Origin of the sequence: Devosia elaeis (genome assembly GCF_001650025.1) — a bacterium.
In the GTDB taxonomy this organism is placed as follows: domain Bacteria; phylum Pseudomonadota; class Alphaproteobacteria; order Rhizobiales; family Devosiaceae; genus Devosia; species Devosia elaeis.
Genome location: NZ_LVVY01000068.1, coordinates 1 through 56,094, shown reverse-complemented (window position 1 = coordinate 56,094; position 56,094 = coordinate 1). Strand labels below are relative to the sequence as shown.

The 56,094-nt window shown below is 64.5% G+C and carries 57 protein-coding genes, 1 tRNA gene and 1 pseudogene (1 of these 59 only partly in view); 27 read left to right on the top strand and 32 right to left on the bottom strand.

All coding sequences use genetic code 11. The features are described from left to right. Positions 1-360: the 5' portion of a D-xylose ABC transporter substrate-binding protein gene (gene xylF, locus A3840_RS05685; protein WP_067453226.1), read on the bottom strand. Its footprint begins 675 nt before the window's first position; the window shows 360 of its 1,035 coding nt (coding positions 1-360); the start codon lies at positions 358-360; its stop codon lies off the left edge, out of view. 205 nt (positions 361-565) lie between these two features. Here xylF and A3840_RS05680 point away from each other — a divergent pair, with 205 nt between their 5' ends. Beyond that, the gene (locus A3840_RS05680) at positions 566-1,804 is read left to right on the top strand and encodes an ROK family transcriptional regulator (RefSeq protein ID WP_165603130.1); all 1,239 of its coding nucleotides are present in this window, start codon (positions 566-568) and stop codon (positions 1,802-1,804) included. Between the two features lie 75 nt (positions 1,805-1,879). On the opposite strand, the gene cysN is transcribed toward A3840_RS05680, so the two are convergent. After that, on the bottom strand, positions 1,880-3,766 hold the full coding sequence (gene cysN, locus A3840_RS05675; RefSeq protein ID WP_109442285.1) for a sulfate adenylyltransferase subunit CysN: 1,887 nt from the start codon (positions 3,764-3,766) through the stop codon (positions 1,880-1,882). A 2-nt stretch (positions 3,767-3,768) separates the two neighbouring features. After that, the gene (gene cysD / locus A3840_RS05670) at positions 3,769-4,677 is read right to left on the bottom strand and encodes a sulfate adenylyltransferase subunit CysD (RefSeq protein WP_067453216.1); all 909 of its coding nucleotides are present in this window, start codon (positions 4,675-4,677) and stop codon (positions 3,769-3,771) included. A 289-nt stretch (positions 4,678-4,966) separates the two neighbouring features. Here cysD and A3840_RS05665 point away from each other — a divergent pair. Continuing rightward, a tRNA-Thr gene (locus A3840_RS05665) sits at positions 4,967-5,042 on the top strand. A 41-nt stretch (positions 5,043-5,083) separates the two neighbouring features. After that, positions 5,084-5,851: an NAD kinase gene (locus A3840_RS05660; protein WP_165603129.1), complete on the top strand. Its 768-nt coding sequence runs from the start codon at positions 5,084-5,086 to the stop codon at positions 5,849-5,851. A gap of 22 nt (positions 5,852-5,873) precedes the next feature. Here the strand turns inward: A3840_RS05660 and A3840_RS05655 are convergent, their stop codons facing one another. Continuing rightward, positions 5,874-7,070: a DUF2336 domain-containing protein gene (locus tag A3840_RS05655; RefSeq protein WP_067453211.1), complete on the bottom strand. Its 1,197-nt coding sequence runs from the start codon at positions 7,068-7,070 to the stop codon at positions 5,874-5,876. A gap of 277 nt (positions 7,071-7,347) precedes the next feature. On the opposite strand from A3840_RS05655, the gene A3840_RS05650 reads away from it, so the two are divergent. The 9 genes from A3840_RS05650 (at position 7,348) to A3840_RS05610 (ending at position 16,824) form a co-directional block, all read left to right on the top strand. Then, positions 7,348-8,772, top strand: a complete 1,425-nt coding sequence (locus A3840_RS05650) for a mannose-1-phosphate guanylyltransferase/mannose-6-phosphate isomerase (RefSeq protein WP_067453208.1) — start codon at positions 7,348-7,350, stop codon at positions 8,770-8,772. An 82-nt stretch (positions 8,773-8,854) separates the two neighbouring features. Beyond that, positions 8,855-9,079, top strand: a complete 225-nt coding sequence (locus A3840_RS05645; protein WP_067453205.1) for a hypothetical protein — start codon at positions 8,855-8,857, stop codon at positions 9,077-9,079. A 274-nt stretch (positions 9,080-9,353) separates the two neighbouring features. After that, positions 9,354-10,022, top strand: a complete 669-nt coding sequence (locus A3840_RS05640; protein WP_067453202.1) for a hypothetical protein — start codon at positions 9,354-9,356, stop codon at positions 10,020-10,022. After that, a complete protein-coding gene (locus tag A3840_RS05635) occupies positions 10,022-11,455 on the top strand; it encodes an O-antigen ligase family protein (RefSeq protein ID WP_067453200.1) in 1,434 nt (477 codons plus the stop codon). Before A3840_RS05640 ends, A3840_RS05635 begins: the two co-directional genes overlap by 1 nt. Continuing rightward, on the top strand, positions 11,452-12,240 hold the full coding sequence (locus A3840_RS05630) for a metallophosphoesterase (protein ID WP_067453197.1): 789 nt from the start codon (positions 11,452-11,454) through the stop codon (positions 12,238-12,240). The genes A3840_RS05635 and A3840_RS05630 overlap by 4 nt, the downstream gene beginning before the upstream one ends. Before the next feature lie 59 nt (positions 12,241-12,299). After that, entirely contained in the window at positions 12,300-14,426 is a 2,127-nt protein-coding gene (locus A3840_RS05625) for a GumC family protein (protein ID WP_067453194.1), read from the top strand. A 59-nt stretch (positions 14,427-14,485) separates the two neighbouring features. Next, positions 14,486-15,553 carry a GDP-mannose 4,6-dehydratase gene (gene gmd / locus A3840_RS05620; RefSeq protein ID WP_067453190.1) on the top strand — a complete coding sequence of 356 codons (1,068 nt, stop codon included), beginning with the start codon at positions 14,486-14,488 and terminating at the stop codon, positions 15,551-15,553. A gap of 78 nt (positions 15,554-15,631) precedes the next feature. Then, a complete protein-coding gene (locus tag A3840_RS05615) occupies positions 15,632-15,895 on the top strand; it encodes a spike base protein, RCAP_Rcc01079 family (RefSeq protein WP_067453187.1) in 264 nt (87 codons plus the stop codon). Further along, on the top strand, positions 15,895-16,824 hold the full coding sequence (locus A3840_RS05610) for a hypothetical protein (RefSeq protein WP_067453184.1): 930 nt from the start codon (positions 15,895-15,897) through the stop codon (positions 16,822-16,824). The genes A3840_RS05615 and A3840_RS05610 overlap by 1 nt, the downstream gene beginning before the upstream one ends. Here A3840_RS05610 and A3840_RS05605 read toward each other — a convergent pair. From A3840_RS05605 to A3840_RS05530, 17 genes and pseudogenes are all read right to left on the bottom strand, one after another. Further along, positions 16,821-18,005 (bottom strand): glycosyltransferase family 4 protein, encoded by a 1,185-nt coding sequence (locus tag A3840_RS05605; RefSeq protein WP_067453181.1) that lies wholly within the window; start codon positions 18,003-18,005, stop codon positions 16,821-16,823. The two genes, A3840_RS05610 and A3840_RS05605, sit on opposite strands and share 4 nt — an antisense overlap. 8 nt (positions 18,006-18,013) lie before the next feature. Beyond that, entirely contained in the window at positions 18,014-19,330 is a 1,317-nt protein-coding gene (locus A3840_RS05600; protein WP_131798257.1) for an O-antigen ligase family protein, read from the bottom strand. A 61-nt stretch (positions 19,331-19,391) separates the two neighbouring features. Next, positions 19,392-20,606, bottom strand: a complete 1,215-nt coding sequence (locus A3840_RS05595) for a glycosyltransferase family 4 protein (RefSeq protein ID WP_067453175.1) — start codon at positions 20,604-20,606, stop codon at positions 19,392-19,394. Further along, on the bottom strand, positions 20,603-21,652 hold the full coding sequence (locus tag A3840_RS19625) for a phosphotransferase (RefSeq protein ID WP_067453173.1): 1,050 nt from the start codon (positions 21,650-21,652) through the stop codon (positions 20,603-20,605). The genes A3840_RS05595 and A3840_RS19625 overlap by 4 nt, the downstream gene beginning before the upstream one ends. Next, positions 21,645-22,982, bottom strand: a complete 1,338-nt coding sequence (locus tag A3840_RS05585) for a hypothetical protein (RefSeq protein WP_067453170.1) — start codon at positions 22,980-22,982, stop codon at positions 21,645-21,647. The genes A3840_RS19625 and A3840_RS05585 overlap by 8 nt, the downstream gene beginning before the upstream one ends. Further along, a complete protein-coding gene (locus tag A3840_RS05580) occupies positions 22,979-24,226 on the bottom strand; it encodes a lipopolysaccharide biosynthesis protein (RefSeq protein WP_067453168.1) in 1,248 nt (415 codons plus the stop codon). The genes A3840_RS05585 and A3840_RS05580 overlap by 4 nt, the downstream gene beginning before the upstream one ends. Positions 24,227-24,261: 35 nt before the next feature. Continuing rightward, positions 24,262-25,056, bottom strand: coding sequence for a WecB/TagA/CpsF family glycosyltransferase (locus A3840_RS05575; protein WP_082903676.1), 795 nt, complete (start codon positions 25,054-25,056; stop codon positions 24,262-24,264). Then, positions 25,046-25,995 (bottom strand): annotated as a pseudogene (gene fcl, locus A3840_RS05570) (GDP-L-fucose synthase). The gene A3840_RS05575 and the pseudogene fcl overlap by 11 nt, the downstream one beginning before the upstream one ends. After that, positions 25,992-26,948, bottom strand: a complete 957-nt coding sequence (locus tag A3840_RS05565) for a UDP-glucuronic acid decarboxylase family protein (protein WP_067453165.1) — start codon at positions 26,946-26,948, stop codon at positions 25,992-25,994. Before A3840_RS05565 ends, fcl begins: the two are co-directional and overlap by 4 nt. Before the next feature lie 73 nt (positions 26,949-27,021). Continuing rightward, the gene (locus tag A3840_RS05560) at positions 27,022-27,804 is read right to left on the bottom strand and encodes a sugar transferase (RefSeq protein ID WP_082903675.1); all 783 of its coding nucleotides are present in this window, start codon (positions 27,802-27,804) and stop codon (positions 27,022-27,024) included. A 271-nt stretch (positions 27,805-28,075) separates the two neighbouring features. Further along, positions 28,076-28,441 (bottom strand): hypothetical protein, encoded by a 366-nt coding sequence (locus A3840_RS05555; RefSeq protein WP_067453162.1) that lies wholly within the window; start codon positions 28,439-28,441, stop codon positions 28,076-28,078. A 272-nt stretch (positions 28,442-28,713) separates the two neighbouring features. Then, entirely contained in the window at positions 28,714-29,259 is a 546-nt protein-coding gene (locus tag A3840_RS05550) for a transglutaminase-like cysteine peptidase (RefSeq protein ID WP_067453160.1), read from the bottom strand. A 112-nt stretch (positions 29,260-29,371) separates the two neighbouring features. Continuing rightward, positions 29,372-30,799, bottom strand: a complete 1,428-nt coding sequence (locus tag A3840_RS05545) for a phosphohexomutase domain-containing protein (protein WP_245676554.1) — start codon at positions 30,797-30,799, stop codon at positions 29,372-29,374. Between the two features lie 20 nt (positions 30,800-30,819). Beyond that, positions 30,820-32,163: a UDP-glucose dehydrogenase family protein gene (locus A3840_RS05540; RefSeq protein WP_067453157.1), complete on the bottom strand. Its 1,344-nt coding sequence runs from the start codon at positions 32,161-32,163 to the stop codon at positions 30,820-30,822. Between the two features lie 156 nt (positions 32,164-32,319). Continuing rightward, positions 32,320-32,466, bottom strand: coding sequence for a hypothetical protein (locus A3840_RS19620; protein WP_165603128.1), 147 nt, complete (start codon positions 32,464-32,466; stop codon positions 32,320-32,322). A gap of 100 nt (positions 32,467-32,566) precedes the next feature. Next, positions 32,567-33,388, bottom strand: coding sequence for a lysozyme family protein (locus A3840_RS05535; protein ID WP_067453154.1), 822 nt, complete (start codon positions 33,386-33,388; stop codon positions 32,567-32,569). Between the two features lie 81 nt (positions 33,389-33,469). Continuing rightward, positions 33,470-34,054, bottom strand: a complete 585-nt coding sequence (locus A3840_RS05530) for a nitroreductase family protein (protein WP_067453151.1) — start codon at positions 34,052-34,054, stop codon at positions 33,470-33,472. Between the two features lie 192 nt (positions 34,055-34,246). Here A3840_RS05530 and A3840_RS05525 point away from each other — a divergent pair, with 192 nt between their 5' ends. Continuing rightward, positions 34,247-35,206 (top strand): hypothetical protein, encoded by a 960-nt coding sequence (locus A3840_RS05525; RefSeq protein ID WP_067453146.1) that lies wholly within the window; start codon positions 34,247-34,249, stop codon positions 35,204-35,206. Positions 35,207-35,313: 107 nt separating this feature from the next. Further along, on the top strand, positions 35,314-37,095 hold the full coding sequence (locus tag A3840_RS20125; RefSeq protein WP_067453142.1) for a hypothetical protein: 1,782 nt from the start codon (positions 35,314-35,316) through the stop codon (positions 37,093-37,095). Between the two features lie 283 nt (positions 37,096-37,378). Here the strand turns inward: A3840_RS20125 and arfB are convergent, their stop codons facing one another. The 6 genes from arfB to A3840_RS05490 all read right to left on the bottom strand — a co-directional run bounded on the left by arfB (position 37,379) and on the right by A3840_RS05490 (position 41,427). Next, positions 37,379-37,807 carry an alternative ribosome rescue aminoacyl-tRNA hydrolase ArfB gene (gene arfB, locus A3840_RS05515; protein ID WP_067453135.1) on the bottom strand — a complete coding sequence of 143 codons (429 nt, stop codon included), beginning with the start codon at positions 37,805-37,807 and terminating at the stop codon, positions 37,379-37,381. Between the two features lie 138 nt (positions 37,808-37,945). Next, complete coding sequence (locus tag A3840_RS05510) at positions 37,946-38,170, bottom strand: hypothetical protein (RefSeq protein ID WP_131798256.1); 225 nt, start codon at positions 38,168-38,170, stop codon at positions 37,946-37,948. Continuing rightward, positions 38,170-40,161 (bottom strand): threonine--tRNA ligase, encoded by a 1,992-nt coding sequence (gene thrS / locus A3840_RS05505; protein ID WP_067453131.1) that lies wholly within the window; start codon positions 40,159-40,161, stop codon positions 38,170-38,172. Before thrS ends, A3840_RS05510 begins: the two co-directional genes overlap by 1 nt. 93 nt (positions 40,162-40,254) lie before the next feature. Then, positions 40,255-40,656: a GFA family protein gene (locus A3840_RS05500; RefSeq protein WP_109442283.1), complete on the bottom strand. Its 402-nt coding sequence runs from the start codon at positions 40,654-40,656 to the stop codon at positions 40,255-40,257. Further along, the gene (gene yidD, locus A3840_RS05495) at positions 40,643-40,963 is read right to left on the bottom strand and encodes a membrane protein insertion efficiency factor YidD (protein ID WP_245676553.1); all 321 of its coding nucleotides are present in this window, start codon (positions 40,961-40,963) and stop codon (positions 40,643-40,645) included. The genes A3840_RS05500 and yidD overlap by 14 nt, the downstream gene beginning before the upstream one ends. Positions 40,964-40,974: 11 nt before the next feature. Then, on the bottom strand, positions 40,975-41,427 hold the full coding sequence (locus A3840_RS05490; protein ID WP_067453122.1) for an iron-sulfur cluster assembly scaffold protein: 453 nt from the start codon (positions 41,425-41,427) through the stop codon (positions 40,975-40,977). A gap of 150 nt (positions 41,428-41,577) precedes the next feature. On the opposite strand from A3840_RS05490, the gene folE reads away from it, so the two are divergent. From folE to A3840_RS05465, 5 genes are all read left to right on the top strand, one after another. Beyond that, on the top strand, positions 41,578-42,204 hold the full coding sequence (folE, locus tag A3840_RS05485) for a GTP cyclohydrolase I FolE (protein WP_067453118.1): 627 nt from the start codon (positions 41,578-41,580) through the stop codon (positions 42,202-42,204). 185 nt (positions 42,205-42,389) lie between these two features. Beyond that, on the top strand, positions 42,390-43,370 hold the full coding sequence (gene corA / locus A3840_RS05480; protein WP_067453115.1) for a magnesium/cobalt transporter CorA: 981 nt from the start codon (positions 42,390-42,392) through the stop codon (positions 43,368-43,370). A 194-nt stretch (positions 43,371-43,564) separates the two neighbouring features. Next, positions 43,565-44,014: a phosphoribosyl-AMP cyclohydrolase gene (gene hisI, locus A3840_RS05475; protein ID WP_067453112.1), complete on the top strand. Its 450-nt coding sequence runs from the start codon at positions 43,565-43,567 to the stop codon at positions 44,012-44,014. Positions 44,015-44,471: 457 nt separating this feature from the next. Next, on the top strand, positions 44,472-45,350 hold the full coding sequence (locus tag A3840_RS05470) for a DMT family transporter (RefSeq protein ID WP_067453110.1): 879 nt from the start codon (positions 44,472-44,474) through the stop codon (positions 45,348-45,350). Positions 45,351-45,647: 297 nt separating this feature from the next. Next, positions 45,648-46,175, top strand: a complete 528-nt coding sequence (locus A3840_RS05465; RefSeq protein ID WP_067453107.1) for a DUF6886 family protein — start codon at positions 45,648-45,650, stop codon at positions 46,173-46,175. 42 nt (positions 46,176-46,217) lie between these two features. Here A3840_RS05465 and A3840_RS05460 read toward each other — a convergent pair whose 3' ends face one another. Further along, the gene (locus tag A3840_RS05460) at positions 46,218-46,952 is read right to left on the bottom strand and encodes a rhomboid family intramembrane serine protease (RefSeq protein ID WP_067453104.1); all 735 of its coding nucleotides are present in this window, start codon (positions 46,950-46,952) and stop codon (positions 46,218-46,220) included. 185 nt (positions 46,953-47,137) lie between these two features. Between A3840_RS05460 and A3840_RS05455 the strand changes: the two genes are divergently transcribed. From A3840_RS05455 to A3840_RS05445, 3 genes are all read left to right on the top strand, one after another. Next, positions 47,138-47,791, top strand: a complete 654-nt coding sequence (locus tag A3840_RS05455; protein ID WP_067453102.1) for a PAS domain-containing protein — start codon at positions 47,138-47,140, stop codon at positions 47,789-47,791. Between the two features lie 108 nt (positions 47,792-47,899). Further along, on the top strand, positions 47,900-48,532 hold the full coding sequence (locus tag A3840_RS05450) for a PilZ domain-containing protein (protein ID WP_082903673.1): 633 nt from the start codon (positions 47,900-47,902) through the stop codon (positions 48,530-48,532). 156 nt (positions 48,533-48,688) lie between these two features. Then, positions 48,689-49,309, top strand: a complete 621-nt coding sequence (locus A3840_RS05445; protein ID WP_082903672.1) for a transglutaminase-like cysteine peptidase — start codon at positions 48,689-48,691, stop codon at positions 49,307-49,309. A gap of 104 nt (positions 49,310-49,413) precedes the next feature. On the opposite strand, the gene A3840_RS05440 is transcribed toward A3840_RS05445, so the two are convergent. Beyond that, positions 49,414-49,734, bottom strand: a complete 321-nt coding sequence (locus A3840_RS05440; protein WP_067453096.1) for a DUF6949 family protein — start codon at positions 49,732-49,734, stop codon at positions 49,414-49,416. Between the two features lie 84 nt (positions 49,735-49,818). Between A3840_RS05440 and A3840_RS05435 the strand changes: the two genes are divergently transcribed. Continuing rightward, positions 49,819-50,496, top strand: coding sequence for a hypothetical protein (locus A3840_RS05435; RefSeq protein WP_067453093.1), 678 nt, complete (start codon positions 49,819-49,821; stop codon positions 50,494-50,496). Positions 50,497-50,529: 33 nt separating this feature from the next. On the opposite strand, the gene A3840_RS05430 is transcribed toward A3840_RS05435, so the two are convergent. The 3 genes from A3840_RS05430 to A3840_RS05420 all read right to left on the bottom strand — a co-directional run bounded on the left by A3840_RS05430 (position 50,530) and on the right by A3840_RS05420 (position 52,539). Next, positions 50,530-50,748 carry a DUF3126 family protein gene (locus A3840_RS05430; protein WP_067453089.1) on the bottom strand — a complete coding sequence of 73 codons (219 nt, stop codon included), beginning with the start codon at positions 50,746-50,748 and terminating at the stop codon, positions 50,530-50,532. Between the two features lie 114 nt (positions 50,749-50,862). Continuing rightward, positions 50,863-51,687, bottom strand: coding sequence for a serine O-acetyltransferase (cysE, locus tag A3840_RS05425; protein ID WP_067453086.1), 825 nt, complete (start codon positions 51,685-51,687; stop codon positions 50,863-50,865). A gap of 81 nt (positions 51,688-51,768) precedes the next feature. Then, positions 51,769-52,539 (bottom strand): alpha/beta fold hydrolase, encoded by a 771-nt coding sequence (locus A3840_RS05420; RefSeq protein WP_067453083.1) that lies wholly within the window; start codon positions 52,537-52,539, stop codon positions 51,769-51,771. Positions 52,540-52,683: 144 nt separating this feature from the next. Here A3840_RS05420 and A3840_RS05415 point away from each other — a divergent pair, with 144 nt between their 5' ends. The 4 genes from A3840_RS05415 to A3840_RS05400 all read left to right on the top strand — a co-directional run bounded on the left by A3840_RS05415 (position 52,684) and on the right by A3840_RS05400 (position 55,992). Further along, entirely contained in the window at positions 52,684-52,929 is a 246-nt protein-coding gene (locus tag A3840_RS05415) for a zinc-finger domain-containing protein (protein WP_067453397.1), read from the top strand. An 8-nt stretch (positions 52,930-52,937) separates the two neighbouring features. Further along, a complete protein-coding gene (locus A3840_RS05410; protein ID WP_067453082.1) occupies positions 52,938-54,110 on the top strand; it encodes an FAD-dependent monooxygenase in 1,173 nt (390 codons plus the stop codon). 84 nt (positions 54,111-54,194) lie between these two features. Continuing rightward, the gene (locus A3840_RS05405; RefSeq protein ID WP_067453079.1) at positions 54,195-55,532 is read left to right on the top strand and encodes a TCR/Tet family MFS transporter; all 1,338 of its coding nucleotides are present in this window, start codon (positions 54,195-54,197) and stop codon (positions 55,530-55,532) included. Further along, entirely contained in the window at positions 55,510-55,992 is a 483-nt protein-coding gene (locus tag A3840_RS05400; RefSeq protein WP_067453394.1) for a GNAT family N-acetyltransferase, read from the top strand. Before A3840_RS05405 ends, A3840_RS05400 begins: the two co-directional genes overlap by 23 nt. Positions 55,993-56,094: the final 102 nt, after the last annotated feature.

Genomic DNA, 56,094 nt, shown 5'->3' with positions numbered 1-56,094 from the left:
GAAGGCGTCGGGATTCTCGATCAGGCGGTCATAGCCGACCACCGGAATGCCCTCGGCCACCGCGGCGGCCACGGCCGGCCCGATGGCGTCGCTGTCCTGGGCCAGGACGATGATGGCATCGGCGCCCTGGCTGATCAGGCTTTCGATATCGGTGAGCTGCTTGGACGCCGACGATTGCGCGTCGGCCGAGATATATTGCGCACCGGCCGCTTCGAGAGCGGCCTTGATGGCGCCTTCATCGGTCTTCCAGCGCTCTTCCTGGAAATTGTTCCAGGACACGCCGACGACGATCTGGTCCTGCGCGATGGCCGAACCGGCAAGGACGGTCGAGGCAAGCAGGACCGCTGCGAACTTATTCATATCTGTCCTCCCATGGGCAGCGCCCTGCCCGAATTGCGAGGGCAAGCGCCCTCGCGCGTTGAGCATTATTTTGCTGCTCGAAAAAAGCTCTCGCATGGCGTTCCGCGGCATGTCAACATCAATTTCGGGCTCCGAACTAAATCAGCAGTTGCGATTTTCCGGCAAGCAATGTTGAGGTGTGAACCCGGATGAGGGAGTAGGCTGTTTGACGCGTTCCGTCAGCGATAGTGACAGCGTCCGGCGGCAGAACCGGGGGCTGATTTTAGACGCATTGCGTGCAGGCGGCCCCCAATCGCGAACGGCTCTTGCCGTCCGCACCGGCCTCAGCCATGCCAGCGTCACCGCCATCATGCAGGACCTCCTGGCGCAGGGCCTGGTGGAGGAAATGCCGGCGGCCGAACGCGGCGACGGCCGCACCCGCGGGCGCCCCGCCATTCTTGTCGGCTTCCAGCGCAAGGCCGCCTATGTCGCCCTGTTCGAGATCGACGTGAACAAGGCGCGCCTGTCGCTGGTCGATTATGCCGGCATCCTGGTGGACCGGATCGAAACAGAGGTGACGCCGACCACTTTCCGGCAGACCGCTCCGGATGTCTTCCTCCTGGAAAAGCTCGCCTTGCTGCGCGAGCGCACCCCCAAGGCATCGGGCGCGCTGCGGCGCGTGGCCATTTCCGTGCAGGGCATTCTGGACCGCGACGGCGGCGGGCTCAAATGGTCGCCCATCCAGGGCCTGGCCGGATCGCCCTTCGCCAGCTCACTCGAAGCCCATATCGGCCTGCCGGTGAGCCTGCATAAGCGCGGGCGCCTGCTGGCCGAGGGGACACGCTGGCTCGATCCCGACCTGCTCGATGCCAGCGTGGCCACCGTCTTCCTCGGCTCCACCGTGGCCATGGGCATGAGCCTGCATGGTCAGATCACCGGGCGCGGCGACGAGGGCGCCACCGAGTTCGGCCACATGAACCACGTGCCCAACGGCGCGCTCTGCCGCTGCGGCATGCGCGGCTGCATCGAGGCCTATGCCGCCGATTACGGCGTGTTGCGCACCGCCTATTCGGTGCCCGAAACAGCATCCCCTGCCCCGGCCGTCCCGGCGCAGCAATATGAATCGCTGATCCAGCGCGCCGAAGCCGGGGAGCGCACCGCCACCCATGGCTTCAACCTCGCCGGCAGGGCCATCGGCTACGGCCTGGCGCGCATGCTCGCCATGTTCGACCCCAGCCATATCCTGATCGTGGGGCCCGGCGCCCGGGCACTGAACCTCATGCGCCCCGAAATCGAAACCGCGCTCGGCGCCTCGCTGATCGTCAAGATCAACGGCATGCCCCGGATCATGGCCCATCTGGACGAGAAGGAACCGATCTTCCGCGGACTGATGATGAAAACGCTCAGCGATATCGACCAGAACGAATTCGCCGGGCTGGCATCGGCGGTACGGGCGGCGGGTTGATGGAACAATACCAACACCACGGCTCGTCACCCTCGGGCTTGACCCGAGGGTGACGACCTGTGCAAAGGACAAGCCCTAAAACTTCAGCCAGCCGTGCAACTGATCCGCCAGTACCGCCGGCTCTTCTTCCGCGCCATGCAGCACCAGTTCGGGATTGCTCGGTGCTTCGAACGGAGAATCGATGCCGGTGAAATTCTTGATCTCGCCGGCGCGCGCCTTCTTGTAGAGGCCCTTGGGATCGCGGGCCTCGCAGACGTCGAGCGGGGTATCGACATAGACCTCGGTGAAGTCGATATCGCCGGCGATTTCGCGGGCCAGGCGGCGCTCCTTCTCGAAGGGCGAGATGAACGAGACCAGCACAACCAGCCCCGCATCGGCCATCAGCCGCGCGACTTCGGCGACCCGGCGGATATTTTCGACGCGCGCCGCCTCGGTGAAGCCGAGATCCTTGTTGAGCCCGTGCCGCACATTGTCGCCATCCAGGATATAGGCGTGACGGCCCTCGGCGGTGAGGCGCTTTTCGAGCAGGTTGGCAATGGAGGACTTGCCCGAGCCGGACAGGCCGGTGAACCAGACGATACGGGGCGCCTGCCCTTTCATCCGGGCGCGAACCTCCCGGTTCACATCGAAATTCTGATAGGTCAGGTTCTGCGCCCGGCGCAGGCCGAACTCGATGGCCCCTGCCCCCAAAGTGGCGTTGGACAGCCTGTCGATGAGGATGAAGCCGCCGGTCAGCGCATTGGCCGCATAGGGATCGAAGGCAATAGGCTTGTCAGTGGCAATGGTGACCGTCGCCACTTCATTGAGATCGATCTTGGTCGCGGCGCTCCGCTCCAGCGTATTGACGTTGGTGCGGTACTTCAGGTCGGTGATCGTGGCCGGCACGGTCTGCGCGCCGATCTTGAGCAGATAGGAGCGCCCGGGAAAGGCCGCTTCCTCGTTCATCCAGACCAGCCTGGCCTGAAACTGATTGGAGAATTCCGGCGTCTCGCCCGGATGCGAGAGCACGTCGCCGCGGGAGACATCCACCTCACGGTCGAGCACCAACGTCACCGCCTGCCCGGCCACGGCCCGGGTCAGGTCGCCATCCATAGTCACGATCCGGCTGACCCGCGCCGGTTTTCGAGACGAGGCGATGAGCACGTCATCGCCCACCGCGACGGTCCCGGATGCGATCGTGCCCGAAAAGCCGCGAAAATCGAGATCGGGCCGGTTCACCCATTGCACCGTAAAGCGGAAGGACTGGGCCGAGCGATCTTCGGACACCGCGATCTCTTCGAGATAGGGCACCAAGGCCGCGCCATCATACCAGGGCGTATGGGCGCTGGGGCGCAGGATATTGTCGCCGCGCAGGGCCGAGACCGGCACCGCCGCCAGTGTCTTGAAGCCCAGCGGCTCGGCAAAGGCGCGATATTCGGCCGCGATGCGCTCGAACACCGCCCGGTCGTAATCAACCAGGTCGATCTTGTTGACCACCAGCACCACATGCTTCACCCCGATCAGCGACAGGATGAAGGAATGGCGGCGCGTCTGGGTCAGAACGCCCTTGCGCGCATCGACCAGCACCAGGGCAAGATCGGCATTGGAGGCGCCGGTGGCCATGTTGCGGGTATATTGCTCGTGACCGGGCGTATCCGCGACGATGAACTTGCGCTTGTCGGTGGAAAAGAAGCGATAGGCGACATCGATGGTGATGCCCTGCTCGCGCTCGGCGGCCAGCCCGTCCACCAGGAGCGAGAAATCGATGCCTTCCTCGCCCACGATGCGGTTATGGCTTTCCTTCTTAAGGCTCGCCAATTGATCGTCCAGCACAAGCTGGCTGTCATAGAGCAGCCGGCCGATCAGGGTGGATTTGCCGTCGTCGACGGAACCGCAGGTCAGGAAGCGCAGCAACGACTTGTCCGTCTGCTGGGCGAGCCAGAGGTCGAGATCAGTATTGGGGCTGGCCATGGCTACGCTCATGCTCAGAAATACCCTTCCTGCTTCTTCTTCTCCATCGAGCCGACGGAATCGGAATCGATGAGCCGCCCTTCCCGCTCGGAGGTGCGGCTGGCCTGCATTTCCATGATGATCGAGGGAAGGTCGGCGGCATCGGAGCGAATGGCGCCGGTCAGCGGATAGCAGCCCAGCGTGCGGAAGCGCACCACTTCCTCGCGCGGCCTTTCGCCGGGCAGGAGCGGCAGGCGCTCGTCATCGACCATGATCAGCGTGCCCGACCGCTCCACGACCGGCCGGGGCCGCGCGAAATAGAGCGGCACGATGGGGATGTTTTCCGAATAGATATAGGTCCACACGTCGAGCTCGGTCCAATTGGAGATCGGGAAGACGCGCATGCTCTCGCCCGGATTGAGACGCGTGTTGAAGGTGCGCCAGAGTTCGGGGCGCTGGTTCTTGGGATCCCAGGCATGGCTGGCATTGCGGTGCGAGAAGATGCGCTCCTTGGCGCGGCTCTTTTCCTCGTCACGCCGCGCCCCGCCGATGGCCGCGTCGTATTTTCCGGCATTGAGCGCCTGCCGCAAAGCGGCAGTCTTCATGATGTCGGTATAGCGGGACGATCCATGGTCGAACGGATTTATGCCGTCCCGGACGCCATCCTGGTTGGTGTGACGGATGAGGTCGAAGCCATATTCTTCCGCGGTCCGGTCGCGGAACGCGATCATCTCCCGGAACTTGAAGGTGGTATCGACATGCAGCAGCGGAAACGGAATCCTGCTGGGATAGAAGGCCTTGCGCGCCAGGTGCAGCAGGACGCTCGAATCCTTGCCGATCGAATACATCATCACCGGCCGTTCGAAGCTCGCAGCCACCTCGCGCAGGATTTCGATGCTCTCGGCTTCCAGCGCCTGCAAATGCGTCAAACGGGTCTGGGTCACTGCAATCTGGCCTCGGCATGTCACCGGCCGTAAGTACCGCTTCGCCGAAGGCTCATTCAAGCCAGAAAGTGCCGGAAATGCTGGGGTTACAAGGGCTTGAGGCAAAATTGTGCGGCAATGATCCAAGTCGTGCGAAAGGGGTCCAAGCCAGGCCCCCGCAGGCGATTGACAATGCGCCAAGCCGGCTCGGCACAGAATAAAAATTTCCACCATTTCGCGCGAGGGAGAGCGCCTGCCGCGCAATCGCTGTTGCCGCTCGCCGCAAAGCGATGCTAAACGCCATGCCGATGCCGGTATAGCTCAGTTGGTAGAGCACCTGATTTGTAATCAGGGGGTCGCGGGTTCGAACCCTGCTGCCGGCACCACGGGCTGCACGCCGGGGATGCAGTGTTCGGGAGGCGGCTGCGTGGCGGACCCCAGAATTTGCTTCGTAACCAACAAGACGCCAGCGGCCGACATCGCCGCCGATCGCCTGCGCCAGCGCTATGGCGAAAGCCCCTTGAGCGCGGCGGAGATCGTAGTGGCCCTTGGCGGCGACGGGCTCATGCTGCAAACCCTGCACCAGGTGATGGATCGCGGCATTCCCACCTATGGCATGAATTTCGGCTCGGTCGGGTTCATGATGAACGACTTCAACGAGAACGACCTGATCGAGCGCCTGGCCGCCGCGCAACGCACCAGGATTTACCCGCTCTCCATGCAGGTCCTCGATGCCGAGGGCATCACCCGCTCGGCCCTGGCGATCAACGAAGTCTCGCTTTTCCGCTCGTCCTACCAGGCGGCCAAGCTGCAAATCCTGGTCGATGGCCAGGTGCGGCTCGACGAACTAATCTGCGACGGCGCCATCCTGTCCACCCCCGCCGGCTCGACTGCCTATAATCTCTCGGCGCATGGCCCGATCCTGCCGATCGAGGCGCCGCTCCTGGCGCTGACGCCGATTTCTCCGTTCCGCCCCCGGCGCTGGCGTGGCGCCATCCTGTCCAATCGCGCCGTGGTGAAATTCCTCACCCGGGAGGCCGAAAAGCGCCCCGTCAGCGCCGTGGCCGACAATGTGGAATTTCAGAATGTGCGCGAGGTAACGGTCACCGAGGACCGCAGCCATCACGTGACGCTGATGTTCGATCCCGGCACCAGCCTCGAGGAACGCGTCCTCACCGAACAGTTCCGGTTTTAGCCCTTCAGCGGCTGCACCGGCGTCACGCCGCCGGCAATTGCAGCCGCGGTGCGGCGGGCTCGGGTAGCGGCAGCACGGCGTCCCGGCTCTCGGCAAAGGCCCGCATGACGCCCCGGGCCGCCTGCCGCGCCAGGGCCACGTTCTGCTCGCTGAGATAGGTGAAGGCCTCTTCCATCTCGAGCGGGATATCGCCGTCATGTTCGGCGAGCAATTCCTCGGTCAGCGCCGTCACCACGTAATGGCGTGCCGCCAGGTCGTCGGACAGGTCGGCGCTTCGGGCATGCATGATCATGCGCACGAACAATAGCGCGATGGCCGGCTGGAGCCCGCAGCGGATGAAGAGCGCATTGAGCGCCGGGCGGCTGCCGCTTTCGAGCAGCACATAGACCTTCTCGCGCGTCACCGCGCCCAGCGAAGCCAGGCAGGCTGAAAAGAACAACACATGGCCCGTCACCACCGCATGCAGCAGCAGCCGCGTACTGAGCTGGTCGTTGGCCACCAATCGGTCGACGAATTCAAGATCGGTGCATTGCGCCTCGCCGATAACCGAAATGGCCGTATCGTTGCCGTCGCGCAGGATCCGCTCCAGCCGCTCCGGCGCCAGCGCGCCCTTGACCATGCGGCATTCGCGCAAGCCCTCGGCGACGCGGCGCACCAGCAGCAGCCGCGCCGATGCCGGCAGGTCCGGCCGGCCCAACAGCGCCCCGCGGAGCGCTGCGACCCCGCCCTCCGACATGGCCAGCCCCTCCAGCAGGTCGGGAGCGAAAGCGATATCGTGCCGGCGCAGCAGGCGCAGCGTCAGCGCCTGGTCGCCGCGCGCCACCATGGCGGCCGCGATGCGCGGGCTGATGGTGGTGCGCTGGGCAATGGCCAGCAGCGCTGAGGCATCGCCGCCGCGCACGATCGGCATCAGATCGGCATCGACCAGCAGCGGTGAATATTGCAGCACCGCCCGCGAGATCACCGGGCTGTCCTGCAACAGCGCCAGGATGATCGGCCGCGGCGCCTCGGGGGAATGCAGCAGCCCATAGGCCAAAGCCGCGCGCACCTTGACCGAAGGATCGTCCAGAAAGCCGATCAGCGCCGCATAGAGCGCGGCATGTTCGTCGGCCGGGCCGCGATGTCCGAGATAGGCCATGGCGGCAAGATGGGCGGTGTGCCCGCGCTCATTGCTGTCGCTGGACCGCGAGAGATCCGCAAAGGCCTGATAACCGATCATGCACGCCACTCCACACAAGCGCGCCCACCCTATGATGGGAAGTTTAAGGAACGGTTCACCATAAAAGCCCCGCGACGCAACCCCACGGCCCGGCGGGCGCCTCCGGCGGAAAAGCAGCCGCAGCGAAGGTAGAGCACCCGAAATATTGAGCGCCGGCCAGTATTTGCCGGGTCGCACGGATTAACCAAGCGCGCACGCGCGTATAAATCGCAGCGACATTATTACAAAATAGACATATATTCACTTGGCCGATCCAGCCTCGGGAGACATCAAGTCTATGAGTTCTGTCGTCGTCCCCCTGATACTCGCCGGAGGCCAGGGCACAAGGCTCTGGCCCATGTCCCGCGCGGCCCGCCCCAAGCAGTTCCTGCCCCTCACCGGCCCCACCAGCCTGTTCCAGCAAACGCTCCAGCGCGTGGCGGACCCGCGCTATGCGCCCGCCGTAATCATCACCAATTCGGAATATCGTTTCCTCGTTGGCGAACAGGCCGCCGAGATCGGCGCTCCGCTGGCCGGGGTCCTGCTGGAGCCGGTTGCGCGCAATACCGCCATGGCCATTGCCGCCGCGTCCTGCTTCATCGTCCAGCATTTCGGCCCGGAAGCGGTGATCCACGTCCTGCCCTCCGATCACAACGTCACCGCCGATGCCGGCTATTGGCTGGCCGTGGACCAGGCGATCGCGGCCGCCGGCTCTGGCCAGCTCGTCACGTTCGGGATCAATCCGACCCATCCGGAAACCGGATTTGGCTATATCAAGTCCGACGCCGTTGTCGGCGGCGAGGCCCGGCCGGTGCAACGCTTCGTCGAAAAGCCAGATGCCGCCCGCGCGGTCGAAATGCTGGCCGAGGGCGGCTATCTCTGGAATTCGGGCATGTTCATGCTGGGCGCGCGCGCCTTTCTCGCTGAGGCCGGGAGGCTGGCGCCCGACATGCATGAAGCCGCCGGCGCCGCGGTGCGCGGCGCGCGCGAGGACCTCGATTTCATTCGCCTTGAGGAGGCCGCCTTCGCCCGGGCGCCGAATATTTCGGTCGATTACGCCATTTTCGAAAAGACCGAGCGAGCCGCCGTGGTCGCCGTCGATTTCCGCTGGTCCGACCTGGGCAGTTGGGACGCGGTCTGGAAGAACGGCACCCAGGACGAGGGCCGCAACGTCACCAGCGGCCAGGTGACCTTGAGCGAGGTTTCCGGCTCGCTGGTGATCAGCGACCACGCTCATGTCGCCGTCACCGGCCTCGAGGATATCGCCGTCATCGCCACCAATGACGCCATCTATGTCGGCCGCCTGTCGGAGGCCCAGAGGGTGGGCGAGATGGTCAAGCGTTTGCGCGCGCGCAAGGACACCTCGGCACTGACCGAAATTCACCGCACCGCCTATCGGCCATGGGGCGGCTTTTCCTCCATCCTCAATGGCGACCGGTTCCAGGTGAAGCTGCTCTTCGTCCGGCCGGGCAAGAAGCTGAGCCTGCAAAAGCACCACCATCGCGCCGAGCATTGGGTCGTGGTGCGCGGCACCGCCGAGGTGACCGTGGACGGGAACGTCACCACCCTGTCGGAAAACCAGTCCATCTACCTGCCGCTGGGCTGCGTGCATCGCCTCGCCAATCCGGGCAAGATCGATCTCGAACTGATCGAGGTGCAGACCGGCTCCTATCTCGGCGAGGACGACATCATCCGCATCGAGGACGAATTCGGTCGCCTCTGACGCCGCCCAATTTACGTTGCCGATTAAGCCTAATAGCGGCCGCGCCTTGCTCTTGGGTCGAAGATATCAGCCTATATTGCTCATGCGCGACACGATCTGGACATGGGCCAATATCCTGAGCTTCGCCGTCATAACGGCAGCGGGCCTTCTTGTGCTCTACGTCCTCTGGCGCGATCGGCGCCAGCGCCGTCCCGCTCCGGCACCCGAACCCAACCAGCATCCAGCCACCCCGCCACCCGGTGCGGATCAGGAGACCCTGAAGCGGTTCAAAGCCGCCCTCGAGGAGAGCGGCCGGCGCGGAGAATGACCCCGCGATGGCCGCGATCTGCAACCGTCGCGGCAAGCACACATTATCCCTCTCGGAAAATGATCGCGGATGACGGACACTAACGCCATCCGGATTACTAGCTGCCGGCGCCGGAACGACTTATCAACACAATACCGGCACAGTTGAGGGTGAACCTATGGCTGGAGACCGACGTGCATAATCCGCCCTCTTGTTCACCCCGGCCGACCCCCTCGCGCCCTGCCCCCGCCGCGGCTGCAATCCAGTCTTCCTTTCCCATAGATGGCGGGCGGATGTGAACCGAACGGACCTGGTTATTCCGGCCATTGCCGGCATCCTGACCGCCCTGCTCGGCGTCCTCGTCGTCAATGTCGAATCCGCGCCGCTTCTCTCCGGAGACAGCCCGGCGCAGCGGGTTTCGCACTGGACCATGGAAACGCCGCCCACGCCCTTCTCGGTTTCGGCGCAGAACCTGCTCCTCGCCGATTGCGAAACCGTTCTCGCCAATCCCGATGCCCTGCCCCTGCGCTACCTCGAAGACGATGTGCGCGCCGGCATCCCGGCGACCTGCCGGGCGATCGCCGAGAACATCCTCCACTCCACCCCAGCTTCGGGTTACGGCTGGCTCATCGTCGCGCTGGCCGCCATCCAAGAGGGCGATGAGGCGACGCTCAATGCGGCCATCCGCATGTCCCGCGCCACCGCGCCTGCGGAAGGCTGGATCGCCGAGGACCGCCTGATGCTGGCCGAGCAGCATTTCGCGGCCCTCGAACCCGAAACGCTCGCCACCTACGAAGACGATATCCGCCTTCTGGTCCAAACTGCGCGCGTTGACCGCGTGGCCGCGCTCTATGCGCAGAATCCGCAAGCGCGGGACCGCATCGGCGCCATCGTCGAATCCCTGCCCCCGCGTGCCCAGCAGCGCTTCGTCGGCGCCCTTGAACGAGCCTGGACCGGACCGTAATGACCAGTCTGCCCATGGAAAATCTCAACCAGACCAGCCGCAGGACGCGCCACACCGGCGCCCGGAGCGGACAATATGCCATCAACCGGGCCTATTTCTTCGTGCTCCTGGCGCTCGTGGCGCTTGCGCCGCTGCCATTGGCGAGCAATCGCCCGGTCCTGTGGGGCGTCATCGCCGTGATAATCGGCCTGGCATGCCTGTCCTATGTCCTGCTGCTGGCCTGGCGCGGCGAGCCTCTGCGCGTCGGCATTGCCAGACTGAAATGGCCGGCGCTCGCCATGGGCCTGGTCGCCGTCGCCCTGCTGCTGCAGGTGCTTCCCTTCGGCGCCTGGTTCGGCTGGTATCGCACACTGGACCTGCCGGCGGGCAGCATCGTCCTGGATACGGCATCGGTCGCGCCCGGGATGACCTGGCTGATGCTGACCCGGCAGCTTGCCTATGCGCTTTTCGTGTTCCTGGCCATCCAGGTGCTCGCCAACAGCAGAAGGCGGCGACTCATGCTCGATGGCCTGCTCGCCATCGTGATGGCCTATGCTCTCTACGGCATGATCGCCCTGCATAGCGGCGACACCGTTCTGGGCATGGACAAATGGGCCTATCACGGCATGGCCACCGGCACTTTCGTCAATCGAAATTCCTTTTCCACCTTCCTGGCCATGGGCACGGTGATCGCCAGTGTGCAATTTGCCGGCCGGATATCGGAACGCAGCCATCAGCATGCCGATGATGGGCGGATCGTCGGCAATGCCGGCGCGCTGCTGTTCTATGGGCTCAGCATACTTTTCCTGCTCATGGCGATCCTCGCCACGCAATCGCGCATGGGCCTCGTCGCGGCGATCATCGGCGCCACGCTGGGCCTCTTCATGATGGCGAGCAAGGGCAAGGGACTGCGCTCGGCCATCCTTGTCGGCGTGCCGGCCCTCGCCCTGGCCGGCCTTTATGCGATCCTGACCTCGGGCGAATTGCTCTTTGACCGGCTCCTCCAAACCGAAGGCGCCGCCAGCGACCGGACCGGGCTCTATGCGCAGGTGCTCGACATGATCGCCCTGCGCCCCTGGACCGGCTGGGGCGGCGGCAGCTTCGAGGCGGCCTTTCCCCTGGTGCATCAATTGCCGGTCAGCGCCGATTATGTCTGGTCCCGCGCGCACAACACCTATCTGGCCCTGTGGAGTGAGCTGGGCATCATCGCCGGATCGATCCCGATCCTGCTGGTTGCCGCCGGCTTCGTAGCCATCGCCATCCGCTTTCGCGGCAGCCGCAGCCGGCTCGACACCGCGCCACAGGCCGCCGCCATCGCCGTGACCGTAACCTCCGCGGTGCATTCCCTGGCCGATTTCAGCATGGAGGTGGCCGCCAACACGCTGATCTTCCTGGCCATCCTGGCCTGCGGCCTCGCCACGATCTGGCAACCGATCCGGCAGGGCAAGCCATGAGCTGGCTCGATCGCCTCGCCCGTCCCGCGCGCGGCCCGGCCAATGGCCGGCCTCGGCTCAATATCCCAGAAATGCCCGCTGCGCTCTACGCCATCGGGGACGTGCATGGCTGCTTCGAGCAGTTTCAGCTTCTGCAACAACAGATCATCGCGGACGCTCGGAGGGTCGAAGGGCCGAAAGTGCTGGTCATGTTAGGCGATTACGTCGACCGGGGCCCGCAATCGGCCCCAGTCATCGACGCCCTGATGCAGCCGCCGCCGGCGGGTTTCACCAGGATTTGCCTGGCCGGAAACCATGAGATCATGATGCTCGCCCATCTCGCCAATCCGGGACGGGACAATGGCTGGCTCGAACTGGGCGGGCTCGCCACCCTGCAATCCTATGGCATCGATGCGAGCCTTTATGCCGATGCCGGACGCCGGGAGCGCCAGGCCCTGCTCGACGCCTATGTCCCGCGCGATCACATCGATTTTCTCGAACATCTGCCGGTCCTGGCGCAGGTGGGCCCGGTCCTGTTCGTGCACGCCGCCGCGCAACCCGGCCTGACCCTCGCCGAGCAGGACGAGACCGTGCTGCTTTGGGACCGGCAGGCGCTCGCGCCCCTGCCCGACGATTCCTGGGACCTGGTGGTCCATGGCCATACCCCCTCGCCCCAACCGGTGATCGCGGCGGGTAACATCAATATCGACACGGGATGTTTCGCCACCGGCATACTCACCGCACTGCGTCTTGATGGTAACCAGAAGCAAGATTTTCTTAGAGTTGATGTCAATAATCCGTCATAATGCAGCATGAGCCGGCAGAGAACTTCACCAGACAGCCATTTCCGCAGCGGGATTCTGTAATGCCTGAAGAAGAAATCGATCTGCGCGGCATTTTACGCCTGCTTCGCCGCCAGGCCAGGCTGATCGCGCTGACCGTTCTCATCGGCGTCCTGGGCGCAACCATAATCGTCTTCTCGCTGACCCCGATCTACTCCGCCTCGACCCTGATCATGGTCGATCCCAGCAACAAGAACCTGCTGGACCCCTCCGCCCCCCTATTGAGCAGCTCGGCCGAAAACGCGCGCATCGACAGCGAGGTCGAGATCATGCGGTCGGACAATATCCTGCTCAAGGTCATCTCGGACCAGACCTTGTTGACCGACGACGAATTCGGCGTCTCGCTCGGTCTCTCCGACCGCATCCTGAGCTTTCTGCGCCTGGCCACGCCCGATCTGCCCACCGGCGAGGAGGCGCTCAACCAGTCGCTATCCAAGCTGGCCGGCGCCGTCTCGGTCCAGCGCCGGGGCCTCACCTATCTCATTTCCCTGCAGGTGCGCTCGCGCGATCCCGCCAAGGCGGCGGAGCTGGCCAATGCCACCGCCAATATCTACATCCAGGACCAGATTTCCTCGAAGGTGGAAAGCGTCCTTGCCTCGCGCGATATCCTGCAATCGCGCGTCAACGACGCCCGTGCCGCGATCGTCGCTTCGGAAGGCTCCTTCGACAGTTTCGTCTCCGGCAATATGGACCGCATCATCCAGGATAGCGGCCGCACCGACCTGGCCGCGATGCAGGCCAATATCCGCCAGCTCACCGAAGCCCGCCAGCAATCTGCCCTGAGCCTCGATCAGGCCCAGGCCGAGCTGACCGCCAACAATTGGGCCGACCTGGTCGCCACGCTCGAATCCGACGCCCTTTCGGCGCTGGAGCAACAGCGCCAGAGCCTGGCCAACCGCCTGGCGGGCACCGCCGAATCCCCCACCACGATCGATCTTCGGGCCGAATTACAGCGCATCGAGGCCGAGATGCGCTCCACCGCCGGGGAACAGATCGGGCAATTGCAGAGCCAGGTGGCCCAGGCGCAGGAAGAAGAGGACGCGATGCGCCAACGCCTGCGCCAGCAGGTGCTCGGCAGCTCGCTGCCGCCCGACGTCCTGGCCCAGCTGTACGAATTGCAGCAGAATGCCGAGCTGGCCCGCGCGCAATATCAGACCGTCCTGGCCCGCGTTCAGGACCTCGACGCCCAGGCGACCCTGCAGATCGCCGATAGCCGCGTCGTCTCGGTGGCGCTGACCCCGCGCGCGCCGTCCTTTCCCAATCGCATGCTGATCATCGGCCTCGCAGCCCTGGCCTCCATCGGCCTGGGGATCGGCCTTGCCTTCCTCTACGAAAACCTCATCGGCGGCTTCACCACCGAAGAGCAGCTCGAAAACGTGCTCAAGATTCCGGTCGCCGCCACCGTGCCTTTGGCGCGCCCGTCCGTGGATGGGCAAAGCCTCGCCGATCTGGTGGTCAATGCGCCCCTCTCGATGTTCGCCGAATCCATTCGCCGCATCCGCGCCGCCACCGAACAGCAGACCAACAGGACCTCGACCCGTGGCGAGGCCACCCGCGGCATGGTGGTGATGATGACCTCCACCCTGCCCAATGAAGGCAAGACCACGATCGCCCTCGCCCTGGCGCGATCCTATGCCCTGTCCGGACACCGGACGCTGCTGATCGATGGCGACCTGCGCAAGCCCAGCGTGCATCGCCATATGAATTTCGAGCCGCAGACCGGCCTCAACGATTTCCTCAGCCAGCCGACCTCGGACGCCAATCTGGCCGCGCTCGCCTCCACCGACCCGCTCAGCGGCTGCACCGTCATCTTCGGCGCCCGCCGCAGCGGCACGCCCACCGATCACCTGCTGGCCAATAGTCGCTTCGTCGATCTGCTCGATGCGGCGCGCAAGACCTTCGACGTCGTCGTGGTCGATACTCCGCCCATCGGCCCCGTGATCGACGGTCTATACATCGCCCCGCATGCCGATGTGGCCGTGCTCTGCGTGCGCTGGGCCCATACCGGCCAACAGGAAGCCGGCAAGGTGCTCAACGCGCTGGGCAAGGCGATGCGCCCCGATGCGCGCCTGCTCGCCGTCCTCAACCAGCAGGCCGGGTCCGAACGGTCCTACCTGCGCAAATATAGCGGATATTACCAGGAAGCCTGAACAGTCCAGCGCGCAATGGTGGCGCGAACGAACCGGTCGAACCACAGGGAAGGCATGGCATGACCCAGAGCAAGACCGCGCTGATCACCGGCATTACCGGGCAGGATGGCGCCTATCTCGCCCATCTGCTGCTGGACAAGGGCTATGTCGTGCATGGCGTCAAGCGCCGCTCCTCCTCGTTCAATACCGGCCGCATCGAGGATATCTACCAGGATCCGCACGAGCTCGATCCCCGCTTCACCCTGCATTTTGGCGACATGACGGATTCCACCAATCTGATCCGCATCATGCAGGAGACCCAGCCGGACGAGATTTACAACCTCGCCGCCCAGAGCCACGTCCAGGTGAGTTTCGAGACCCCCGAATATACCGCCAATGCCGATGGCCTGGGCACATTGCGCCTGCTCGAGGCCATCCGCATCCTCGGCCTCGAGAACAAATCCCGCTTCTATCAGGCCTCCACCTCCGAGCTTTACGGCCTGGTGCAGGAAACCCCGCAGCGCGAGACCACACCCTTTTATCCCCGCTCGCCCTATGCCGTGGCCAAGCTCTATGCCTATTGGATCGTGGTGAATTACCGCGAGGCCTACGGCCTGCATGCCAGCAATGGCATCCTCTTCAATCACGAAAGCCCGCTGCGCGGGGAAACCTTCGTTACCCGCAAGATCACCCGCGCCGTCGCGGCCATCAGCCTGGGCCGCCAGGACAAGCTCTATCTGGGCAATCTCGATGCGCGGCGCGATTGGGGCCATGCGCGCGAATATGTGCGCGGCATGTGGCTGATGCTCCAGCAGGACGAGCCCGACGATTACGTGCTGGCCACCGGCACCACCACCCCGGTGCGCAATTTCGTACAATGGGCCTTCGAGGATATCGGCATAAACCTGCAATGGCAGGGCAGCGGCGTGGATGAAAAAGGCATCGACGCCGATAATGGCCGGGTGCTGGTCGAGGTCGATCCGCGCTATTTCCGCCCCACCGAGGTGGACATATTGCTCGGCGATGCCGGAAAAGCCCGGCAGAAGCTGGGCTGGACGCACGAAATTTCGGTGCGCGACCTCGCCCGCGAAATGGTCGAGGCGGATTTGCTCCTGCTCCGGCAGGCCGCCGCCAACGGCCCCGCCTGAAGGGCCGGCCGGCCCACTTATCCCCGCTCGGAACGGCGCAGGCCATACTTTGCGTCCATCAACCCGAGAGGACCAGACATGGCCGACCGCTATTCCAATCGCGAACCCAGCATGGAGGGCCCCGCCGTCCATGCCTTTTCCATCGTCCCGCACGACACCAACGCTTTGCCGGAAACCACAAGGGCCATCTATGTGGGCGGCTTCGGCGCCCTCCGCCTGGTGCTCGCCTCCGGCACCGAGATCACCTTCGCCAATCTCCCTGCCGGCACCGCCCTGCCCGTGCGCGCCACCCATGTCCGCGCCACCGGCACCAGCGCCACCGACATTGTGGGGCTCGTCTGATGACCAGGCTGTCCCTCGGCCTCTCGGCCCGCAAGACGCCGGCCTGGTGGCCGGCCAATGCGGTCATGGCCTTCGATTTCCGCAATGACCGCTACATGAAGGACGGCGCGCCGGTGGCGCGCGCGTCCGTGCTCTCCTGCGCCAGCCCCTCGCCGCGCCTGGCCCAGGACCGCTCGGGCCATTGGCACAGCTTCGCGCCCAATGTTCCCGCCATCACCAATCGCGGCCTCTTCATCCAGCCCGCCGCCACCAATTACGCCCCCAATGCCGGCCGGCCCGAACTGATGAGCTCCTCGGCCCCCGCCGGCATCAGCCGCCAGGTCCTCTCCACCCAGCTCATCAACGGCCTGCCCACCGTCACCATGCGCTTCTCCGGCACCGCCCTGGCCAATGGCGAAATCGCCATCAACCCCGTCGAATACAACGCCGGCCCCAGCGCCGCCCTGGGCCAAACCTGGCACGCCGGCGTCTTCCTGGCCGTCATCGCCGGCACCTTGCCCGACGTTTCCAGGCTGGGTCTGTTCGAGCGCAATGCGAGCCACACCTTGCTTGACGCGAGCTATGTGCCACTTCCTGCCTCAAGCGCGCTCACGCGGACCAGCGTCCAGCGGGCCCTACAATCGCCCAGCGCGGCCCGGGCAACGTCCTCCCTAAGGCTGGTGGTAACGACCGGGCAATTCTATGACTTTACCATTGTTGTTGGCCCATCCGATCTATCGGACGAACGTTTCGCGGATACCGTCCTGACTTCCGGCACATCGCTCCACCGCGTAGCGGACGCGGTGACACTGTTGCTTCCCGGGGCGGCTCATTTGCTCAGAACAGTGCCGGCTGACGGCCCAGCCACCGAACAAACGACGGCGGGCGCATGGGCCTTGCCAGCCGGCTCCCCCTACTGGCTCGAGCAGGCTTGGTGCATCGCCGCCTAAACGTTGTTGGCCGCCATATCGGCGGCCCGCTGCTCGATGGCCTCGGCGTAGATTGTCTCTAACTGTTTCAGATTCCGCTCGCTGGTATAAAGCGACAAATAGCTTCTCAGAGCGCCTGCGCCGAGGCGCGGACCATAGGACGCCTCGGACAGGAAGCGCCGCACCGCTTCGACAATGCTATCCGGGCGCCCCGGCTCGAACAAATCCCCATTCGCTCCGGACGTGACAATTTCCGCCAGCGCTCCTATGCGCGACGCCAGAATGGGCAATTCACGAGAGAACGCCTCTACGACCGTCATCGGGAAGCCCTCGTAGCAAATTGACGGTATGACAAGAAATGCTGCTCTGGCCATTTCGCGTGCCACTTCGGCAGGGTCCACCTGCCCCAGGAACCGGATATTGGCCGGCGCGGTGGCCTCGAGGCGCTTCCGTTCGGGGCCATCGCCAGCGATGGTAAGGCCGACGTCGGGAAGATGGCGCCAGGCTTCGATCAGAAGGTGCGCGCCCTTTTCCTCGGACAGCCGCCCCACAAACAGGCCTCCCGATCTCGGCTCCCGGGGCACAGGCGCACCCATCGACAGGAAATTCGGCTTCACGACAATGCGGTCGGCCGGAAGACCTGCACGGACGAACTTGTTTTTTCCGAACTCGGTCAGCGCAATGAAGCGATGCACATGGCGAAACCAGCTAGATTCCCGCTGAGCTCGAATTTGCATGTTCACGACCGCAAGCGAGCCCGGCAGCGAGCCGCGATAGCAGCGGTGATAAACACCCCAGAGTTTGTTTCCTCCAACGCATTTTTCGCAGATTTGGCCGTCGCGCAGCAGCATGGCGTTGGCACATGTTATCCGGAAATTATGCAGGCTCTGCACAACCGGCACCCCCATATCGGTCGAAGCAGCATGGACAGCCGGCGTCAGCAGAGGGAAAAAATTGTGTATGTGGACGATGTCGGCGGGATAGTCCTGCAAGATATCCTGCATCCAGCAATATCGCCCTGCATCATAGGCGGCATTGGCAAACGCCTTTGCCTTGCTGGCGAACCCGACAATCTGATCGTTGTGAACTTTCTCGATCCGCACATCATGTCCGCCGGCACGGAGAAGAGCCGTTTCCGCCTCGACGACCGCGTCCTCCCCGCCGCGCTGCTGGTACAGGTTATGCAGGACAAGTATGCGCATTGTGGGCGTCACATCCGGCGTTCACTGTCGTGATTAGTATTTTTAACTTTGGCATGGAGAGCGAAGGCGATCAGCATTAGCAGCACCAGTTCGGACATGGCGCCCCCCGCCCCCAAGGACATCACCGTGGTCGCAAACACGACAATGCAGATGCCTCCTGTATAACTGAAAATTTCAGGATCGCGCCGGGACTTCAGGAAGACCGCAATCAGACCAAGTACCGAGATTACCCAGGGTACAAAACCGACCACGCCGACGCCAAGCAATACTTCCAAAAACCCGTTATGGACCGAAGAGATATCTGCCGCAAAACCATGCAGATCAACGAGCGTGAACGCCGTCCGGCTTCCCACCCCATAGCCGTAGCCGATGACGGGGTTCAAAAGCCAGGCATCGATCGCCGCCTGCCAGAGCACCGTCCGGCCACTCAAAGTAAAAAAGACGCTATCAGAGACGTCACCTTGCAAAAATTCCAGCACAGCATGGAAATTCGCGGACAATACCAGCAGGAGCAAGAAAGCGAATGGCGCTAGTATCGCCATCCTTTTCCCATTCAGCCACAAAATCAGGATGCCAAGCACCGCCATGACAAGGGACGTCCTGCTTCCGGAGCTAACCAGAGTGATTGAAAAAACGCAAAGCAGAAAGAATGCTGTTCTCAATCTTAGTCGGCTGGACAAAAACGTCCCGAACACGAGGAGAATAAGCGCTGCGGAATAATAACCCAGGGAATTGGCGGATATGAACGGCGCCACGCTTCTGGAGCCCAGCAGGTCGGTGATGCCGCCGGCGCCGCGCTCCGAAAATCCGGGAACACCCAATACGTACAATAAGGTCACGACGACCACTTGCGCTGCCATATAGTAAAAAACGAGGTGCAACGCCGCTATCAGCCGAGCGCGTCCATCAGTTCCGCGCGACAGAAAACAGACGATCAACCAGCCCACAAGCAATTCCGAGGCTTTGCCGATCGTTGCAAGCGCCGACGACGACCAAAAGGTCGAAGCGAGACAAATAATTGCGAATAGCCCAAACGCTTTGAAATACGGCGATCGTGGAATGGAAATTCGAGTGATGCGAGGAGCCAGAATGCTGGCGGCGACCAATAATGCGAGCAGACGCAATATGGTGGAATTTGTTGCCGCGCTCATCAGAACTTCCGAGGATTCCCGGGTTTCGAAAAGCTTGCCGCTTGTGGCCACGGCGATCAGCGCCACGCCCAGCATTCCCGTGCCCAAAAAGGCCGCCCGCCAGGCTGAAGGTGAAAACGGCCGGAACCGCGATCTCACGGCATCGATGTCGTTTCCGGCTTGTGGAAAATGCACTGCTAAACCTCAGCTTTCGGACACGTCCTATGATTAGCGAGAAACGCCGCGATTTCCATTTTTACGCCTTCATTGGAGGCCGTGCGGCGTAAATTTCCGTCACCACGCTTCTCCATGTCCGCTGCGCCGCCCAATGCGCCAGATCGGCGGGCGCAGGGGAGGCGGCAAGAAGAAGCCGCAGCGCGTCGGCCAGGCGCTGCACTACCTCAGCCTCGGTACCGCGTGCCGAAACGCGCCGGCCAACGGCTTCATCCACGATCATCCCCGGCCCGCCGAGATCGAAGCACAGCACCGGCAGGCCGTTTGCTGCCGCTTCCAGGATGACGTTGCCGCTGGAATCGTGCAGGCTTGGAAAGAGGAAAAGATCGTGCTCGGCATAGCTTTTCATCACTGCCGCGCGGTCGAGCCAGCCGCGCCACGCAACGGCATGTGCGATGCCCAGATCGCGTGCCAGTTTCTGCCAGCGGCGGGTCTCGGGGCCGGTGCCCACCATGGTGAGGCGCAGGTCGGGCTCGCGCTGAAGGGCCAGCGCGAAGGCGCGCAGACCCAGGCCCATGCCCTTCCAGTAGAGATGCCGGCCCACGAAGAGCACGCGCTTGTCTCGCCCCGCCGGGCGGGGGCCGGAAACGGCGATGGCGCTCGGGTCGATGCCGATTTCCAGCGTGGCGACGCATTTGTGACGATAGCGCGCCGGAATGCACCAGAGACTGTCCGGGGTCTTGAGCAGGATGCGCTCCGCCGCGGCAAAGCTGCGGTGCATCAGCGGGTCGAAGCGGATCAGCCAGTTGGAGAGATCGCGCAGCCCGTCGGCGATCCTGCCCCGCAGCGGAAAGTGCTTTCGCAGGTTTGGCGGCGCCGTTTCCCCGCCACCCAACGGCCCGAACCAGAACGGGATACCCAATTCGCCCATCCTGCTGGGCAGCCGCACGCTGCCGAACGTGATGTGGTGCACTATGTCGAAACCCAGCTCGGCATGGAGCGCCCCGGCCAGGTCGGCGGCCGTTTTCTGCCAGAAATAATAGTAGAGATAGGGGCTCTGCAGCCAGGTCTTGGTCAGCCTGATCCAGCGCAGGCCGAGGTCGCAATAATGGAAACGGAGCGTCTCGGGCAGCCCCCCGGCGCCGATGGCGGCCTCGATGGCCGGCCGGTTATTGGCGCGGGTGATGACATGGACGCTGTGCCCCAACCGCGCGATCTCGATGGCCCAGTGCCAGCCCACCCCGGGTTCCGAACCCTTGCCGGGTTCACAGGCATAGGCCGAGAGCAGGACCTTCATGCCGCCATCTCCCGGCTGAACTGCGTGAGGAGAAAATCCGCCGCGTCGACGTCGCCGCGCCCCCGCGCCGCACGGGCGGCCCAGAGGCAGTGATAGGCGAACAACCACTGGCCCTGTGCCCAATCCAGATCCAGCCGTTCGAGATAGCGCCCCACCGCGCGATTGGCGCGCATCGCCGCCAGCGGCCTCCGGCTCTCGGCGAAAAGCTGCGCCTGGATGGTGAAGAAATGCGCGATATCCTGAAGCGGCAGGCCCTCCGCCTGCCCCGCCTCCCAATCATAGGCGGCGATTTCTTCGCCCTGCCGGCGCAGGTTCCAGGGCGCGAAATCGCCATGCAGCCACAGGCGCGGCATTCCGCCCTGCCCCGCCTGCGCCCAGCGGGCCAGAAGCGCGGGCGGCGGGCCGCCTGCCGCATCGGCCCAGAAGGCCCGGATCGGCTCGGCCGCCGCGGCCAGGTCGCACTGCCCCGGCCGGCACAGGCGTAGCAGATATTCCGCATGCGCCGTGGTGAAAGCCCGCCCGCAAGGTCTGCCGGGCAGCACCGATTGCAGCGTAAGCCCCCGCTCCGCGTCACGCCGCAGCAGGCGCGGCGCGGCCAGGTCCGGCAATTCCCGCTCCAGCCGCTTGAGCATGGCCGCCTCCGCCGCCAGCGCCGCCCGCGCGCCCGGCGCCAGGGCCAGCTTGGCGATGGCCGTCACCGCGCCCCTCTCGACCAGATGGATGACCGCCTTTCGCTCCGGCCCCGGCGTGCCGATATAGACCACCGGCACCCCGGCAAGCGCGCCGCCGCCCTCCGGCGCTCCCAAAGCCAGAACCTTCGGCACATGTTGCGGCCCCAATATCGCCAGCATCGCCTTGAACGCCGCAAATTTCAGCCGCGACGCGGGGGAATAGGGCCGCCACCCCGCCAAGGCCGCCGCACTGGCCCGCCGGTCGTTCGGCAGGATCCAGCGTAGAGTCTCGCCCTTGGGCACGCCGAAATACGGCCCCTCCGATGCCGGCAGCACCGGCCATAGCTGCGCCCGCAATACGTCCAGCTCACCCATGGCGCCGCCGCATCCGTTCCGCCATGAAGCCGGCGATCGCCCGATTGGCCGCGGCCGCCACCGCCTCGGGGGTCTGGTTGGCATCGATCAGCCGCACGAAATCATGGCCATCGGCCAGCGCCCGATAGGCCGCGACCTGCCGAACGCATTCCGCCCGCGTCACCTCCTGCTTGCGCGCCAGGATCGTATCGACCTCGGCGTCGAGCACCAGCATCAGGTCGGGTTTGGGCACCGCCAGCCCCACCAGCCGCACCAGCCATTCCGACCCGCCATAGCGCGAACGGCGCGGATCGACGAGCAGGTCGTGGTAATAGCGGTCGAAAACCACCAGCCCCGAGCGCACCTTGGCCGGGCGCACCCTGAACCAATGACCCAGGAGATAGTCGGCCGTCATATAGCCCAGCTTGGCTAGCGACTTGATCGGACCATAGGCGGGCTGGGCATGCGGATCGGTGCTGGGAATGCGGGCCGCCGCGCTGGCCCCCAGTACCCTGGGGCGAAGGTGGAAAAAGTGCGTGCGGCGAAACCCGTCCTTCTGCTGGTCGAGCAGCGTTTCGATCAGCAGGCTCTTGCCCGAACCGTCCGGCCCCAGCACCGCGACCAAAAGGCCGGTGGGCCGGAGCACGCGGCTGGTGCGTCGCCCAAGATCGCGAAAAACATCGCCCATGCGGCGGGGTCGTCGCCGATAGAGGGCCTGTCGCAGCGCAACAATATCCGCCGCGGGCATGGCGCTTCCTGCCCCGATCAGTCTTTCGATGCGGGACGCATCCGCCGCGCTCCAGATGTCCGACAGGCTCTCCCGCACCGGGCCGGGCGAGCGTCGCCAGAGCGCTTCGAGATAGGCGGCATTGCGCGCGGGCAGATCGCCCTTGTCGAGCCGCTTGCAGAGATAATAGACGAAGGCCGGCCCGTCCCCCGGCACCTTAAAATGATCCGCGAGACCGGGGCCGAAGGCGATGTTCTCCGCCCCCGCCAGCAGCGTTTCAGCCCCCAGCAACAGGCGGGCGCGCCGGATGTAATCGCCGCAATAATCGAGCTTGAGCACGCAATAGCCGCGCGGGCCGACCCAGCCCAGGCAGGTGTAATAGGCCGAAGCCTCGTGTTGCAGCACCTGCACCAGGTCCACGTCCTGCGCCTGGGCGAAGGCACGGATGGTGCCTTGGACCGCCCCAAGCCGATGCCACGGCACCACGAAATCGACATCCCCCCGCACGTCATGCGGCAGGTCGCGCACGTCGCCGACCACCACATAGGGCAGGCCGGACGCATTCAGATGCCGGAAAAACGCCTGCAACATCGTCGCGATATCGGGGCCGGCCGAAAGCGTCATGCCGGCCTCCGCAAACGCCGGACCAGAAACAGGACCAGCACAGACAGCAAGGCGATGCGCGCCGCTAGGATCCCCAGAGCCGCGCCGACCAGCCCCATCTGCGACACCAGCGGATAGACCAGCCCCATGGCCACCAGCGCAGAGGCGGCGCTGGCCCAGAAGACCGGCGCCACATCCAGCACGCTGCGGAAATAGAAACGGATATAGCTCACCAGCACCTCGACCAGTGCGATGATCACGAACCAGAAGACGAGGTTCGTGCCGGCCAGGTCCCCCGGAAACAGCAATGCCATCAGCGGATCGGCGAAGATGACCAGGAGCAGGCCGACGATCAGCGCGAAGGCGAAGGCCTGGAGGAAACTCTGCCGCAGGAACCCGGCCAGGCCATCTCGTCCGGCCGCGCGGAAATGTTGCGCCGCCCGCATGGGCACGTAGGTTTCCAGCCCCTGCTGCATGACGGGCAGAATGCTGGTCGCCGTCTGCGATGCCCGCAATATGCCCGCTGCCGCCGGCGTCAGCAATCCGCCCGCCACCAGATAGAATATGCTGCTGCTCAACACCTGCAGCGCGCCGCTGAAGCCCAGCCAGGAGGACAGGCGCGCATAGCGGGCCAGCGCCGCCCGCAAGCCCGGCGCGCCGATATCGGCGGCGCGCAGCACCATCCCGCCCATGAGCAGCACGGAGAGGAGCGAGGCCGCCGCCGTCAGCCACAGCGCCAGGGCCACCCGCTGGTCGCCTGGCAGCAGCGCCAGAGCCAGGCCGACCGCAACGAGGAGCGACAGATAGCGCAATCCATCCGCGAGAAAGCCGTAAAACGCCTTCTCGGCGGAGAACAGATAGCGCCGTACGAAATCATGGAACTGGAACAGCGCCAGCGCCAGGAATGTTGCGATGGCCTCCACCGGACCGATCGCCGGCCCTGCCGCGATGCGCAGCGCGGCGGTCGCGACCAGCGACAGCGGCAGGTTGACGATGAGGTGAAAGACCAGGAAATGCGCGATTTCCCGCTCATGCGCTGCCGCTTCCGGCCCCGGGAGTATGCTCATCATCGGCGTGCTCACCGCGGAGTGATGGATGGTTTGCGCGATGGTAAGCACCACGAAGAACAGCGCATAGACCCCGAAATTGTCGATGCCCAGCAGCCGGAACAGCAGCAGCGTCAGCACGAAATTGCTGCCGCTCACCAGGGCCTGGTCCAGCACGGTCCAGAATTTCGGGCCGCCGCGCCGCGCGACCCTGTCCATCCACCCGTCCGGCCGCTGCGATATGCCCTGCACGTTCACCCCGCCCGTCCCCGCCTGCCCAGCGCATCGCGCGACAGGAGCCACAGGAAGCGCGGCGACGTGGTGAGATAGCGCCGCCACAGGCGCCTGGGTTCGCGCATGAGCCGATAGGCCCATTCCAGCCCGGCTTTGTGCACCCATTGCGGCGAGGTCCGCACCACGCCGGCATTGAAGTCGAAGGCGGCGCCCACGCCCAGCATGGCGGCGGGAATCCGGTCCACATGCGCCGCCATCCAGCGCTCCTGCTTGGGGCATCCCAGGCCGACAAACAGCACGCCGGGGCGCGCCGCTTTTATGTCGGCGACCATGGCCGCATCCGCCGCTTCATCCATGCCGGCAAAGGGCGGCGAAAAGGCATAGACGATGGAAAGGCCCGGAATCTGCGCCACCATCCGTTCGATCAGCCCGGCCAGGGCCGCCTCGTCGCGCCCGCCGACAAGGCCGACGGCGACGCCCTTTCGCGCCGCCATACGGGCAATTTCAAGCATCATGTCGGCGCCGCGCAGCGTCGGCGGGGCCGACACGCCATGGCGCAGGGCGCGCGCCCTTTGCAGGATCGTGCTGTCGGGGATCACATAGCGCGCGCCATTGACGATGGTCCGGAACGTGGGATCGTCATGCGCCAGCACGCACATATGCACATTGGCGATGCAGCAATAGAATCCCTCCCCGCGTCCGCCGGCCTCCACGATCTCCGCAATATAGCGCCCCGGCGCGATGGCATCGAGGCGCATGCCCAGCATGTCGTGGGATGGCGCGGCGGCCAGTGCCTCATGCGCCTCAGGCGACATGATCGAGAAACCAGCGATAGGTCTGGGCGATGCCGTCGCGCAGCCCGATCCGCGGCGCCCAGCCCATGGCCCGCAGCCGCTCCGCCGACATCAGCTTTCGCGACGTGCCGTCGGCCTTGCCGAGATCGTGCACGATGCGGCCCTCGAACCCCACGATCGCGCAGACCATTTCGGTCAGTTCCAGAATGGTCAGGTCCTGCCCCGATCCGACATTGACATGCGCCTCGTCCGAATAGGTCTTGAGCAGGAAAACCAGCGCATCGGCGCAATCGTCCGCATGCAGGAATTCGCGTCGAGGGCTGCCCGTTCCCCAGACAACCAGCTCGCCCTCGCCCCGCATTTTCGCTTCATGCGCCTTGCGGATCAGCGCCGGCAGGACATGGCTCGATTGCAGGTCGAAATTGTCGCCGGGTCCATAGAGATTGGTCGGCATCGCCGAAATATAGTCCCGGCCGTATTGGCGGCGATAGGCCTGGGCCAGCTTGATGCCGGCGATCTTGGCGATGGCATAATATTCGTTGGTCGGCTCCAGCGGCCCAGTCAGCAAAGCCGTCTCCTCGATCGGCTGCGGCGCCATTTTGGGATAGATGCAGCTCGAACCGAGAAACAACAGGCGCTTGACGTCATGAGCATGCGCCGCGCCGATGACATTGGCCTCGATCATCAGGTTGTCATAGAGAAATTCGGCCGGATAGGTCTCGTTGCCAGAATGCCGCCGACCTTGGCTGCCGCCATGACGATGGCATCCGGGCGCAGCCGCCCGATCAGCGCCTCGACCGCATCCTGCCGGCGCAGATCGGCGCGGGGTTCGTCGAGCCCCACCAGCACGCATCCTTCCCCAGCCAGCCGCCGCACCACCGCGCTGCCCACCATGCCGCGATGCCCGGCGACCCAGACCCGCTGCCCCTCCAGCGGGAAGACAATATCCGGGATGCTCATTGGGCCGCTTTTCCCGCCGCCAGCAGGGTCTCGAAATAGGCGATGGTCTTGTCCAGCCCTTCGCGCAACTGCACCTTCGGCTCCCAGCCCAGCACCGCGCGCGCCATGCCGATATCGGGCCGGCGCTGGCGCGGATCGTCGGTCGGCAGATCCCGATAGACCACCTTCGAGCCGGAATTGACCATGTCCACCACCAGGTCGGCCAATTGACGGATGGTGAACTCCACCGGATTGCCGATATTGATCGGCCCGGTCACGCTATCCTCGGTCGCCATCATCCGCACCAGGCCCGCCACCAGGTCGTCGACATAGCAGAAGGACCGCGTCTGGCTGCCATCGCCATAAATGGTGATGTCCTGGCCCTTGAGCGCCTGCACCACGAAATTGGAGACCACGCGCCCGTCATTGGGGTGCATCTTCGGTCCATAAGTATTGAAGATGCGCACCACCTTGATCTTCTGGTTGTGCTGCCGGCGATAGTCGAAGAACAGCGTTTCGGCGCAGCGCTTGCCCTCGTCATAGCAGGAGCGCGGCCCGATCGGGTTCACGTGGCCCCAATAGCCCTCCGGCTGCGGATGCATTTCCGGATCCCCATAGACTTCCGAGCTCGAGGCCTGCAGGATCGGCACCCGCAGCCTTTTGGCCAGCCCCAGCATGTTGATCGCGCCCATCACGCTGGTCTTGGTGGTCTGCACCGGGTCGAACTGGTAATGCACGGGCGATGCCGGGCAGGCCAGGTTGTAGATTTCATCCACTTCCACGAAGAGCGGATGGGTCACGTCGTGCCGCATCAGCTCGAACCGCCTGTTCTCCAGCAGGTGCAGCACATTGCCCCGCGTGCCGGTGAAGAAATTGTCGACGCACAGCACCTCGTGCCCGGCCTCGAGCAGAAGCTCGCTCAGATGCGAACCGATGAACCCGGCTCCCCCAGTGATCAGGATGCGTTTGGCCATTGAAACTCCGGGCAGGAAGTGGCGTCGTGACCTCTATCTCCTATCGGCGCCGATATCGGGACGGGCGAGCGCGTCAGAATCCGGTGCCGCCGAGAAATTCCTTTCTCAGGGTGATCAGGATGATCCGCAGATCGAGAGCGAGCGAGAAATTCTGGATATAGGCCATGTCGTGCTCGATCCGCGCCCGCGCCGATCGCGCGTCGATCGTCGGCCCGCGATAGCCATTGGCCTGCGCCCAGCCGGACAGACCCGGCCGCATCACCAGCCGCAGGTCGTAATAGGGCACCAGGTCCTGGTAGAGCTTGCCCGCCGCCCGCATATTGGCCGGATGCGGACGCGGCCCCACCAGCGACATATGTCCGGCCAGGACATTGAGCAATTGCGGCAATTCATCGATGCTGGTCCGGCGCAGGAAGGCCCCGATCCGGGTCACGCGCGGATCATTGGCCTGCGTCTGCGCCACGCCCGACATATCGCCGCGATCGGCATGCATGGTGCGGAATTTGAGCAGGGGAAAGCGCACGCCACCATAGCCGGGACGATATTGCACGAAGAGCACCGGACCCGGGCTGGTCAGCTTGATCAGCGCCGCCACGCCCAGCAGCAGCGGCGCCAGCGCGACGAGCGCCAGGACGCAGAGCACCAGGTCGAGCCCGCGCTTGGCCACGAGATTGAGCCGCCGTGCCGGCGACAGCGGCGGCAGCAGCGGAACGCCCCCTCTCATCTGCAGGGGCAGCCCGCTGGGATACTTTTCCGCGGGCGCGACGTCGAAGACGTCGAGCGCATAGGTCCGGCCGGAGCCAGCGCCTAGCGAAATACCGGCAAGTGCATCGCGCTTAGAGAATTCATCATCCATCGCAGCATTCCGATCGCGTTAACCGCTCATAAACGATTGCACACCGCTGCGACATTGTCACGCAGTTGTCATAGAACCGTTACGCAATTGGTTAATTGTAAAAAGCGCAAAAACTGCGGCAATGCCCATAAAATCCCGGCAATCGCGGGATTACGGAACAATAAATCACACCAGATGTGCAGAAAATGCAGCGCTGAATACCTACCGCGCAACAAACGAAAATTGAGCCGCCAGCAAAGGCATCTCAATTGCTCTCGAAATTATTACACAATCAGCCGGGGCTGACTTCTTCGCCGACCGATTCAGTTTCCGGCAGCAATTGCTCGAACACTGCATCGATGGCGGCTCCGCCACCGGCGGCCCGTACCTCGTCGCGCAATTCCTGGAACGAGACCACCGCCACCTCGAGCGGCACGCCCGCCGCCACCAGTGCCGCCGAATAGGCATTGATCGCCGCCGCGCAGGCATCCGCGTCGGCCGGCGCGCCGCCGCTGGGCGTACAGGCCGCGAAGGCCGCCGCATAGAGCGAGGCGAATTGAGCGTCGAGCGTGTCCCCATATCCGGACACGGGCGCTGCATGGACCGAGGAGACGGTCAGCGCAGCTGCAATCAGGGTCGTCCCGAAAATTCTCAGCATTTCAGCTTTCCTCGTACACGCCGCAGAAGATGATTGCCCCGAATATTAAGAAAAAGTCAACGTAATAGCTTGGCATTCTATTAACCGACTTGGCAAGCCTGCTCGTCAAGTTGGGTTAAAATGTGAACGCGTAAGCAAAACCCCGGACTGCACTTGTCCGGCACGTCAGACGGCCTAACTGGCAATGCCGGAAAAGGTTGCATGCAAAAGCACGGGGCGGCTCCGCCGCTCCGGCGAAACCGCCCCGCTGGGCTGCATGATGATGGGAAATCTCAGCCGGCGACCCAGCGGCGCGGATCGGCCGAAGACATCGAGCGAATATTATAGCCGCTCATCCGCAGGCTCTTGACGCTGTTGGTCAGGTTGTCGAGCACGAAATCGCCATCGCTGGAGCGCACCACCAGCACAGCATGCGGCTGACCCCGGCCTGTATGGGTGAAGGCGATGCGCAGCGAGCCGGCCGGCACGCCCGCGCGGATGAGATGGGCGCGCTTGGTGATCACGTAATCCTCGCAATCGCCCGCCTCCGGCGCCAGCGCCCAGTTGTCGGCGCTTTCGCGCCGCGGCTTGATGCTGCGATTGACCTGGACATTGACCGTCTTGAGCAGGGTCATGAGCTCGGCATTCATCGCCACCTGCCCGGCACCGCCGCCCCGGCATTCCGAAGGGTGCTGGGCGCAGAAATATTGCATGGCCAGCGGCTGCACGGCCGCTCCCCTGGCCGTGGCGAACGCATCCGAAGCCTGCACGGGCAGGCTGGCACCGAGCGAGACCGCCAGCGCCAAGCCGGCAAGCCCCTTTGCAAGTCTGATCGTCATTTGAGCCATCCCAGATGTTTGATGCCACCAGGATGACCGCGCCGAATTGCAGCGATGTTCGCAATTTCGATAAAATTTGTCTCAAATGCCGATATCGGCCCGCTGCCTCGCGTCAGGCTCGGGGGCCGGGCGGTGGCAGCCCCATTTCGCGGGCCGCCGTCGCCAGTCCCCAGTCCAGCAGCGCCCGCGCCGCCTCGGGCGTGGCCGCTTCCACATAACAGCGCAGCTCCGGCGCATTGCCCGAGGCGCGAAAATGCACCATCTCCCCGGCCCCGGTGCGAAATTGCATTCCGTCGATCCGCACCAGCTCCGCAATGCCATGCGGCGCGAACAGCGCTTCCGCATAGGCGGGATCGTCCGCCAGGCGCCCGAGAAACACCGCGCTACGGGCATCCGGCACATTCTGCAGCCGGTCGGCCAGCGCCGCCTGCAAGGGCAGGCCCGCGACCAGCTCGGCGATCCCCTGCCCCCGTCGGGCCGCCGCACCGAGCACGCAGAGCAGCGGCAGCATGGCGTCGCGCGTCGCCAGTTCCGGCAAGGCCCGGCCATCGAGGCGAATATTCCGCCCCACAAGTGTGCCGCCATTGGCCTCGAAGCCGATGACCGCGTCCGGCGCCGCCGCCATGGCCGCAATGACATGGGGCGACCCCACCCGGGTGCGGATGACATGGGCGAAAAAGCCACTGCGCTCCAGGCCGGAATTGGACGTCACCGGCGTCACCACGCTGTCCGCGCCCAGATAGCGCGCCGCGATCAGCCCCAGCACGTCGCCGCGCACGAATTGCCCGCTGCCATCCATCAGCAGCGGCCTGTCCCCGTCGCCATCCGCCGAAACCACGGCGTCGAGCCCATATTGATCCAGCCAGCCTGGCAGCGGCGCGAACAGCGCATCGCCGAACGCCTCGGTATCCACCGGCACGAAATGTCCGCTGCGCCCCAGCCCGATCGTCTCCGCCCCCGCCGCCCGCAGCACCAATCCCAGGCTGTCTCGCGCCACGCTCGAATGCTCGAATATGCCGATCCGCCATCCCGCCAATTGCCCCTCCGGCAGCAGGCCGGCGCACCGCGCCAGATAGCGCGCCGCCGCCTCGGCGCTGGCATCGGCCATGCGCACCGGCCGGTCCGGCACCCCCCGTTCATCGAGGCAGGCCAGGATGCCCTCTTCGTCCGCTTTGCTGATCTCGCCGCTGGGCAGGTAGAATTTGAGCCCGTTCCGATCCGCCGGAATATGGCTGCCGGTCACCATCAGGGCCGCCCCGCCCTCGGCCATGGCATGCAGGGCCAGGGCCGGCGTCGGCAAGGCGCCGCAATCCACCGGAACCAGGCCGGCCGCCACGACGGCCATGGCGCAATCCTCTGCGATGGCGGGGCTCGACGGGCGCAGGTCCCGGCCGATGAACACCCGCCCATCGCCCAGTTCCCCCTTCCGCCTCGCATGCTCGAGAAAGGCCAGCACATAGCGCCGCGCCGCTTGCCCGGCCAGCGCCGTCGCCAGCCCCCGCAGCCCGCTCGTGCCGAACTTCAGCCCATCCCCGCTCACGGCCCCTCGCTCCTGTCGCCCTATTCGGCCGCCTCCGCCTGGTCGGCCCGGACAGACCCGGCAGGCCGGCCGATGCCGACATAGTGGAAGCCGTTCCGGGCCATTTCCTCGGGGCGGTACACATTGCGCAGGTCGACGAAAACCGGCACCTGCATCGCCGCCTTCAGCCGGTCGAGGTCCAGCGAGCGGAATTCGTTCCATTCGGTGATCAGCACCAGCGCATCGGCGCCCTCGGCCACGGCATAGGCGCTCTCGGCATAGGCGATGCCCTCGATCACGCTCCTTGCCGCGTCCATGCCCTGCGGATCATAGGCCACCACCTGCGCGCCGCGATCGAGCAAGCCCCGGATGATGTCGATGGAAGGCGCGTCGCGCATGTCGTCGGTATTGGGCTTGAAGGTCAGGCCGAGCACGCCGATGGTCTTGCCCCGTACCTCCCCGCCGCAGGCCGCGACCACCCGGCGCGACATGGCGCGCTTGCGCTGGTCGTTGATCGCTATGGTCGTTTCCACCAGCCGCATCGGGCTTTCATTGTCCTGCCCGATCTTGACCAGGGCCAGCGTATCCTTGGGAAAGCAGGACCCGCCGAAACCCGGTCCGGCATGCAGGAATTTCGGGCCGATCCGCTTGTCCAGCCCGATGCCGCGCGCCACCTGCTGCGCATCGGCCCCGGTGCGCTCGCACAGATCGGCGATTTCGTTGATGAAGGTAACCTTCATGGCCAGGAAGGCATTAGCCGCATATTTGATCAGCTCGGCCGTCCGCCTGCCGGTGAACATCAGCGGCGCCTGGTTGAGGTAGAGCGGACGATAGACCTCGTTCATCACGGCACGGGCCCGCTCGTCCTCCAGGCCCACCACGATGCGGTCGGGACGCTTGAAATCCTCGATGGCGGCGCCTTCGCGCAGGAATTCGGGATTGGACACCACGGCCACGTCGGCCTCGGGATTGGCCGCCGCGATGATCGCCGCCACCTCGTCCCCCGTGCCCACCGGCACGGTGGATTTGGTGACCACCACCGTAAAGCCCTCGACGCTGGCGGCAATGTCCCGCGCCACCGCATGCACATAGCGCAGGTCCGCATGGCCGTCGCCCCGGCGCGATGGCGTCCCCACCGCCACGAAAATCACTTCAGCCGCCCGTGCGGCGGCGGCAAGGTCGTCCGAGAAGACCAGCCGGCCGGCCGCGACATTGGCTTTGACCAGTTCGGCGAGGCCGGGCTCGTAGATGGGTATCTCGCCGCGCCGCAGCGCCTCGATCTTGGTCCGGTCATTGTCGACACAGACCACGTCATGGCCGAAATCGGCCAGACAGACGCCTGTAACCAAGCCGACATAGCCGGCTCCGACCATCGCGATTTTCATCAGCGCACTCCCGGTTGGCCGCAATATTATTAGTGAATGCGGCCGGCGCTGTCGCTAGTCTGTTTCGTGAGCCTGTTTATTTGGACTTGCTTGGCAACCTGCCCACACACAATTCTGCGGCAGGATACGTCTCTTCAGGCGGTTCGATATTGCACTCTATCCCGCCAGCGCGGTGCCGATCGCGGCCAGGCCCTGCCACAGGCCCACAAGCATCGTCCAGGACAGTACGCTGAGCCCGAGCAGGGCCAGACCTCTGGGAACCGGCGGCTGTCCCTGCCCGGCCACACTGGCTTGATGTCGCATTCTGTCCTCCAGCCCTCTGCCCTTCCTGGCAGGATTTCATGAGAGCGCCGACTTCTTAACGCATCACCAAATCGGCGACCGGGATTGAGGCTTTCCCTTTCTATTGGCTGTAAAGCTGCGTGAAGAACGCCGCGCCGCCTTCGCCATTCTCTTCGCCGCCCTGTCCATCCCTGGGATCGGTCAGGAACAGGCCGGTAAACGACATGTCCTCGCGGGAGAAGCGGGAGGGGATCGGCGGCGGCGCCGGTTCGCGCACCACCTCGCTGCCACCCTGCCCCGCCATTTGCTGCACCGAAAAGCCGGCCGAGGCCCCACCCTCATGCTTGGCCGTCAGCACCTGATAGACCTGCCTGATGCTGCGCGGCGCCCCGCTGCGGTCATAGAAGATCGCCTGGTTGGCCTGCGCCTGGCGCGGAAACAGGTCCACTGCCATTTGCTCGGGATTTTGCAGCCCGGCGCGGAACATCTTCTCGGCGCCCTGTGCGCCCAGGAAATGGGCGATGTACAATTCGCCCGGACTGGGCATGCGCCCGAAGGCGGAATGGAGATAATCGCCATTGGAGCGGGTAAAGGCGGCCGCCAGGTCGGCGGCAATCTGCGGGTCCTCACGCAGCTTGAGGATTTGCGCACGCCGCGCCGGGTCGCGCACCACGTAATCCCCGCTCGCCGTCACCTCGATCTGGTCGGCATGGGCGCCATAGCCCAGGCGCGGCCCGTCCTGCTTCATCACCTGTAGCCAGGTGCCTTCGAGAAACTGAAACAGCCCCACCGCCGAGGATGTGCCGGCCCTGGCCTGCGGATTGAGGCTGCTTTCCCGCACAGCCGTCTGCAGCAGATAGCCGAAATCCACCCCGCTGCGATTGCCCGCTGCGTTCAGCGCGCTCGCCAGGTTCTGCGGTATGGATATCGGCTGCACACCCATCTTTGGGCTTTCGCGTGGGAATCAGGATATGCGCAGGTTAGCATCATTGACCGCTAACAATGCGTTAACCAAACCTACCGCTTAGTTACCGCCATCCCAGCGCGTCACCACCTCGCCCAGGGCCGGCCGTGGCCGGTCTTCCACCGCCGCGCCGGGCGTCCCGATATGCACGAAACCCACGAATTGCTCGCCCGGCCCCGCCCCCAGCATCGCCGCAGCCTCGGCGTCGAACGTGAACCAGCGCGTCACCCAGCTCGCCGCGTAACCCAGCGCATAGGCGCCGTGCACCAGGTTGAACGCCACATTGCCGGCCGACAGCAATTGCTCCATTTCCGGCACTTTCGGATGCGGCTTGGGCGTCGAAATCACCCCGATGGTGAGCGGCGCCGGCAGGAAGCGATTGCGCTCGATCTCCAGCCCCGGCTCGTCCAGCCCGGGATAGCGCGCCGCCGCGATCGTCGCCAGCTTCTCCCCTGCAGCGCGCCGCGCCTCCCCGGCAAAGATCACCAGCCGCCACGGCGTGATCTTGCCATGGTCGGGCACGCGCGTCGCAATGGTCAGCAGCGTCTCGAGTTCCGCCGCCGACGGTCCCGGCTCCTGCAGGAAGGCCAGCCCCACGGAGCGGCGGGTGAGCAGATAGTCGCGCAGGGCCGGATTGGCAGGCATGATACTCTCCTTGGTTCGGCTGACAGATAGCGGTCCCTGCCCCACGGGCAAAGGCCGGTTTGCGAAAAAGCGTCTCCGGGCCAATGGGCTGTTTAAAAACAGCCGGGACTGTGACACAGCTTTTCCCCAATCGCGGCCTACCTGTACCGGCAGGATTCGGCCGACCATCCATGCGGCGGCCCGGGAGTCTTCATGCGTCTTGCAGCGCTCATAGCGATCGTGATCGGTTTCACCACCCTGTCGGCGCCTCCGCTCACGCCGGCGCTGGCCCAGGAAAGCGCCGAAATTCCGCCCCTGCCGCGCCCGCGTCCGGATCGGAGCGCGCCGCCGCCGGCCCCCGACGCCGGGCCCAATGCCGCAACCGAAGCCATCGCCGCCCTCACCAATGTGCCCCAGCCGGTGACGCTGAATGCCCGCATCACCGAGGACGGCACCACCATACAGGAAGGCCTGGTCTGGCGCGTCTTCGAGGCCGAGCCCGATGCCAATGGCGAAATGGCGCTGGTGGCCAAGGCCGATGCCGGCAGCGCCAGGCTCGAACTGCCGCCCGGCGAATACATGGTCCATGTCGCCTATGGTCAGGCCCAGATCAGCGAGGCCTTCTCGGTCGCGCCCGGCCCCAATGAGATGGACATCATCCTGGGCGCCGGCGCCATCAGGCTCAATTCCGCCGTCACCGGCGATATCGCCATTTCGCCCGGCCTGCTGCACTTCGACATCCTCACCGCCGGAACCTCGGCGGCCGAGCGCGTGATGGTGGCCGAGAACGTGCCGCCCAACGAGATCGTCACGCTCAACGCCGGCACCTATCAGGTCGTCTCCCATTTCGGCGACGTCAACGCCGTGGTCCGCGCCGATCTGCGCGTCGAGCCGGGCCAGCTGACCGATGCCACCCTTTATCACCACGCCGCCGAAATTTCCTTCAAGCTGGTCTCGGAGGAAGGCGGCGAGGCCATTGCCGACGTCGAGTGGACGGTCAAGACGACCGATGGCACCACGATCTTCACCGAACGGAGCGCCTTCCCCTCCACCGTGCTGTCCGAAGGCGAATATCTCGTCCTCGCCAAGCTGGGAGACCAGGTCTACAACCGTGAGGTCCAGGTCCAGCCGGGCAGCCAGCGGGAAATCGAGCTCCTGACCTCGATCTATTAGCCGTCAACGGCAGGCATCGGGGCGCGCTGTCTCGACAATGACAAATCTTGCTGTTGAATAGGCTGAGGCCATTCACCAGAAATTCCGGATGGAAACGGGAGAGAACCATGTTCGTCAATTCGCCAGCCTCGCGCCTGCCGGCTCTCGCCGCCGCCTGCCTGCTCAGCGTCGCCCTGCCCGCCGCGCCGGCCCTGGCTAAGGAAAAGACCAAGAGCAAGCAGGCCGCGCCCGCCGCGATCGAGGTCGATTACTCCATTTCCATCCCCGTCGTGGATACCGTCGACTCCTCCATTTCCGACGAAACTCTCACCGCCATCCTGGCCGGCGCGGTGGCCGAGTATGCCGATGAACTGGCCGGACTCGACGCCACCAGCATCACGGTGCCGGAAATCGTGGTCACCGTCACCTCCCAGCGCGACGACACCGAGAACCGCGCAGTCGTGACCTTCACCGACCTGGTCCTCACCGATATCGTCGATGGGGTGGCGGGCAGCGTCAGCCTCGGCCGCACCCTCATGGAGACCGGCGAGACCGATGCCGATTTCGGCGCCGTCTCCGCCGCCAATTTCGACATCGGCCAGATGCTGGCCGTCTATGGCCTGGTCGAGGCCGGCAGCCCCGCCATCGAGACCATCTATACCGATTTCTCCGCCACGGGCGGCACCATGCGCGCCGAGGATGTTGACTGCACCTTCGGCGCCATCACCGGCGCCGAATTCAAGGCCCGCCCGCTCAAGACCTCCTTTGCCGAGATGACGGCTTTGGTTCAGGCCATGGAAGACGATCCGGACGATTTCGACCCAGCCCTGATCGGACAATTCGTGCGCATGTATGCCGATATCCTCACCGCCTTCGAAACCTCCGAAGTGACTTTTGAAGGCATGTCCTGCGAGGGCGTCGAAGATGGCAGCGCCTTGCGCTTCAACATTGCCGGCATGGTCATGGGCGGCATGTCGCCGGGCGTCTATCCGTCGATTTCCATGAACCGGCTCGACGTGGAGATCGAGGGCGACGGCTCGGTCCTGCTCGACAATCTCACCATCAAGCAGACCGATCTCAGCAACACCATCGCCCTGCTCGAAACCGTGCCGGACGATGTGGACGCCGCCTGGTTCGACGATAATGCGCGCCTGCTCATGCCCTCCATGGAAGGCTTCGCCCTGTCCGGGCTCGCGGTGGACGTTCCCGATCCCGATGACGAAGACGCGCGCATCAAGGTCAATGTCGGCGCTTTCGACCTGACGCTGGGCGCCTATCGCAACGGCATCCCGACCGCCCTCGACGTCTCCGCCAGCAATATCCAGGCGCCCGTGCCGGAGGATACCGGCGACGAGGCGCTGGACCAGCTCCGCGCGCTGGGCATCACCGAGGTTGATGCCGGCTTCCGCCTCGCCGCCGCCTGGAACGAGGCCACGAACAGCATCGATATCGAGGAAGTCTCCGCCTCCGGCGTGGATTTGGCCAGCGTCACCCTGGCGGGCACCATCGCCAATGCCACCGCCGACCTCTTTGACCTGAACGAAAACACCGCCCTCGCCGCCGCCATGGGCGTGGCGGTGAAGTCGCTCAATGCCAGTGTCGTGGACGACGGCCTGGCCGATCTCATCCTTGCCATCGCCGCCACCGAACAGGGCGGCGACCCGGCCACGCTCCGCCCCATCTATGCCGATCTCGCCAAGGGCACGGTGATCGGCCTCCTGGCCGGCGTCGCCGATGCCGCCAAGATGGGCGACGCCGTGGCCGCCTTCGTCTCCGGCACCGCGAAAACCCTCGAAATCGCCATCACCGCCAAGGACGATCCGGGCCTGGGCATCGCCGATTTCATGGCCGCCGAAGACGACCCGACCAGCCTGCTCGGCAAGGTCAATATCAGCGCGGAATCGAAATAGAGCACGCTGGGATATCGGCGCCCGCCGATATCCCTTCGCCCTTAAGAGCGGGCTGTTGCATATGGGCCCATAGGTTCGAGAGGATCACCCCCCTCCCCAGCCCTCCCCGCAAGGGGGAGGGTGCGGGGCCGGCGTGGGGTACAAAACTTGCCCCATACTGGATGTGGCACCTCCCCCTTGACGGGGGAGGATGGGAGGGGGTGCGGGAGGCACGACATACCTGGCCATATGTGCCCCGTTTGCCGACAGGATAAACGGCACCGACACACGCCGTACCAAGCCCCTATTCCTCGCCCGGCCGCCCGCGCATCTGCTTGACTTCGGAGCGCTTGGCCTTGCCCTCCAGCCGCCGCTTCTTCGACGCCAGGGTCGGCCGCGTCGCGATGCGGGGCTTGGGTGGATAGGCGCCTTCCCGGATCAGCGCCACCAGCCGCGCCAGGGCCTCGGCGCGGTTGAGCGGCTGGTCGCGATGCGAATTGGAGGTGATGACGATCACCCCGTCCTTGGTTAGCCGGCTGCCGGCCAAGGCCGCCACGCGGCGCTTCACCGGTTCGGACAGGCTCGGGGAATTGACGAGGTCGAAGCGCAATTGCACCGCGCTCGCCACCTTGTTGACATTCTGCCCGCCCGGGCCGGAAGCCCGCACGAAACTTTCCTCGATCTCCGCCGGATCGATGGAAATGGAGCGGGTGATCTGAATCGGTTCGGCCATCGATACCCGCTCCTGCACTCACCCTTGACGAGAGGCCCTTTTCGATGCGCCGTCATTTCCACTGAGTCATTCCCGCGAAAGCGGGAACCTCTGTTTATAAACGAAGGTCCCCGCTTTCGCGGAGCTGTCTGGCAATAATCAGCGCTTCCACCGCCCGGTGAAATAGACTTCCTCGTCGTGGATGATACGGCCCTTTTCGGTGGTCCGGAACTTGCCCGGCGCCACCTCTTCCACCCACTTCTTCTTCAGCATGCCGGCAAAGGTCTTTTCGCCGATATCCTTGAAGTCATCCGGGCCGAGGACCTTGTCCTCGCCCAGATGATAGAGGGCCTTCATTTCCCGGTTGGACGGACGTTGCGGCATCAGGCGGCCTTTTCGGCTTCTTCCTTGAGGTCCGGCGGGGTCGCCTCGGCCATCAGCGAGACCAGGGCATCCATGAACGGCTCGACCTTCTGGCCTTCGGTCCCGAGGCGGCGCACCGAGACGGTACCCTCCTCGGCCTCGCGCTTGCCCACCACGAACATCAGCGGCACCTTCTGCACCGAGTGCTCGCGCACCTTGTAATTAATCTTCTCGTTGCGCGTGTCGATCTCGGCGCGGATGCCGGCGGCCTTGAGCTGGTTCACCAGCTTTTGGGCATAATCATCCGCTTCCGACACGATGGTAGCCACCACCACCTGGGTCGGCGCCAGCCACATCGGCATCTTGCCGGCATAGTTTTCCAGCAGGATGCCGATGAACCGCTCCAGCGAGCCCAGGATGGCCCGGTGCAGCATCACCGCATATTGGCGGCTGCCATCCTCGGCCACATAGGTCGCGTCGAGCCGCTCGGGCAGCACGTAATCGAGCTGTAGCGTGCCCACCTGCCAGGACCGGCCGATGGCGTCCTTGAGATGGAATTCGAGCTTGGGCGCATAAAAGGCCCCCTCGCCCTCGGCGATCTCGAAATCGTAGCCGGTGGCGCGCAGGGCGTCGCCCAGCGCCTTTTCCGCCGCGTCCCAGCGCTCGATCGTGCCGCCGAATTTTTCCGGCCGCGTCGCCAGCTTGATGATCACGTTGTCGAAGCCCATATGGCCATAGACCGAATAGAGCAGATGCACGAAATGCTCGGTCTCGCTCTGGATCTGGTCCTCGCGGCAAAAGATATGGGCGTCGTCCTGGGTCATCTGCCGCACGCGCATCAATCCATGCAGCGCGCCATGCGCCTCATTGCGGTGACAGCAACCGAATTCGGCCATGCGCAGAGGCAGATCGCGGTAAGACTTGATGCCCTGGTTGAAGATTTGCACATGCGCAGGGCAGTTCATCGGCTTGAGCGCCAGCAGGTCAGCGCCGGCCTCGAAGATGGGCTGGTCGTCCTCGGTATTGGGCACCTGGTCGGGCACCACGAACATGTTTTCGCGGTACTTGCCCCAATGCCCGGACTGTTCCCAGAACTTGGCATGCATCAATTGCGGCGTCTTGACTTCCTGATAGCCGGATTTGCCGAGCCGCCGGCGGATATAAGCTTCCATCTGGTTGTAGATGACGAAGCCGCGCGGATGCCAGAACACCGAGCCCTGCGCCTCTTCCTGCAGATGGAACAGATCGAGGTCGCGGCCTATCCTGCGATGGTCGCGCTTTTCGGCCTCTTCCATCATCGTCAGATAGGCGTCGAGCTCCTCGCGCGTGGCGAAGGCCGTGCCATAGATGCGGCTCAGCACCTCGCGATTGCTGTCGCCGCGCCAATAGGCGCCCGCGACCTTGGTCAGCTTGAAGGCCTGGCCGACATCTTTCACGCTCCGCATATGCGGGCCGCGGCAAAGGTCCATCCACTGGCCCTGCTTGTACATCTTGATCGACTGGTCGGCCGGAATCGCATCGACCAGTTCGACCTTGAATGCTTCGCCCTTGGCTTCGAACCAGTCCTTGGCCTGGTCACGGCTCCATACTTCCTTGGTGAAGACGGCGCCGCGCTCGACGATTTCGGCCATCTTCTTCTCGATGACGCGCAGCTCGTCTTCCGTGAACGGCCCCGCCGGACGGTAGAAGTCGTAGTAGAAGCCGTTCTCGATCACCGGGCCGATCGTCACCTGCGTGTCGGGCCACAGCTCCTGCACCGCCTCGGCCAGCACATGCGCGGCATCGTGCCGGATCAGTTCCAGCACGTCCTTGCTGCCGCTGTCGCGCGTCACGAATTCGATACGGCCATCGTCTTCCAGCGCGTCGGACAGGTCGGACAACACGCCGTTCCACTTCATGGCCACCGTCTTCTTGGCCAGGCTCTTGGAGATTCCCTCCACGATCTCGGTGCCGGTAGTGCCGCGCGAATAGTCGCGAGCAGCACCATCGGGGAACGTCACCTTGATCGACATTTTGAGTCTCCATGAAATCGATTGGTCGCGCTAAAACGGCGCGAGGCCGCTGCTTAGCATGAATGGACGGGAATTCCAGCCTTTACATGGCCTTCAGCCCGGCAACCCCTCGAATTGCGGCAGGTCATCGCCGATCTCGTACCACGGGGCCTTCGAGCCCACGAACATGTGGAACGATGGCTTCACCGAGGGCGTATCGATCAGCGTGCCCATGGCCACATGCGTGTTGCCATTATCGGCGATGACCGAATAAAGGAACGAGCCGCAGGCGCCGCAATGTACGTCATGACTGCCGGGCGGCGTTCCGTAGATCAGCAAGGCATCCTCGCCCCGGGTCAGGCGCAGCCTTCCGGTCTTGATCGCGGCCATCGGCTTGAACGCCGAGCCCGTCGCCCGCCGGCAGCGCGAGCAATGGCAGTAGAAGGCGGCGTGGAACGCGTCTTCCACCGCATAGGCCACCGCGCCGCATAGGCAGCTTCCCTCAAGCATGGTCATGCTTCTCTCCCCTCCATTGTCCATAGCGCCACGGCAGATACCACCGGCCCGCCTCCGGAAGCTTTTCCGGCACCGGATCATAGCCATGCGTCCCACCCGGCCGGCAGCGCCAGAGCCGCGCCAGCCCCATCCATCCGCCCGGCCAGAAACCGAATGTCCAGATCGCGTCGCGGGTGAATTCCGAGCAGGTCGGCAGGTGCCGGCACGTCCGCCCGGTAAAGGCCGAGAGCGTGTAGCGATAAAGCGTGATGAGGAAAATGGCGGCGACCTTGAATGGAAAATCCACCACCCGCCAGAACAGCGACATGACTCGATCCATCAACCCAGCGCCGCAAGAGCCTGAGAAGACTCGAGCTTTTCGATCGCCGCCGCCACCGCATCGAAGACCAGCAATGTCGAGACATGCCGGTTCGGATAGTCCCGCACCGGTTCGAGATATTTGAGATCGTCCCACTTGCCGCCCGGCGGCGGTCCACCATCCTTGAGCATGTCGTGCATCTGCGCCCGCACGGCCAGGAACTCGGCCACCGGCGTGCCGACGATTTCCCGCGCCACCACCGCCGCCGAGACCTGGCCCAGCGCACAGGCCGAAACCTCATGCCCATAGCCGGCGATCGCCCCGTCCCGCACGACGACATCGACCTCGATCATCGAGCCGCACACCCGGCTGACCTTGCGGGCCGACGCATCGGCATCGGCGAGCCGCCCCGGCTGAGGGGCATTTCCCGCCAGATCCAGGATGCGTTCGGAATAGAGATCGCTCAGTTCCATGTTTGCGACAATTCTGTTTCTTGTTCCGGTCCCGTTCCGCTTCTATATAGGAGGTCTCCACTGGACTGTCAGGAGAAATGCTCCTGCCATGATCCGACACGCCTTAACCCACGTTATAGGGGCGGTCGCAACGCTAAGGAGCCGGACCCGATGGATGCCCAAGTCAAGCCGCTCAAGCCTGTGCCCGCCACGCCGGGGGCATCGCCCCGTCCCAGCCGGGAAGAGGCCGAGGCCGCGGTGCGCACCCTGATCGCCTGGGCCGGCGACGATCCGAACCGCGAAGGCCTGCTGGAAACCCCGGCCCGCGTCGCCAAGGCCTATGGCGAGCTGTTCGCCGGCTATGGCCAGGACGCCCGCGAAGTGCTCTCCAAGACCTTCCGCGAGGTCGGCGGCTACGATGATCTCGTGCTGGTCAAGGACATCCCCTTCTATGCCCATTGCGAGCATCACATGGTGCCCTTCTACGGCAAGGCGCATATCGCCTACCTGCCCCATGAGGGCGTGGTGGGCCTGTCCAAGCTGGCCCGCCTGGTGGAAGTCTTCGCCCGGCGCCTGCAGACCCAGGAAACCATGACGGCGCAGATCATCGACGCCATCAACGAGAACCTGGGCCCCCGCGGCGCCGCCGTCATGCTCGAGGCCGAGCATATGTGCATGACCATGCGCGGCGTGAAGGCCCATGACGTCAAGACCGTCACCCACCGTTTCACCGGTGTCTTCGCCGAGGATCGCGTCGAGCAGGACCGCTTCTTCGCCATGGTGGCCGGCCGCCGCTGATCGGCCGCGCCTTTCCATCGCTCCGGCCGCACTTTGTGCTGGCGGAGCCTTCGCCAACGGGCTAGACCGGCCGGGCAATGACCGATCCCTCTTTACGGAACGCATCGACATATCCTTACGGCAGAGCGCTCTAGCGCCCGGGTGAACCGGCGCGCGCGAAGCGCCGGCAAACCATGGAGCCAGCCATGCTGAAAGCCTTCACCTGCATCGATGACCTGCTGACCGAAGCCCCCTTTGCCGGTGACGCCTCGGGCCTCGTCTGGATCGATCTCCACAATCCCACCCTCGAGGAGGATCAGGCGATCGAACGCGCGCTCGGCATCACCGTCCCGTCCCAGGCCGACATGGCCGAAATCGAGCTCTCCTCGCGGCTTTATCACGAGGACGGCGCCGAATTCCTCACCCTGACCGCCCTGGCCAATCTCGACGGCGACGACGTCATCAAGATGCCGGTGACCTTCATTCTCAAGGGCAATACCCTGGTCACCGTCCGCTGGTGCGATCCGCGCCCCTTCGCCGCCTATCGCATCCGCGCCGCCCGACAGAAGGACAATCCCCCGCGCAGCGGCGAGCATGTCATGCTCGGCCTGCTCGAAGCGCTGATCGATCGCATGGCCGATGCGCTCGAACGCGTCGGCACCGATGTCGACCACATTTCCCGCGAGATTTTCCGCAACAAGGCCCGCAATGTCTCCAAGAAGACCCGCGACCTCCAGGCGGTGATCGAAAAGATCGGCACCAAGGCCGAATTGCTCAATCTCATCCAGGAAAGCCTGGTCAGCATGGGCCGCCTCACCGCCTATCACACCGCCATGGACGACGCGCAGCGCCGCACCGCCAGCAAGGAAAACCGCTACCTGCTCAAGGTCATCCAGCGCGATGCGCTGTCCCTGGGCGAACACGCCCGTGGCCTCAACGGCCGCGCCAGCTTCCTGCTCGACGCCACCCTGGGCCTCATCAATCTCGAACAGAACCAAATCATCAAGATTTTCTCGGTCGCCGCCGTCGTCTTCCTGCCCCCGACGCTGGTGGCCTCGATCTACGGCATGAACTTCGACATCATGCCCGAGCTGCATTGGGATTTCGGCTATCCCTTCGCCATCTTCCTCATGATCCTCTTCGCCGTCCTGCCCTACCTCTTCTTCAAGCGGAAGGGCTGGCTGTAAGGCTGGCATACTTGGTGTCATCCCCACCACAGATCGTCACCCTCGGGCTCGACCCGAGGGCCCTTACCTGCCCATCGCCCCACCGCGCAGCGCAAGCCGGGATTGACAACCGGGAACAGCCTCGGCACCGGCGCCCCCTTCCCCCCATCCCCCATCCGCGCTAAAGCCGCTCCATCGCAACCGGAGCCCCGGCCATGACCATTGCCTTTGCCGATCCGCAATCCCTCGACCACGCCGCTCTCGAGGAAGGCACCATTTTCGCCCCCCGCTTCGACGCCCATGGCCTCATCACCGTGGTCACCACCGAAGCGGGCACCAACGACATCCTCATGGTCGCGCATATGAATGCCGAGGCCCTGTCGCTGACGCTCGAAACCGGCATCGCCCATTACTGGTCCCGGTCCCGCAAGGCGCTCTGGAAAAAGGGCGAGACCTCGGGCGAAATGCAGGAAGTGGTCGAACTGCGCACCGATTGCGATCAGGATTGCCTGGTCATGACCGTCCGCCAGACCGGCCGCGGCGCCGCCTGCCACACCGGCCGCAAGACCTGCTTCTATCGCCGCGTCACCCTGTCGGACGATACGGCCGATCTCGAAGACACCGGCCTGCCTCGCCTCTTCGACCCCAAGGCCGTCTACGGCTAACCCGAGCCCACGGCCTCACCCCTGCCTGCTGAGGGCGTTCCTCGAGGAGGCCTTCTCACTCCGGAGTCATTCCCGCGAAAGCGGGCATGGCTACCGCATATGGGCCGATAAAAAGGATGGGTGGGGGTGCCGGCAAGCACGAGACATGGCCCAAATGCGATAGCCCTGCCCTTGAGAGGATGGAATGAGGGGCCCAGCGGCAACTCACCCGGCACAAGCAAAACACCGATCCATCCCCGCCGTCATTGCCGGGCTCGTCCCGGCAATCCAGCCCGCCGTCAGACCAAGCAAAGGATGAGCGGCGGGTTGCGACCCCATTTGTGGATGCGGACAGCCGACCGAACGGACGAAATGGCGTGTTGCACACCTGGCGTCGCCCCCGCTTTCTGCAATGGCTAGTGGTTGCGTCAGAACGGGGCTATGCTCCATTTCCGACCGAGACCAAAAGGATACTGCGTTGAGGGTCGCCGTGCTCGCGACGATAGCGCTGCTCGCTTTTTCAGCCAATTCGGTTCTGGCTAGGCTGGCGCTGGGCGCAGGAGATATGAACGCCACTGGCTATACCGGTGTGCGGATCGTGTCGGGAGCCCTGACTTTGGCCGCAATCCTCTATTTCCGCGAGCGCAGGAATAGTGACGCGAGAATCGAAATCAGTGGCAGTTGGCGAGGGGCCGCAGCTTTGTTCGGCTACGCGCTGGCCTTCTCAATCGCCTACCTCATGCTGGGGGCCGGGACCGGCGCGCTCATCCTCTTCGCCAGCGTGCAGGTCGGCATGCTGGCATGGGCCATTCTGAAAGGTGACAGGCCAGGGCCTTGGGAGTGGCTCGGATTCGGCGTTGCTTTTGTTGCCCTGGTATTTCTCGTGGCGCCGGGACTGGTGGCGCCGCCGCTGCTCGGCACGGCATTGATGGCCACCGCAGGGATGTCCTGGGCGGCATATTCCGTGCTGGGACAGAGCTCTCGTGCGCCGTTGGCTGATACCGCCGGAAATTTCATTCGCTGCCTGCCGATTGCCCTCGTGCTGGTGGCAATTTCCGATCCGGCGCATACGAGCAGCGCGTCGGGTCTGGCCTATGCAGTCGCCTCGGGAGCAATTGCTTCTGGAATAGGCTATGCCATTTGGTACACCGTGCTGCCGAGCATGACCCGTACTAGCGCGGCATTCGTCCAATTGACGGTTCCCGCCATTGCCGCGGCAGGTGGCGCGCTGTTCATCGGAGAGCCGCTGACTGGTCGCCTGCTGATTTCGTCTGTGGGAATTCTTGGCGGTGTCGCACTGGCGCTATTCGCCGCGAACCTGCGTAGAGCCAAGGCGACGCAGACGAGCGCAGCATGAAGCCGGCCTATCCGTGGTCCCTGCACAAACCCGGGACTATGACGCTGGAAACCTGCGGCAGTCACAGCGCCTGAATGGTTGCAGAGCCAGAAGCCATCCTTCGCAAACGGTCCCGATGCGACGGCGATTGAAGTCCGCTTTGGTGGTTTCGCACCCAAGAGCCAACTGACAGTTTCCACCCCATTCCCGTCGTTTTGCCGTCACTTCGCCATCCCCCGAAACCGGTCATGACAATGCAGGATTTCGACCTTAAGGTCGTTGCCATTTCGCAGCAGACCGGAGGTTCAGTCGGCCAGAATGCGCCTGTTCCACTTTAGCGACGATGCTGCGATCTCTACCTTCATCCCGCGTCCGGTATTGGTGCCGTCTCAGCGCGCGCCCGGCATGGAATGGTTGAATGGCGCCTTGGTATGGGCAATCGAGGAACGGGTAGATTTTATGTACCTCTTCCCCCGCGACTGCCCGCGCATCCTGATTTCAGCAACCGAGCGAACGAACGAGGCTGACAGGACAAGGTGGTTGGGCGCCTACCGCGCGGTGGCATACATCGAGCGAGACCGACTTCGCGAAATAGCGACCACGGCCCTGCATCGCTACCACCTACCCAACGATAGCTTTGAAAATTTGCAGGACGCAGGCATGTGGGTCAGCCGGATCGCGGTGAAACCCCTTCGTTGCGATATGCTTTCCGATCTGCCGGCAGCGCTCGCCACCCGGGGCGTGGATCTCCGAGTAGTCGATAGCCTGCTTCCATTAAAGGGCCTTTGGCAAACAACGCTGCATGCCAGCGGCATCAGGCTGCGCAACGCGAGAGGATGGGCATAATCTCGTCGCATCGGCTCGAATGACCGCTTGCCTCCACGCCCCTCACACCTTCCGCTCGAACAGCCCCACCAGCAGAAACCCCGCCAGAAACCCGCCCAGATGCGCCTGCCAGGCCACGGCCAGCGATTGGCCCGTCACCACGGGCACCAGCGGCACGGCGGCGTTGAGGATCAGCCAGATCAGGGTGAAATAGCGCGAGGGCGGATTGGTGAAGACCTCTCTCATGCTGGCCAGCCGCCGCCCGAGCATGACCGGCTCCCCGGTCTCCGGATGCCGGCCCATCAGGATGGGCTGGAAGATGAAGCGGATGGCCGCGCCGGTCAGCCCGGCCACCCCGCCCGAGGCGCCGATCAGGTAGATGCCCTCATAGAGCGTCGTGGCCGCGAACAGGGCCGCGCCCGCCGCCGCCGAGACCAGGAACAGGCTCAGCATCGCCACTGCCCCATAGCGCCGGGCGACCGGCGTGGCGAAGATCACCAGCCAGGCGGTGTTGAACAGCAGATGGTCCCAGCCGGCATGCAGCAGGGCATGGGTGAAGGGCGTCCACAGCAGCGGGACCGCCAGGCCCGGATCATGGGCCATCAGCAGGATGCGATAGGGCTGGAAGGCGAACCAGAACATCAATTCGATCTGGCCGTCCTCGTTAAGAACAAGGGTTGATGCCAGGTGAATGGCGATGAGCAATCCTGCGAGCACCGTAACGGCGCCGGGCAGCAGGAAGACCGGCTCTCGCGCCGGAGAGCCCGGCACGCCGGGGTTTTGGCCTTGTTCACTCATGCACGACGTCCTGTAAACCCGGCGCCATATGGGGTCGCGTTAACTTTTCCACATCCGGCGGCCGGCGTTAACCTTAACTCTTCTTTAAGCGGGCATTGGCTTCGGCATTTTGCGATGGTTGGAGCGTTGCGGGCAGACCCTCTCCGAGAAGGTCTTCCGAGGCCAGTCAGACCGGGTTCCTGAACATGCAGATGCCGAGCACCACGACGCTCTATACCTATTGGAACACGATTCGCGGTGCGCGTAGCGCGCCGGATCGCCGCGACATCGACCCGACCCGCATCCGCGAGGCCCTGGCCAATACCTTCATTCTCGAACTGGACGAGCATGACAGGTTCTCCTTCCGCCTGGCCGGCTCGCATCTGTGCACCTCTTATTGCCGCGAACTCAAGGGCCGCTCCTTCTCGGCCCTCTGGCACGATCGCGACAACGACGCCATGGAAACGCTGATCCGCGCCGTCACCGAGGACCACGCCGTCGCCCTCGTCACCTTCCAGGGCTCCACCGCCCTGCAGACCAAGGTGAATTTCGAGACCATCCTCATGCCGCTGCGCCACAATGGCTCGACCCACACGCGCATCCTGGGCGCCATGACCGCGCTGGAGGAGCCCTATTGGCTGGGCGTGCAACCCGTGCTCGAACAGCGCATCACCGGCCTGCGGCTGATCTGGCCGGACGAGATTTCCGCCGAGGACACGGTGCGCGAGGTCATGTCCAGTGTCGTCAACGACGTACAGTTCACCGCCGGCTCCCCCACCGCCCTGCCCACCACCATCTATGGCCGCACGGCGCGCCGCTATGCGCACCTGGCCGTCATCGACGGCGGCCGCGACAATTGAGCAATATCGGGCCTTTGCCGCTAATCGGCGGGGTCCGTCTCACCAAGCGTTAACCAAAACCAGCTAGGTTCCTGTGGATTCCCCCGACTGCGTGGAACAGGTTGACCTATGCTCAGTGATGACTATTCCGCGCCGCAATCCGCTTCCCCCGGCCCCATCAAGGCCGCGGACCAGCGTTTCCAGCGGGTCCGGGTATCCATCCTTGGCCGCTACATGCTGGCCGACCGCCGAGAATTCCCCTGCCAGGTGCTGTCCATGTCGCCGGGCGATGCCGTGGTCATCGCCCCGGTAGCCGGCATTGTCGGCGAGCGCATCATCGCCTATCTCGACCATATCGGCCGCATCGAGGGCACCATCCTGCATCAGGTCGATGGCGGCTTCGTCATGGATATCGCCGCGTCCCCCCGCAAACGCGACAAGATGGCGGCCCAGCTCACCTGGCTGGCCAACAAGGACCTGCTCAACCTGCCCGAGGACCGGCGCCACGAACGCGTCGTGCCCGACATCCGCCATTCCACCGTCGTCCTCGACGATGGCCGCCGCTACAATTGCAAGATCATCGACATCTCGCTCTCCGGCGCCGCCATCGAGCTCGACGTTCGCCCGGCCATGGGCACGCCGATCACGCTCGGCCGCATGCGCGCCCGCGTCGTCCGCCATTTCCAGAACGGGGTCGCCGTCGAATTCGCCTCGGCCCAGGAAATGCTAAACGTTGTGCAGCAGAATCTGCGTGTGAACTAGGCTCAACGCTAACAGTCTGCTAGCCAAATCGCCCCGGATGTCATGGTTAAGTCAGCCCTAAGGGCTTCGATAAAACACGCATAAAAACTGCTCGGCAATTTTCGGATCGGCCTAAAACCGCCCGCCTAATGTGGTCTCCATCAGGGAGACTACACAATGGCTTTGAACAAGAAGGGAATGCTGGCGGGCCTCGTTACGGCTTTGATTATGCTGGCAAATCCCGCCGCGGCAATCGACCTCACCAATGTCGCTTTCATCCAGACCAGCGCCGGGACCACCTCCATTCCCGTCGGCCATCTCGAATTCTGCCAGTCCCGTCCCGCCGAATGCCGCCCCCACGACCAGGTCGTGCCGGCCACGGTGCTGACCGACGCCAACTGGCAGCAGCTCGTCTCCGTAAATACCTATTATAATCAAACGATTACCCCCGTCACCGACGAGGAACTCTATCAGGTCGCCGAGTTCTGGACCTATCCCAACGGCTATGGCGATTGCGAAGACTTCGCCCTGATCAAGCGCCGCGACCTCATCGCCGCCGGCTGGCATCCCTCCACCCTGCTGATCGCCGTGGTCAAGGAAGCCAACGGCAATGGCCACGCCGTCCTCATCGCCCGCACCGATCGTGGCGATCTCGTCCTCGACAACCAGGACGGCGCCATCCGCCTGTGGAGCGAGACGCCCTACAAATACATCAAGCGCCAGTCCCAGGCCCATGCCGGCCAGTGGGTGGACATGATCGACGACCGCGTCACCGTCATCGCGGCGAACATGCACTGAGTTTCCGGACCCCGCCCAAAGCCTAACCCTGACAGGGGTCTGAAGAGCAAGGCCGGCCCGCGCGAGCGGAGCCGGCCTCGCTGTTTTCTCGACCGTTCAACGGATTAGTAGCGCAACGCGACGTAAGCGCTCATGAACAGCAACCCGGTGATGAAGGCCCAGCCAAAGGCCACCAGGGCCGAAAACAGCACCGAGGCCATCGAGATGGTGCCGCCCTCCTCATGCCGCCAGCCATATTGCAGCATGATATAGGGACCGCAAACGAAGCTCATGACCAGATTGCCGAGCGCGACCAGATAGGTGCTGCCATCCATGCGCAGCATGGCCGGCTGCCGGGTGAGCCATTGATAGAGATGCGTCGCCATTCCCGAAACGCACAGCCCCACGCCCATGATGAACGCCGCGAGCAGGAGTTCCCTCGTCATGCTGCACCTCGCTACCGAATTTACCCTTTATTAAGCATATTGACCGCCCTATTGCCTGTCACCTCTAGGCGAGAAAACTGGTTAATGCTGGCCCCGATATCCACAAATGGCCCGGCGGAGACGCGTGGTGCGCTGGCCTACAACCTGGCCGGCATAGCTGTTCTGGTGCTTTTGCTGGCTGTGGGGCTGGCCTATCTCGTTGATCGGGCCGGCCAAATTCCCGCTCGCCCCGTGGCAGCTCTAGGCGATGGCGATGCGGTGCAGCAGACCATTGCCGGCCGGGAACTGGAAATCCCCGCCACCTGGTTCCGCTATGGCGAGCAGATGAAGGCCGGCTTCGCCAGCCAGATCGACCTGCAATTCATGCTGGAGCTGGAACCCGGTCTGGCGCCGATCCCCGTCGGCGTGACCTTGCTGCCGCGCAGCCGCGCCCGGCCGAGCAGCGCCCTGCTCGACGCGGTCTACCTGCATCATTTTGAAGAGGGTACCGTGGGCGGCGTACCCGGCCTCGTGGGGAAAGCCCTGGTGCCGCGGGATGGTTATGCCGGGGAAATGGTCTGGTACGACCCGCTTTCGCCCATGCCCTTCGTGGCCAAATGCGCCCAGGCCGTGGAGCCGGGGCGGCCGGAGCAATGTCTGCGCACCATTCACCTGCAAAGCGGCCTGGCAGCGGTTCTGAGCTTCGGGGCCGAAGCCCTGCCCTATTGGCGCGGCTTCGACCAGGAACTGGCCCTCTGGTTCGACCAGATCGGCGCGCTTTAGCCTGAGCGGCCGCCCCGAAGGGGGGCGGCCCTGTCAGTCCAGATCTTCGAGGTCGATATCCAGGATCGACATCGAGAACATGTAGGACTTGTCGCCGTCCTCGTCATCGACATGGATCAGGCCGATCGATTCCTCGCCGATGAACACTTCCACGGAATCGTTCAGCTTGGCGCGTGGCCTCACGTCGATATTGCGGTTGTTGAACTTCTGCTGCAGGAACTTCTGCAGCTTGATGATCTCGGGATGGTTCACGGGAGCATGTCCTGCTGGTTTCGTTGAGCCGGCAATCTAGTGCCTGTCCCGGCGCTGGCAAGTGCCCGAACCGGGCATTTCCGGGTAAAACGCCCTTGCCGCGCTTGCGTTCAATCAACTGGCGTCGTGAACGAGAACCATCTGATCCATGACCAGAGCCGGCTGGGCGCAACCCGCCTCGCCGATCACCTTTGCGGGAACACCCGCGACCGTGGTGCGCGGCGGCACTTCCTTGAGCACGACCGAACCGGCGCCGATCCGCGAGCAATCGCCCACCTTGATATTGCCGAGCACCTTGGCGCCGGCGCCGATCAGCACACCGTTGCCGATCTTGGGATGACGATCCTGATCCGACTTTCCGGTGCCGCCCAGGGTCACGTTCTGCAACATGGAGACATTGTCGCCCACCAATGCCGTTTCGCCGATGACGAGGCCAGTGCCGTGATCGAGCATGATCCCCTTGCCCATGACGACGGCCGGATTGATATCGACCTGGAACACCTGGCTGGAGCGGCTTTGCAGGTAAAGCGCGAAGTCCCGCCGGCCGGCGCGGTGCATGGCGTGGGCGAAACGATGGGTCTGGATGGCCTGATAGCCCTTGAAATAGAGCAGCGGCTCGACCGCCCGATGGCAGGCGGGGTCGCGCTCCAGCGTCGCGGCCAGATCGACGCGCGCAGCCTGCCCGATGGCCGGATCGTCCCGCAACGTCTCGGCGAAGGCCTGCCGGATCATGTCGGCGGAAACTTCCTCGTGATCGAGCCGCGATGCCAGGCGATGAGCGAGCGCATCTTCGAAACTGTCATGGTTGAGCACGTTGGACAGGACCAGATTGGCCAATGACGGCTCGCTATCCAGCACCTGCTTCGCCCCGGCGCGCACGGCTTCCCAAACGGGGTCCACGGATTGGATATGGACGGACTTCTTGGGGCTGCCGCTCATGGCGTGGCACTCCGCTTCATCGATAAATGACGATATAAGCCAGATCGTTCTATAAAACAAAGCCCCAGCAGGCTGATTGGTTCATGATTCCTGCGCAATCGGGAATGTCCTGCCCAGAAATTCAAGCGTTGCGGACTTGAACACCTTGTCGCCGGTCGCGCGCATGTGATCGCGCCGGGGGATCAGAACCGCCTCGCCATGCGGCAATAGCTCGGCCAGCGCCTCGGGGCGGCCCGCCATTTCGTCCGCCTCTCCCACCGCCACCAAGACCGGCACCTCGATCCGCCGCACATCGGCGCGGGCCATGGGCTGGCGCGAGGTCTCCATGCAGGCCGCCAGGGCCTCGCGGTCCGAACCGGTATGATCGGCGAAGATGCGGAATTGCCGGGCCGTGGGACGGGTGAGGTCCGACAGATCGGGCGCCCGCAGCCCGGCAATGATGTCATTGCCGTCGGTGAGGCCGTTGATGAGATTGGTGCCCATGCCGCCGAATATCGCCGCGGCAACCCGCTCCGGATGGGAAAAGGCCATGAAGGCCGCGATTCGCGCACCCATCGAATAACCCAACACTGCCGCGCGGCCGATTCCCAAATGGTCGAGCAGGGCAATGGCGTCGTCGGCCATCTGGCTCGGATAATAGAGCTCGGGATCGTGCGGCTTGTCCGACGCGCCATGGCCGCGATTGTCCAGCGTGATCGCCTGGTAGCCGGCGCCGGTAAGCGTTTCCACCCAGCCGGTATCGATCCAGTTGACCTTGCCGCTGGAGGCAAAGCCATGGACGCAAAGGACCGGGGCGCCCGCGCCATGGACTTCATAGGCGAGCGAGAGGCCTGATGTCGTGAAATGGGGCATGGGTCGATCCTTCTGGCTGCTGATGGGGGTTTTGCGGCTTGGCGGGGCAAAATCAAGGACAATCGGACGCTGCCTTTGCCCTTTTCTTGCCCGGGGGCTTTGGCTATGGTCGCGCCAATTCCAACCACCACCCAGGTTCCGACCATGGCCCACGGCTCGACCCCGCATTTCCACAACACGCAAGGTCTGCGTTCCATCGAGATCGGGTCCAAGGAATTCCAGTGCATCGGCGCCCTGCCCCCGTTCGATCATCCCCATGTCTTCCTCGACATGGGCAAGGAAGACGAAATCGTCTGCCCCTATTGCTCGACGCTCTACGTTTATAAGGCCGAACTGGGTGCCGGGCATGCCAACCCTGCCTCCGCCATCTTCCAGGCCGACGCCGCCTGAGTGATGCCATGCCCGCCACGGGCCGCAATTTCATCATCGCGGGAGCCGGCATTTCCGGCCTGACGCTGGCGCTTGGCCTGGCCAAGTTCGGCGCCAGTGTCGTCGTGCTCGAGCGTAGCCCCGACATCCAGGAATTCGGCGCGGGCCTGCAGATCAGCCCCAATGCCCGCCATTGCCTCGACAGCCTGGGCCTGGGCGAAGCGCTGGACCGCGTGAGCTTCGAACCGGCCGCGCTCGATCTCTATCCCCGCGGCAGCCAGAAGCCCGCCGCTCATATGGAGCTGGGCGCCATCATGCGCGAGCGCTTTGGCGCGCCCTATACGGTGATGCACCGGGCGGACCTGGCCGACGTGCTCTACAAGGCCTGCCGGCGCTTCGCCAATATCGACATCCTGTTCGGCGTCCGGCACTGGGATGTCGTCTCCCATGCCCGCGGCGTGAGCGTGGCCATAGACGAAGCCGACGGCCAGGCCCGGACCAGCCGCGCCGAGGCCTTTATCGGCGCCGATGGCGTCCACTCCCAGACCCGGCGCGCCGTCCTGGGCGGACCCGATGCGCTGTTCGGACGGCGAATCGCCTGGCGCGCCCTGGTGCCGTTCGACCTCGTCTCCGGACAGATCGCGCCGGATCGCGTATCGGTGTTCTTCGGCACCGGGTTTCATCTGGTCTGCTACCCCCTGCCGCATCGCCGCCAGGTCAACCTGGCCCTGTTCATGCCCGGCGCCAAGCCGGACCCCGCGCACCAGCCGCGCCCCTCGCGGGCCGGTCCACGCGTCGAGGCCATCGTGGCGGCGGCGGGCGGCACATGGACGCCATGGCCGTTGTACACGGTGCAGGCCCCGGCCTGGCATCAGGGCAATATCGGGCTGATCGGCGACGCCGCCCACGCCATGGTGCCGTTCCAGGCGCAGGGCGCGGCCATGGGAATCGAGGACGCCACCGTCCTCGCGCCCCTGCTGGTGGAAACGGACGGAGCCGGCGAGGCCTTCGCCCGTTATGCCGGGATGCGCCAGGAGCGGACCCGGCGGGTTGCAGCGCTTTCGGGACGCAATGGCCGCATTTTCCATCTGCCCTGGCCGCTGAGCCTGGCGCGGGATGCCGTGATCGCGGCGCAGGGCCCGCGGGCCCATCTGCGGCGCCTGGGCTGGATTTACGACTACCGGGCCGGCGCCACCAATTAGGCGGCCTTGCGCTTCGCGGCCCCGGCGTGTCAATTGCAGCTTTAGGCCCCCGGAGCGGTCCAAGAAGAAGGTTCGAACCACCGCATGCAAGCTTCGACGCGCTCCAGACTGACGCTGACCTGCATTCTGATCACCATTCTGCTCGACATGATCGGCGTGGGCATCATCGTGCCGGTCCTGCCCGAGCTGCTCGAGGAATTGACGGGCGGCAGCGTGGCCGACGCGGCCGTGATCGGCGGCTACCTGGTCTTCGCCTATGCCTTCATGCAATTCGTGTTCTCGCCCATCCTGGGCAATCTGTCGGACCGCTTCGGCCGCCGGCCCGTCCTGCTGCTGTCGCTGCTGGGCCTGACCTTCGACTACCTGATGATGTCGATCGCGCCCTTCGTCTGGTATCTGTTCGTGGGCCGCATCATCGCCGGCATTGCCGGGGCCGCCCTGGCGACGGCGACGGCCTATATGGCCGACATCACCCCGCCCCATAAGCGCACCCAGCGCTTCGGCCTGATCGGCGCCGCTTTCGGGCTCGGCTTCATCATCGGCCCGGTGATCGGCGGCGAGCTGGGCGAAATCGGCCCGCGCGTGCCCTTCTTCGCCGCCGCCGGGCTTGCCTTCGCCAATTTCCTCTTCGGCCTCCTGGTCCTGCCCGAAAGCCTGCCCAAGACCTCGCGCCGGAAATTCGATATCCGCCGGGCCAATCCGCTGGGCGCGGTGCTGGCGCTGAAGAAATATCCCTCGGTGCTGTGGCTGCTGGGCGTGCTGTTCTTCTTCCAGCTCTCCGCCCAGGCCCTGCCCACGGTGTTCAGCTATTTCACGGTCGAGATGTTCAATTTCTCCTCCTCGGCCATCGGGCGGACGCTGGGCGGCTTCGGGCTGGGCTTCGCCATCAGCCAGGCCCTGCTGGCCGGTCCCCTGTCGCGCGGCATGGGCGAGCCCGCCGTGGCCATGATCGGCCTGCTGGCGGCGGTGACCGCCTTTGCCGGCATCGCCTTCGCCGCCGATGTCTACCACCTCTACCTGTTCATCCTGGTGGGCACGATCAGCGGCCTGGCGCCGCCGGCCATCAATGGCGTGCTGTCGCGGCAGGTGCCCGACAACAGCCAGGGCGAATTGCAGGGCGCCGTCAACGCCGCCAGCTCGCTGGCCACCATTATCGGGCCGCTCGCGGCCACCCAGATCTTCTCCTATTACACCACGTCCCCCGGCGCCCATGACTACTTCCCCGGCGCCCCCTTCATCGCCGCCAGCGCCAGCGTCGCCGTGGCGCTGCTGCTCTTCGCCTTTGCCGCCTGGCGGTTCGAGCTGGGTCATCGCCCCAGCATTGCCGACCACCCCCACGCCCCCGAAATCCCGCCCCCCGGCCAGGTCCGGGTGCCCCCGATCGATGAAGATGAACGCTATAACGATCCGCCCCGCCGCTGAGGCCGACTGGCCCGCCATCCTCGCCATGCTGAAGCCGGTCTTCGCGGCCGGCGAGACCTATGCCGTGGACCGCGACCTCGACGACGAGGCCATTCGCACCTTCTGGATGATGCCGGCCCACGAGGTCTTCGTCGCCGAAATCGAGGGGGACGTGGCCGGCACCTATTACCTCATGGCCAACCGCCATGGCGGCGGCGCCCATGTCGCCAATTGCGGCTATGTCACCGCCGCTTCGGCCCAGGGGCGCGGCGTCGCCAGCGCCATGTGCCGCCATTCGCTGCAGCGGGCGCGCGAGCGCGGGTTCCGGGCCATGCAGTTCAACCATGTCGTCTCCACCAATAAGGGCGCCGTGGCCCTGTGGCAGAAGCTCGGCTTCGACATCGTTGGCACCCTGCCCGGTGCCTTCGAGCACCCCGTCCACGGCTTTGTGGACGCCTATGTGATGTACCAGACCCTCTAGCAGGCAGGCCCTTTCGCCGGACGGTTCAAAAACCTCCGGGTTTACTTAGTCGATGGAAGCCCCGAGGCGGATTCCGCCTCAGAATTTAAAAACGAGACGCAA

What these genes read in the sequence shown, in the direction of transcription:
- A3840_RS05540 (WP_067453157.1), bottom strand. Translation starts at nt 32,163, where the DNA reads ATGAAAATCGCGATGGTCGGAGCCGGCTATGTCGGCTTGGTTACAGGC.
- A3840_RS05460 (WP_067453104.1), bottom strand. Translation starts at nt 46,952, where the DNA reads ATGAGTGAACAAGGCCAAAACCCCGGCGTGCCGGGCTCTCCGGCGCGA.
- gmd (WP_067453190.1), top strand. Translation starts at nt 14,486, where the DNA reads ATGACCCAGAGCAAGACCGCGCTGATCACCGGCATTACCGGGCAGGAT.
- A3840_RS05655 (WP_067453211.1), bottom strand. Translation starts at nt 7,070, where the DNA reads ATGATCGGTTATCAGGCCTTTGCGGATCTCTCGCGGTCCAGCGACAGC.
- A3840_RS05415 (WP_067453397.1), top strand. Translation starts at nt 52,684, where the DNA reads ATGGCCCACGGCTCGACCCCGCATTTCCACAACACGCAAGGTCTGCGT.
- A3840_RS05445 (WP_082903672.1), top strand. Translation starts at nt 48,689, where the DNA reads ATGGCTTTGAACAAGAAGGGAATGCTGGCGGGCCTCGTTACGGCTTTG.
- A3840_RS05595 (WP_067453175.1), bottom strand. Translation starts at nt 20,606, where the DNA reads ATGAAGGTCCTGCTCTCGGCCTATGCCTGTGAACCCGGCAAGGGTTCG.
- cysE (WP_067453086.1), bottom strand. Translation starts at nt 51,687, where the DNA reads ATGAGCGGCAGCCCCAAGAAGTCCGTCCATATCCAATCCGTGGACCCC.
- arfB (WP_067453135.1), bottom strand. Translation starts at nt 37,807, where the DNA reads ATGGCCGAACCGATTCAGATCACCCGCTCCATTTCCATCGATCCGGCG.
- A3840_RS05450 (WP_082903673.1), top strand. Translation starts at nt 47,900, where the DNA reads ATGCTCAGTGATGACTATTCCGCGCCGCAATCCGCTTCCCCCGGCCCC.
- A3840_RS05525 (WP_067453146.1), top strand. Translation starts at nt 34,247, where the DNA reads ATGCGTCTTGCAGCGCTCATAGCGATCGTGATCGGTTTCACCACCCTG.
- A3840_RS19620 (WP_165603128.1), bottom strand. Translation starts at nt 32,466, where the DNA reads ATGCGACATCAAGCCAGTGTGGCCGGGCAGGGACAGCCGCCGGTTCCC.
- A3840_RS05605 (WP_067453181.1), bottom strand. Translation starts at nt 18,005, where the DNA reads ATGCGCATACTTGTCCTGCATAACCTGTACCAGCAGCGCGGCGGGGAG.
- A3840_RS05455 (WP_067453102.1), top strand. Translation starts at nt 47,138, where the DNA reads ATGCAGATGCCGAGCACCACGACGCTCTATACCTATTGGAACACGATT.
- A3840_RS05435 (WP_067453093.1), top strand. Translation starts at nt 49,819, where the DNA reads ATGCTGGCCCCGATATCCACAAATGGCCCGGCGGAGACGCGTGGTGCG.
- A3840_RS05645 (WP_067453205.1), top strand. Translation starts at nt 8,855, where the DNA reads ATGCGCGACACGATCTGGACATGGGCCAATATCCTGAGCTTCGCCGTC.
- A3840_RS05565 (WP_067453165.1), bottom strand. Translation starts at nt 26,948, where the DNA reads ATGGCCAAACGCATCCTGATCACTGGGGGAGCCGGGTTCATCGGTTCG.
- A3840_RS05580 (WP_067453168.1), bottom strand. Translation starts at nt 24,226, where the DNA reads ATGGACAGGGTCGCGCGGCGCGGCGGCCCGAAATTCTGGACCGTGCTG.
- A3840_RS05405 (WP_067453079.1), top strand. Translation starts at nt 54,195, where the DNA reads ATGCAAGCTTCGACGCGCTCCAGACTGACGCTGACCTGCATTCTGATC.
- A3840_RS05440 (WP_067453096.1), bottom strand. Translation starts at nt 49,734, where the DNA reads ATGACGAGGGAACTCCTGCTCGCGGCGTTCATCATGGGCGTGGGGCTG.
- A3840_RS05500 (WP_109442283.1), bottom strand. Translation starts at nt 40,656, where the DNA reads ATGACCATGCTTGAGGGAAGCTGCCTATGCGGCGCGGTGGCCTATGCG.
- A3840_RS05630 (WP_067453197.1), top strand. Translation starts at nt 11,452, where the DNA reads ATGAGCTGGCTCGATCGCCTCGCCCGTCCCGCGCGCGGCCCGGCCAAT.
- A3840_RS05490 (WP_067453122.1), bottom strand. Translation starts at nt 41,427, where the DNA reads ATGGAACTGAGCGATCTCTATTCCGAACGCATCCTGGATCTGGCGGGA.
- folE (WP_067453118.1), top strand. Translation starts at nt 41,578, where the DNA reads ATGGATGCCCAAGTCAAGCCGCTCAAGCCTGTGCCCGCCACGCCGGGG.
- A3840_RS05420 (WP_067453083.1), bottom strand. Translation starts at nt 52,539, where the DNA reads ATGCCCCATTTCACGACATCAGGCCTCTCGCTCGCCTATGAAGTCCAT.
- yidD (WP_245676553.1), bottom strand. Translation starts at nt 40,963, where the DNA reads ATGTCGCTGTTCTGGCGGGTGGTGGATTTTCCATTCAAGGTCGCCGCC.
- A3840_RS05625 (WP_067453194.1), top strand. Translation starts at nt 12,300, where the DNA reads ATGCCTGAAGAAGAAATCGATCTGCGCGGCATTTTACGCCTGCTTCGC.
- A3840_RS05465 (WP_067453107.1), top strand. Translation starts at nt 45,648, where the DNA reads ATGCGCCTGTTCCACTTTAGCGACGATGCTGCGATCTCTACCTTCATC.
- A3840_RS05535 (WP_067453154.1), bottom strand. Translation starts at nt 33,388, where the DNA reads ATGGGTGTGCAGCCGATATCCATACCGCAGAACCTGGCGAGCGCGCTG.
- A3840_RS05615 (WP_067453187.1), top strand. Translation starts at nt 15,632, where the DNA reads ATGGCCGACCGCTATTCCAATCGCGAACCCAGCATGGAGGGCCCCGCC.
- A3840_RS05650 (WP_067453208.1), top strand. Translation starts at nt 7,348, where the DNA reads ATGAGTTCTGTCGTCGTCCCCCTGATACTCGCCGGAGGCCAGGGCACA.
- A3840_RS05610 (WP_067453184.1), top strand. Translation starts at nt 15,895, where the DNA reads ATGACCAGGCTGTCCCTCGGCCTCTCGGCCCGCAAGACGCCGGCCTGG.
- A3840_RS05555 (WP_067453162.1), bottom strand. Translation starts at nt 28,441, where the DNA reads ATGCTGAGAATTTTCGGGACGACCCTGATTGCAGCTGCGCTGACCGTC.
- A3840_RS05585 (WP_067453170.1), bottom strand. Translation starts at nt 22,982, where the DNA reads ATGACGCTTTCGGCCGGCCCCGATATCGCGACGATGTTGCAGGCGTTT.
- A3840_RS05550 (WP_067453160.1), bottom strand. Translation starts at nt 29,259, where the DNA reads ATGACGATCAGACTTGCAAAGGGGCTTGCCGGCTTGGCGCTGGCGGTC.
- A3840_RS20125 (WP_067453142.1), top strand. Translation starts at nt 35,314, where the DNA reads ATGTTCGTCAATTCGCCAGCCTCGCGCCTGCCGGCTCTCGCCGCCGCC.
- corA (WP_067453115.1), top strand. Translation starts at nt 42,390, where the DNA reads ATGCTGAAAGCCTTCACCTGCATCGATGACCTGCTGACCGAAGCCCCC.
- A3840_RS05510 (WP_131798256.1), bottom strand. Translation starts at nt 38,170, where the DNA reads ATGCCGCAACGTCCGTCCAACCGGGAAATGAAGGCCCTCTATCATCTG.
- A3840_RS05410 (WP_067453082.1), top strand. Translation starts at nt 52,938, where the DNA reads ATGCCCGCCACGGGCCGCAATTTCATCATCGCGGGAGCCGGCATTTCC.
- thrS (WP_067453131.1), bottom strand. Translation starts at nt 40,161, where the DNA reads ATGTCGATCAAGGTGACGTTCCCCGATGGTGCTGCTCGCGACTATTCG.
- A3840_RS05560 (WP_082903675.1), bottom strand. Translation starts at nt 27,804, where the DNA reads ATGGATGATGAATTCTCTAAGCGCGATGCACTTGCCGGTATTTCGCTA.
- A3840_RS19625 (WP_067453173.1), bottom strand. Translation starts at nt 21,652, where the DNA reads ATGGGTGAGCTGGACGTATTGCGGGCGCAGCTATGGCCGGTGCTGCCG.
- A3840_RS05575 (WP_082903676.1), bottom strand. Translation starts at nt 25,056, where the DNA reads ATGTCGCCTGAGGCGCATGAGGCACTGGCCGCCGCGCCATCCCACGAC.
- A3840_RS05530 (WP_067453151.1), bottom strand. Translation starts at nt 34,054, where the DNA reads ATGCCTGCCAATCCGGCCCTGCGCGACTATCTGCTCACCCGCCGCTCC.
- cysN (WP_109442285.1), bottom strand. Translation starts at nt 3,766, where the DNA reads ATGAGCGTAGCCATGGCCAGCCCCAATACTGATCTCGACCTCTGGCTC.
- A3840_RS05635 (WP_067453200.1), top strand. Translation starts at nt 10,022, where the DNA reads ATGACCAGTCTGCCCATGGAAAATCTCAACCAGACCAGCCGCAGGACG.
- hisI (WP_067453112.1), top strand. Translation starts at nt 43,565, where the DNA reads ATGACCATTGCCTTTGCCGATCCGCAATCCCTCGACCACGCCGCTCTC.